A 57,671-nucleotide genomic window follows, 5' to 3' on the forward strand; every position below is an offset into this window, starting at 1 on the left:
GCCCTACTACAATCTTTTTGAATATACAGATTTGTTTTCTCAATGCGAATTTTTTTCCATGTAAAAAACTTTTGATAAAAACACTTGACATTCTTTTCTTTTTTGTTATATTCTAATATTCATTCAATGAATAAAATATAAAATACCGATGGAGGACAAATCATGAAGCAAAAACTTGTTACGGTAGGAGCATTGTTTTTGTGTCTTATCGCTCCTGCATTGGCGGTTGATTTCTTTTTCCCGTTTATGCAGAAAGCGGCTGCTCCGGTCGTCATCGATGGAGAACTCGATGACTGGAATTTCTGTTTTCCGATCGACGTCAATCAGGCGGTCATTCCGGAAAATTCGCGGTGTCACGATTGGTATCCTGAGGATGACTATGACTTGTCCGGAACGATCAAATTGATGTGGGACGAGAATTACCTCTATGTCTCGGCCTATGTCCGTGACGATATCCCCGGCGTGCTGCCGCAACCGCCGTCTTGGAACGCGGACGCCGTCGAAATTTACTTGGGCAACTATAATGTCGGACGTGTGCCCTGGGATCCTAACCCTCCGGGCGGGGTGCCGGACAACGATGACGGCAAGTTTGCCTGCCAGTTGGCTTTTTATTATGATGCAACGGCAGATACCGGCCGCATTTACCAGTACACTCCGATCGGCAAGTTTATCAAAACCGCAGGTTCAGTTATCAAAGGTAAAGTTTGGCCGAACAATGAGGGCTACACTCTTGAGGCGCGTGTCGCGTGGGCCGATATCGCTTCGGCCAAGGGCAACGGCTTTCATTTCAAGGGCGGCGAGATCGTACCTTTTACGCTGTCGCTCTATGATCGGGATGATTGGGATCGCGATGATTTCCAAGGATACGCTTTTTCGGAACGCGCTTATCCGGCCTGGGCCGGCCCCAGTAAGGGATGGCAGGTTATCGAAGTCAAACCCGCCCGCGAGTCTCAATACTATTTGCATTCAAGTCCTTACTTGAAGCAGGCCGCAGGTGCCGTGTTTGTCGATGGTGTGCTCGATGAATGGAATTACTGTTTTCCGGTCGACATGAACCAGTCCAGCATTCCCGAGTATTCGCGCGCGTGGGCTTGGTTCCCGGAAGACAATACCGACTTGAGCAGCGCGCTCAAGTTCATGTACGACGATAAGTATCTTTACGTAGGCGCCTCGGTTATGGATGATGTGCCGGGCGTCAATCCGGTGGAAGGCGACTGGAACGCCGACGCGATCGAAATCTATATCGGCAATTATGAAATCGATGATTACGGCGTTATACCTGATCACTCGGGTTATATCAATCAGGACGACATGCTGGATGTTCAGCTTGGCTTTTATTACAACGCCAATACCGGCGACGCTTACATCAAGCTGTGGGGGCCTGGGGCTCACGCCGGTTTGGTGCCGATGACCGAATCCTATGCCGTAGCCAAAGAATGGCCGACGGGCGACGGTTACGATTATGAAGCCGCCCTCTCTTTAAAAGAATTGGCATCCATGGTTGATAATGCCGGCGTGCGGACTTTCGACTTTATCTCGCTGCAGGGCGCCATCGTGCCGTGCACTTATGCCCTCTATGACCGCGACGAGTGGAACCGAGACGATTTTCAGGGCTATCAATACGTGCGCAATGAAAACGCGCCTTACCTGGGCCCTGGAAGCGGCGGCTGGGAAGGGGTCGAAATCGTGCCGAAAAACCTCTACGATATTCTCGGCTGGCTGTGGGAGAATTACACCGACGTCAGCAAAAAGGATATCGTGCCGGCGCAAAGCAGGCTGCTGCAGAACTATCCCAATCCCTTCAACCCGTCAACGACCATCGAATTCGAATTGAGCCGCCCGGAATACGTTACGCTTAAAGTCTTTGATCTGAGCGGTCGCGAAGTGGCGACGTTGGCGCAAGGGCACTTCACTGCGGGACAGCACAGCGTCCAGTTCAGACCGAATGGCCTCGCCAACGGCGTTTACCTCTATCAGCTTAAAGCCGCGGATTATACGGAAACGCGACGAATGGTACTGATGAAATAGTCCTTTTTCTTTCAAAAGGAATTTGTAGATTCTGAGGAGTTGCGGCGCAATCAGCCGCTCTCCTCATTTTTTTATCAGGAAGCCATGGCCAAGCGATCATTTACTTTCTTGTTACTTTTTTTCTTTATCGGGGCCTCCTGTCGGCCGCAGACTTTATGGGTCATCGGCTATTATCCCTCCTGGAACCGAGCCTCTTTTCCGGCATCGGCGGTCGATTTCGGCCGCCTGACGCATCTGATGCATGCCTTTGCCTGGCCGCAAAGCGACGGCTCTTTGGCCTACTATCCTCAGCTCCTCGATCCCGAATTGAACGCTCGAGCCCATGCAGCCGGAAAGGTCATTTTGCTTTCTCTCGGCGGGTGGGGAAATTCGGCGGGATTTTCCCCGGTCGCTGCTGACTCGGCTCTTCGTCGTCGCTTTGTCGATGAACTCTGCGCGTTTATTCTCGAACATCAGTACGACGGTGTCGATATTGATTGGGAATTTCCGGCTTCCGCGGCAGACCGGGCAAACATGGTAATTTTAGTTAAAGAGCTGCGGGAAAAGTTTAACCAACTCGCCCGCCCGCAAAAACTATGGATCACCATGGCCGTGTCGGCCGGCGATTACTATGGTCAATGGTTCGATTACAAACGGCTTTTGCCCTATGTGGATTTTTTCGGATGCATGACGTATGATTTTCATGGGCCGTGGACGAACCATGCCGGCCACAACTCGCCGCTTTTTCCCAGCGGCGGGGATATTGACGGTTCGGTCTCGTCCGGCGTAGCCTATTTGAAAAGCCGCGGTCTGCCCAATGAAAAGATTGTCATCGGGGTACCGTTCTACGGCCGCGAATTCAATGCTTCGCGGCTCTATGGACCCAGTACAGGCGGGGACATTACGTATCCTTATTCGCAAATCGTCAAGTTCTTAGCTGCAGGCTGGCTCTATCATTGGGATTCCGTTGCCCAGGTTCCTTATTTAACTAATCCGGATGCCACCCGTTTGATAACTTTTGACGACACAGCCTCCGTTCGTCTCAAAGCAGAGTATGCGCTGAAGCAAAAGCTTGCCGGGGTGATGATTTGGGCGCTGGGGCAAGACTATCTGAACGGTCGGCAGCCGCTGCTCGGAGCGCTCACCGCACCGATTTTATCCGCAACCGTGGCAGCCGCTCCTTCTTCGAACCGTTTCGATTTGACAATTTTCCCGAATCCGTTCAACCATGTTGCGGTTTTGCACTTTGAGCTCCCAAGCCCGCAGCCCGTCGAAATTCGTATTTGCGATGCCGCCGGTCGGCGGCTGGAGACGCTCGTGCATGGATTCCTGCCCGCCGGATCGCATGCTTCTACATTCAACGGCGTCGGCTTTGCCTCCGGAGTGTACTATGCCGTTCTGCAGACCCCTTCATTTTCAACGGTTCGACCTTTCACTTTGATCAAATGAGGAACCTATGAGTCAACTCCATCTAATCGATTATTTCGTCATCTTGATCTTTTTTGCCATGGTCTTTGCGATTGCCGCCTATTACGCCAAAAGAGCAGGCAAGGATACCGGTTCGTTTTTTCTTTCCGGCCGTAATCTCCCCTGGTACATAGCCGGCACAGCCATGGTCGCGACAACGTTCGCCGCGGATACGCCTTTGGCTGTAACCGAGCTGGTGGCGCGGAACGGCATCGCCGGCAATTGGTTGTGGTGGAACATGGCCATCGGCGCCGTCCTGACCGTCTTTTTCTTTGCCAAGCTTTGGCGGCGTGCCGGCATCATGACCGATGTGGAGCTGGTCGAGCTGCGTTACTCGGGACAAGCGGCGGCGGCGCTGCGCGGCTTTCGCGCTCTCTATCTCGGCTTGTTCATGAACGCGATCGTCATGGGCTGGGTCAATAAGGCAATGGAAAAGATCTTTCATGTCACCGTGCCGGGCGTCGATCCGTTCCTGCTGGTGGCGATTACGGCCTCCCTCATTGCCGTCTATGCGTCGGCTTCCGGTCTGCTCGGCACGGCGCGCACCGACAGCTTTCAGTTCGTTTTCGCCATGGCCGGCTGCATCATTTTGGCGGTCATCGTCATCAAGCTGCCCCACATCGGCAGCACCGTCGCCCTCAAGCAGCAGATCGCCCCGCAGGTGCTCGATTTTTTCCCCCGCATCGCTAAAACGAATCTTTCCGGCCTGACTGGAGGAGCCCTGGCCATGACGACCGGCGCCTTTATTGCCCACATCGGCCTGCAGTGGTGGTCGAGTTGGTATCCGGGCGCCGATCCGGGGGGCGGCGGTTACATTGCTCAGCGCATGATGTCGGCAAAGAATGAAAAGCACAGTCTTTTTGCCACCTTGTGGTTTACCATCGCTCACTATACGATCCGTCCCTGGCCGTGGATTTTGGTGGCGCTGAGTGCCCTGGTGCTGCTGCCGCGCGCCCAAAACGTTGAAGCTCTGCGTCAAGAAAATCCGGCGCTGTTTCAGCGGGTGGAACAGGTGCATCAAAGCGGCGGCCTGCAGAGCAATGTTGTCTACGGACCGGATTTTCTCAATTTTTATGAAAAGTACGAAAATACGGTGGACCCCGGCGTCATGTATCCGAAATTGATGCTGCGATACCTGCCTGCCGGTCTGCTCGGCCTGCTGATTGCCGTGTTCCTTGCCGCATATATGTCCACAATATCTTCTCAGCTCAACTGGGGAACTTCGTATCTTATCAATGACTTTTACAAGCGCTTTCTTAAAAAGAACGCCGACGAACAGCATTATGTGCGCGTCTCACGCCTTGGTATTGTGCTGATGGTGATCTTTTCTCTCATTGTTACCCGCCTACTGAACACCATTTCCGGGGCTTGGGAGTTTATCATAAATGCCAGCGCAGGCATGGGAGCCGTCCTGATCCTGCGCTGGTATTGGTGGCGCATCAACGCCTGGTCGGAGATTTCCGCCATGATCGCGCCGCTCATCATCTATCCGATCGCCCGTTTTAAATTCGGACTGCAGTCGCCGATCACTCTCTACCCTGTGGTGCTGGGAACCACCATCGTTTGGCTGGTCGTCACCTTTTTGACTCGTCCCACGGATAAGGACAAGCTGCACGAGTTTTACCGGCGCGTGCATCCCGGCGGTTGGGGTTGGCGAAAGATCGCCGCCGAACTGCCGGATGTCAAGAGCGACAGCGGCTACGGCCGCCTCTTTATCGATTGGCTGGCCGGAGTGATTATGGTTTATTCAGCTCTGTTCGGTATCGGCAAGCTCATTTTTGCCGAGTGGCTTGCCGCCGTCGGTTACCTGGCGCCTGGAGCCGTCGGCGCCTTGATCATTCAGCGGGATTTGAGCAAACGCTCGCTGGGTTTTTCGGAATGAGCAAAACCTTAAAAAGGGAGGCCCAAGATGATACGACTCTTGTTTCTTTTTCTGCTGCTTTTACCGATTTGTATAGTATGGGGAGACCAGAGTATGACCTTGAACTTCATGCCCGTTCCCGAGAAAGTAACGCTTGGCGAAGGGCGATTCGTTCTGCAGGAAGATTTTACCATGGCCGTTCGCGGCACCGACCATCCAAGGATCTATCGCGCCGCAACGCGGGCGCTGCGTCGTCTTTCCGATCGCACCGGTTTGTTTTTTCCGCAGGATTTCATTACGCCCGCTTCTCCCAAAACAGGCTCGATGGTGATCGAAGTCAAGCGCGTCGGCCAGGTCAAGCTGAAGGAAGACGAGAGCTACCAGTTGAATGTCAGTCCCTCGGCCATCGTCCTAAAGGCGGAAACCGATATCGGCGCCCTGCGGGGACTCGAGACCTTTCTCCAATTGTTGTCCGCGGATAAAAGCGGCTATTATTTCCCCAGCGTCACCATTCAGGACAAGCCGCGCTTTCCATGGCGGGGACTGCTGATCGACGTTTGCCGCCATTGGCAGCCGATGGAGGTCATCAAGCGCAACCTCGACGGTATGGCGGCGGTCAAGCTCAATGTCCTTCACCTGCATATTACCGAAGATCAAGGCTTTCGTATCGAGTGCAAGACGTTCCCCAAGCTGCACGAGTTGGGCTCCGACGGCAACTATTTCACTCATGAGCAGATCAAGGAGATCATTGCTTATGCAGCCGACCGCGGTATTCGGGTAATGCCAGAGTTCGACATCCCAGGCCATTCCACAAGTTGGTTCATCGGTTATCCCGAATACGCCTCTGCTCCGGGTCCGTACACTATCGAGCGGCGCTGGGGCATCATGGATCCCACGTTCAATCCGACGATCGAAAAAACTTATAAATTCTTTGATGCCTTTTTTAAAGAGATGAGCGCTCTGTTTCCGGACGAATATATTCACATCGGCGGCGATGAGAACAACGGCAAGCAGTGGGATGCCAATCCGCAGATCCAGGCGTTCATGAAGAAAAAAGGCATCAAGTCCAATCACGAGCTGCAGAGCTATTTTAACAAGAGAATTCTGGCGATATTGACCAAATACGGCAAAAAAATGGTCGGCTGGGATGAGATCCTGCAGCCTGATTCGCCCAAGGACATTGTCATTCAATCCTGGCGCGGTCGCGAATCGTTGATCCACGCCGCCCAAAACGGCTGGCAGGTGATCCTTTCCAACGGCTATTACATCGATTTGATGCAACCGACGACGGATCACTATTTCAACGATCCGATCACGGAGGATATGGGCCTGACGGTGGAGCAGGCGCAGTTCATTCTTGGAGGCGAGGCCACCATGTGGAGCGAGATGGTGACGCCGGAGAACATTGACTCGCGCATCTGGCCGCGCACCGCCGCCATCGCCGAGAGGCTGTGGTCGCCGGCGCACGTGCGCGATGCCGACGACATGTACCGCCGTCTGGAGGTGGTCAGCTTTCGCCTGGAAGAGCTGGGGCTGACGCATGAAAAGAATTACGAGATGATGCTGCGGCGCCTGACCAACAATCTGCCGACTGCACCGCTGCGCACGCTGGTGGATGTCGTCGAGCCGCTCAAATATTATCAGCGCGGCCGGTACCGCGATTTTACGCAATATTCACCCTACACGCGCGTCATGGATGCCGCGCGTCCCGATGCAGCCGTCGCCCGCGAGTTTCGGCAGCAGGTGGATAGATACTTGGCAGGCGGCGCCAAAGACGAACAGCTGCGCGACCAGATCGTCAAACAGCTGCAGAAATGGGAAAAGAACCATGAGCGCCTGCTGCCGATCATCGACGCCTCGCCGATTTTGCGCGAAATCGAACCGCTTTCGCGGCAACTGAGCGAATGCGCCGCCAGCGGCTTGCACCTGATGAAGGCGGTGGAGGGCAAATCAACGATTTCCGCCGATGACCGTGCCGCCATGGCCGCTCAATTCGAAGAGGCGAAAAAGCAGGTCGGCCAAGTCGAGCTGATGATCGTACCGGCATTGGAAAAGCTGCTGGCTTTTGCTGCTAAAGCCGAATAGATTGGAGTGAAGCGGCGTCGTCGATGGTTCGGCAACGCCGCTTTTTGCTATTCCACCACGATAATGTCGTATACGGCGAGGCGATCGAGCGTACAAACCGCTTTGCCGTCCTTGTAGAAAAAGCGCAAAGTGCGATTTTGCGGCTGAAGCGTCAGCCGTTTCGGCTTTTGGTCGAGCCGCAGAGTGACCGTCAAGGGACCGACGGGAGGAATCTCGTCATAAGCGTGAATCGTCGGCACGGCATGCGGTCCGGCAGTGTTGACGAGATGAATGCCGAGTTGATCCCCTTTGCACAGGACCGAAACGTCCACATACGTCGAGCCGGTGACCTGAACCAAGGGGTCGGGATAAAGTTCACGCACCAACTGTGCCAGAAACTGCCTTGCTGCAACGGAGGCCGTAAAGCGACAGCGCTCGCCCAGGTTAAGATAAACGGCCGCCAATTTTCCGCGACCGTAAGAGGCAATCGACGCCGCCGGTTTGCCCTCGCCTTCTTTATTCCAATAATGATAGTAGCGTCCGAACGGTTTCGCCATGGAACTCAGCTGCACATCCTGTGATAAGCTGTTGACCACGGCGATCCAGCCGTTTGCTTCCAAGCCGTTCTGCTTTATTGTCGGTTCGTCGAGCAGCTTGACCCGCAGTTCCGCTTCGAACAATTTTGCAGCCTTTGGGCCGATGACCAGCAGCTTTCCGCCCCGTTCGACATAGCTGAGCAGCATGCTCTTCATGTCCGGTGTAATGGTTTCCCATTCAGGCCAGATCAGTAGGGGATAGTCGTTGATGTTGCGGCTTAAGGTGTGGTCCATGACCACGTCCACAACCTGCTGCGAATCGAGCAGGCACTGCAGGATTCCCTGCAGATGGTCATGCGTCGGCCCGCTCATGCCGAAGAGGTTGGGATTGCGTCGATAAAAGGCTTCGGTATGAAGAATGAGGCCGATTTGCGGCACCGGTTGCCATCTATGACAGAAGAGTTGACGGGCGCGGCAAAACTTGGCCGTTTCTTTCGCCAAAGGAATAGTCCACTCATAGATGGAAGCATCGTTTCGCTGCTGCAGATACATTTGAAAGCCGCCGCCCTGAGCCAAAACTGCGGCTGCTTCCTGCATCATCTGCGTCGGCATTTTCACGACAAAGGCGTTGGCGTCGTTGCCGTTCCAGGAAAAGCCCCACGCCATGAGATCCCAGGGCAGGCCCTGCTGAGCCAGGATCCGCGCCTCCAGCCGCGCCCGATTGACGGCGTCGAGCGGCGTATAATCGCCGGAAAGATAGTCGACCGGAATCGTTACCTTTTCCGGCATAAAGGAGCTGTAGGCCCAATTGCTCGCGATCTGAAATTTGGGAAACGCTTTGTGGATTTCGGTGACATAATGGTAAAGATAATCGCGGAAAGCTTGTCGATGAAACTGCTGCCACTCGAACCAGTAGGGATCGGAAGAACGCCGCGGCGGTTCGACGTTGTATTTCTCTCTAAAAAGAGAGACGGCCTTTTCGCCGTAATCGGGCAAAATCCCCCAGTTCTCGCCGTCCACCCAAACGCCGTCCACGCCGTATTCTCCCGCCAGCTCTTTGAGCTGCGGAATGAGCAGGCTGTCGGCATAGGGACCGAACACGGAGGTGACCCATTTGCGGCGATCGCTGTCATTTTTGATCGCCCAATTCGGATGGAGTGCGCAGGCACGCTGATCAATGACGCCGGAATAGTGCATGTAGAGCGCCACGCCGTTGCGCGCCGTCACCTCGCGCCAGATGCGCAGCGGATCGCGAACGAATTTCCCAACCGAATTGCCGACCCGCGTCGGGTAGCTGGAATAGCCGGGATGGCCTTTGCAATCGATTTGGATAAAATCCGGTCGAACCTCATCGATCAGCCATTGGACCATTTCCGGCGTCACCCGCTCGCCGATCAGCGTATCGCGGGCTTCGGCATGAAAGTCGAAATGCAGACCGAAAAAGCTCTCGGCTCGGGTAAGCCGTACGGGCGACTGCGCCTGCAGGGCGGCCGCCGGCAAAATCAAACCGTATATCAACCATTTTCGCATAAGGTTTTCCTTTCTCTGCGTATGAGCGATAAGAAAAGAACGGCAAATCGCGGCAAAAAAGCAAGCTGATTTCCTGAGGATTGCTTTTCAACGAAGAATAATTAACGGGCGGACAAGACGCTCGTCGTTCGTTTGCAAGATGAGAAAATAGCATCCGCTGGGGACCTCAGCACCTGAATCGTTTTCTCCTGACCACTGCCAAGCATATTGACCGGCGCCTGCCGGGCCATTGAAAAAGTCGGTGATCGGATTGCCCATCATATTGTAGACCGTCGCGCGCAAAAAGGTCGGCTGCGGGAGATCGAGTACAATTGTGATGCGGCTGTTGAACGGATTGGGGAAAACATTGACGGAGAAGACGCGGGCTTGGTTTTGATGATCAATCCCTGTGAGTTGGCCGTCCATCCAGCGGCCGCGTTTGATCAGCCAGGTCTTTAGATAATCGATTTCTTCGGCATAGGTTTTTCCGACGAATGCATTCGGCCAGATGTACTGTCCCAAAATCGGCCAGCGCTGAAAATTTCTTTGTTGGGCTTCGGCAAGCGTATCAACGTAGGCATCGATCAGGCCGAGGATTCTCTCTTCCGCCAAAGGGCCCAGGCGGAGCTCCTGCCAACGCCGAGCAATCTTGACCTGTATTTGCGGCGATTCGTAAATGTTTTTCAGCCACGCCGGTATGCGGTCGCGCACGCGAATCTTTTCACCGAGCAGCCAACCCTCGGTGTTCATGCCGACAAAATAATCAGCATTCCCAAAGCCGAGATTGATGTCCCAGATCGGGCCGATCGTCAGTCGCCCGCCGCGACTGTCACGATCTTTATAAAAAAAGGTGCTGAAGGTGTAGGTGTCGATGTTGTTGGCCAATTCGGTGAGCAGATAATAATCGACGAATGCCTCGAGGTCAAAGAAGCGGTCGAGGTTCTCCTGCCAATCCCGCTGCATCATGGCTTTTTCAAAAGCTGTGACATAGTCGCGAATGTAGGATTTTTGCGTCGTCGTCAGCTCCTCGGGATCGGGGTCGTGATAGAGCCATTCGATTTCGCCTTTGTCGGAATAACGGAAGGGTGATTTCCATCCTTCGTTCTCTTCACCGGCGCGGCGATCGATTTTAACGATGTAGCCGCCGGTCAGAGCATCGCCGGCACTGTCTTCAGGATGAAGTTTGGCGATATTGACTCGGTTCTTATCCCGTTTTATTTTCTCGATCAACACATAAACGCCGCGATAGTCGCCGTTTAGAACCAGCTCGCAAAAGCGGGTGCGCGGCGCGTATCGCCCTATGTCGCGCGAAAGACGATAGGCAAGAACGTTGCGTATCAGCGACTTGTCGCTGTAAGGGGGATAAAGGATCCAATCGTTTTCCGGCGGCAGGCCGAGCAATGGCACATTATTGTTGCTGCCGTCGGGATTTTGCGTTTCAAAGCCGTACTGTTCTTTCGGCCATTTCTGCCACAAGCCGCTTGATCCGCGCAGCTCTATTGCAATGAGACCGTCATAGTGAGTAAAGGCGTCGCGGGAATGATTGATGCGGCCTGGACCGTTGTGGATAACGCCAAGATGGGCAATGATCCGCGGCGAATTGACGATTCTTTTGCCTTTCGTGTCGATCACCAGAATCGGTAAATTGGAGGAAAAATCAACCGCACGCAAAAGATCGGCAAAAGTAAAAACAAAGAGCACTCCTGCGATCGGTAAGGCCTGCTTCCACGTCGCCGGCAAAAGAGGTTGTCCAATCTTTGTTTTCATGAATACATCGGAAAACGGTGGATGAAAAAAATATTGATTTCTCGAGAAAAAATAATTAAATTATTTTAGAATTGAAGATATTACGGCTGTGCGGACGGCATATACCCCCGTACTTGCTGACCCCCCCTAGGTAAGTACAAATGCCGTTCGCCTTTAGAAAAGTCGACCCTCGCTGGTCGACACACCCAAAAGCGGATGATATCCCCCCGTACATGCTGACCCCCCCTAGGCGTGTACACTATCATCCGCTTTTTTTATTATCCTTTTGCTTTTTCAACCAGCTTTCAAGCAAACAGCAGGTCAAAAGCCGCCTCCGTTAAAGCCTGCCTAATGAATCCTTAAATTGTCGTCGACAGTTCCTTATTCGCTTTTCGAATTTTCCCAAACTGGAAATCAAGTTCAATACGCCTCTGTCTCGGCTGCAAAATAAACATAGGGTGAAACACTCTGTTTCAGCCTTTGCCTATGGGCAGAAAGCAGAGCGTCTCTCATTTCGGATCATAGGCTTTAAAGAGAATTGTTTTCAATGGATTGGCATTCGCTTTTTGACGTTTCTAATCAGCAACTATGCACTCATCCTGGATCTTTTAACCGCACGGTGCGCCTTAAAAAGAATAGCTGACAAAGGCTGCCCGCTTTCCATCCGGACTCCAGGAAGGAACGTTAATGGTTCCCTGGCCGCCGTAGAGGTAAGCGACCACTCTGATCGTCCCCGTCTCCAACGTCAAAAGGCGAAGCATGACATGCTGGTAATGGGGGTGTGACTGCGGATCGATGCTGGGCGGGTAGGATAAGAAAAGAATGTGTTTGCCGTCCGGCGAAGGATGCGGGAACCAATCGTTCCATTCGTCAAAAGTCAACTGCTCCTGGCCGCTGCCGTCGGGTTTCATGCGCCAGAGCTTCATTTTGCCGGTACGCGCCGAGTTGAAAAAGATCCACCGGCCGTCGTAGCTGTATTCCGAGCCGTCGTCGAGAGTCGGTTGATTGGTGAGTTGAATTTCTTTGCCGCCTTTGACCGAAATTTTATAAATGTCGTACTGACCGCCCCTTTCGGCTGTGTAGATCAGCCATTTGCCGTCCGGAGACCAACCGTGGAGATATGAGGGTGTATTAGCCGTCACGCGGCGCGGTTTGCCGCCTTGGATCGGCACGATAAAGATCGCCGAACCGCCGCCCGGCTCGCCCTCAACGTGATTGCTGATGCCGAGCAGCTTGCCGTCGAACGAGATGACGTGATCGTTGTTGTTGCGCACGGCAAAACCGGTGTCGATTTTTTCGATCTTTTGCGTCTCCAAATCGAACCGATAGAGCAGGCCGCGGCTGTTGTAGATGAGAGCCTTACCGTCGCGCGTCCAGTTGGGAGCTTCGAGCGGCTCGGGGGATTCGTATACGATCGTACGTAACCCGCTCTCGATCTCAAGGATTTCAAGTCGGCTGCCGCCATAGTCTTGGTAGGGGCGAAAGCCTGCGGGCGCCGGTACTTCGATGCGCACATTGCTGATCCGAGCCTGCTCGAACACATCCGCCTCATGCGAGCAAATAAACAACCCCACGTAGACGGTGTCTCCCATAGCGAGCTCGAGGCTGCCGGTCTCCTGCAGCGGCGTGCCGAAATGCGCAGCGCGCATCGTGATGCGGTCCCCATTGCGCTCGAGCTGCAGAACGTCGGGGGCAGTTATTTCGGCCTTGATTTCTTCGGTGTCGTCACCGAATGCTCTACGGAATTGCAGTGAGGTCAAGCCGTCGCCGTGCACCACGGCATCGGCATAGGGAGAGTCGGGTGTCAAAGCGGTTCGGATCATCCAGCCGGTCTTGCGATGCGCGTTGACGCCCTGGCCGATGAAGGCAAACCGCGCGGTCAGAATGAAATTGCCGCTCATTTTCTTCCAGACGAAATGAAACTCGTCTTCTCTAAACCACATATTGCGACCCGACCCGCCGATGATGAAGGTTTGGGTGACCGGATCGTAAACGGTCTGCCCTTTGAACCGGCAATTGCCGACGTCAACCGCCGAACTAAAGGGGCCTAATGTGCCCGATGACATGCTTCCTCCTGCCGAAATCAAGATGAAAAGCAAAAGGGAAGTAACTTTTTTCATAGGCTGACTCCATATTCTTCGTTAAAGCGCTGCAAAGACGGCAATAAAATTATTGTGACGCTTAAAATAACTAAAAGTAGTCGGCAATGCAATCACGTAAATTTCGCACGCGGCCGGTCACCTGGCAAAGATCAGTGCCACGCCGAAAACGGCGGCCAGCGTCCCGATCAAGCTGCGCCAAGTCGGCTTGCGCCCGTAAAATAGGAATTCGAGCGGGATAAGCATGATCGGCACGGTCGAAAGCAGAGTCGCGGCGACGCCCGCCTCGGTGTATTTGACCGCCACGATCGACAGCCACACTCCGAGATACGGACCCAAAAGAGCTCCGGCCAGAACGATCAGTGCCGCTTTCCGGTTTTTCAGCGTCGCCACAGCCGGTTTGGCTTGACGGGTTATGAGCGCAAACAGCCACATGACGATCGTTGCCGGCAGCATGCGTAAAAGCGTTGCCGAGAGCGCGTCCAGATCGCCGCTCAATCCCTGTTTGGCCAAGATGACGCCCAGTCCTTGTCCCAGGGCAGCGATCAATCCGAGAGCAACGCCCAGCGTCTTCGAGCCGCGATAAACCGCTTTATCGCGCGGATTCTTGATGACCCAGACAATGGCCAAAAAAGTGAGCACAATGCCGCTGACGGCAGTGGGACTCAGTTTTTCATTGAGAAATATCCAAGCGGTAATGGTGGTGATGGGCGGCGCCAAAGAGAGCAACAGAGTAGAGAGTTGAGGCCCGAGTATAACGATGGCATAGAACAGAGCGCCGTCTCCTAAAGCCAGGCCGACCAAGCCGCTCAGGCCGAGCATTTTCATGCTGTGCGGCGGGGCATCAAGCGGGATCAGCACCCCTCTTTGGGCATAAAGAGTGGCACTCAGAAAAATGCAGGCTAAAACGAGGCGCAACAGATTCGTCGGCAGGGCGCCGATTCGTTTTCCGGCGTTTTCGAACAGTAACGCTCCAAATCCCCAAAAAAAAGCCGCCGTTAAGGCGGCTGTCTCTCCCAAATAGGGCATTTCGCTCTTCCAGTGGCTTTATGGAGAGCGACGATACGAAAAAATTTCATGGAATGCAAGGCAAAGTTGCAAACGAAAGGCCCTCACAACAGACAACTTGTGAGGGCCTTTCCTGCAGCATCATTTGAGAAGGAGCATGCTCCTAAAATCCGTAAACTCGTCGGCTTCAAATCGACAGATGTATACGCCGGACGGAACGGGTTTTCCCTTCTGATCGAGGCCGTTCCAAACCACCTGATAAATGCCGCTGTCCTGCACACCATCGACCAGGGTGGTGACCCATTGGCCGTGCACGTTAAAGATCGACATAGTGACGGCAGCCTTTCGCGGCAGATGATAGGTGAGGGTGGTCGAAGGATTGAACGGATTGGGATAGTTTTGCTCCAATCGATAGCTTAGGATCGGTTTACCGCCTGGTGCCGTAATGGAGGCCGGGTCGACGGAAAGCGTAAGAGCGAGGTCAATGGTGCTGTTGGGATCAGCTGAGTCCACGGCGAGGCCTTGGGCGGGATCGGCGCTCGGGTAATAGCTTACTTGAAAAGCGGGGCGGGCGACCATCAGCCGATAGGAACCGCTGTCGAGGCCGGTCAATGCAAAACTTCCGTCCGCACCCGTCAAACAGGACTGTACGACATTATTGTTTGCATCGACCGCACAGACCATGGCTTGCTCCACGCCCTCGTTGCCGTCGTTGACCTCGCCGGCGAGAACGCCGCCCAGCGGCGTCTGCGGCACCTGCGCCGGCTGCAGGGCGATTTCTATGCCGTCACGGCGATTGGTACCGTCCAACTCAAAAACGACTGCTCGAGTCGGATTGTGGGTATCGTCATAGAACTCCCCGACATAGCCTCGCGCCCAAGCTGAGATAATATACTTCCCTCCCGCGATACCGACGATTTCGAAACCTCCTTCCGTATTCGTCACGCCGGTGTAATAGATGCGTGCCCATTGGGCAGCCGGACCCGTAAAGTTCTTGGGAAGCTTGGCGGGAAAAACCGTCACCAGCGCTTGAGGAATCGGCGCGCCGGTCGCCTCATCTATTACCGTACCGGTAACGATGCTTCCTGCGGCGGCGGGAACAGGTATTTTAAAGTCGATGTTCGGTGTCTCTTGTCCGGCCGTTACATGCACCACATCGGCAGACTGCGCCGGCTTGTCATCGAAATACTCGACATACCCGCCGAATCTCACGGCGATGTAATAGTCGCCTTCACAAACCGGATACAGGCGATAGGCGCCCGACTCATCGGTGGTGGTGACCAGTTGGGATAAATGTTTTAAAGAATTTTTCACATTTCCGCGTTTGGGGACTGCCTGCACAACGGCATTGGCGACCGGCTCATTGTTTCCCTCAAAAGTGACCCTGCCGCTGACTGCCCCATAATCCGTGCTTGTGTCGAGAACGAAATCAATGCCGCTGACGACTTGTCCTTCCGCTACTTGAATGGGCGTTGCATCCTTTAGCTGTGCGGCTCCGTCGTACCAGACGCCTTTAAGCTGCCGTGCATCTTTGATCCAAGCGCCGACGAAATAGACGCCGGCGCGCAGATTAGCCAGCTCATAGTTGCCTCCGGTATCGGTTTCAGCATAGCGCCGCAGCTTTGCCCAGGTCAAATCATCACTCTGATTCTGGTAAACGAAAGTGATGAACGCACCGGCTATCGGCATACCGGATGAATCGCGTACAGTACCGGTAATCTTGGCTGTGGGCTCGGCAAAGTTAAAGTCAATGCCGGAGGTCTCCTTTCCGGCCTGCACCGCAACCGGATCCGCATCCTTTGCCCGTGTTTTATTATTATAGAACAGAACATAATTAAAGCTGCCGATGCCGGCCTGCGCCATGACGCGAAATGTCCCTTCCGGTAGACCGGAAATCTTGTACTTGCCTTCTTCATCTGTGACGGCCGTCTGGCGAACAATATTGACGCCGGGAATGTCCAGAAGTGCAGGGCTGTTGTCGAAAGGCTGCGCCGAAACGACCGCTCCGGCCAGCGGCTTGCCCTCATCAGCTATCACCGTGCCGGAAATTGCACCGCCCTTGGCCAGCGGAAAATCGATATTCGGAACTTCTTGTCCTTTTACAATCACCGGTTTGGCTCTGACCATCGAATAGGCATTTTCGTAATACTCGGGCAAATAACCGTTGGCGTAAGCGGCAACCAAATAGGTGTCGTCCGGCATGTTGCTGATCTTGTAATTGCCGGATGCGTCAGAGACGGCGAAAAGATTCTTTTGCGCAAAAGGGCTCTTGCGGCTCAAAGCCACGATCCATGCGCCGGCAATCGGTGATCCGGTTTCCTCATCAGTAACGCGACCGGAAATGGCTCCGGCGCCGCCGGCAAGCTTTTTCAGGTTAAAGTCGATGCCGGTAACTGCGGCTCCGTCGGCAATGTGCACCGGATCAGCGTCCATCGGCGAACGGCCGTTGCGGTAGAACTGGATGTCGTAATTTTCGGCCGTGGCCACGACATAGTAATCGCCGGCATCCAGATGACGGAGCGTATATTCACCTTGATTGTCGCTGACCGACGTCTGGACCGCAACCCCCTCCTGGTTCACCGACCAGCAGAAAACCGTTGCGCCGCGAATGGGCTTGCCCCCGCTCTTGACCTTGCCGGAAATCGAGCCGCTGCCGTTTACCTGGAGAAGGGCGGGAGAAACGCCTTGGTCGTTCTCAGTGATCCACTGGCGAATCGCCAATTCCATGTTCAGCTGCAACGGATCAGCCGACAGGTACGGCTTGGCGGCGCCAACGGCAAGAGGTGAAACCCCCAAGACCCCTGCAAAAACAAGCAAGAGGATCAACACCTTTTTCATAACAACCTCCAAGAAAAAAGACTGAAAACTCTAAATGCAATGGATATGCCTAAAACAGATTTGCGGATCAAAATCTGGATAAGTTTGCACTTTTACCGTGGCTTTAACGATAGGCTAAGTCCATATATTCCAAGGTTTCCAACGTGATCAGCCGATCAACCGATGTCAAAAATGTAAGCCGCATTTCTTTTTAGCTATACTCGGCATTTTTTTCATTGCTAAACGAAAAAAATGCGCAGTCATAAAACAGTCTAAAGAAACAGCAGGCGGCAAATGGCCACGGCGGCGGCAATGCCTGCCGCATCCGCCGTCAATCCGACCGCCGCGGCGTAACGGGTGCGCTTGATGCCGACGGCGCCGAAATAGACGGCCAGTACATAAAAAGTCGTCTCCGTGCAGCCGTAAAGGGTCGAGGCGAGCAGGCCGATGAACGAGTCGGCGCCGTGGGTTTTAATTAACTCTGTGATGACGCCCAAGGATCCGCTGCCCGAAAGGGGGCGAAGCAGTGCGGCGGGCAATACTTCGGCCGGCATACCCAAGGCGTCGGTAATCGGCGAGAGCAGGTCGGCAAAGACCCGCATAGCGCCCGAAGACCGGAACAGAGCGACTGCCGCGAGAATCGCGGTGAGGAAAGGGATGATGCGCACCGCCGTCTGAAAGCCCTCTTTGGCGCCTTCGATAAACGCTTCATACACTTTGATCTTTTTCACCATGCCGATGAGCAGAATGAACAGAATCAACAAGGGGATCAGCGCATTCGAGAGGAGCTCGACCCCGCTGCGCAGGAACTGACGCAGGTGCAGCCTCTGTAAAAGCGGCAAGACCAACGTGTTGAATCCCCATACAACAACAACGGCCGCAAGGAGCTGGGCGGCGATTTGCATTAGGTTTTTGCGCGATCGACTGCGAGCCAGTTTTCCGTACCACTTGGCGGCGAGAATCGCCGTTAAAGTGGCAATAGTCGACGCGAAGATCGTCGGGCCGACCACGGCGGCCGGATCCGTAGACCCCAGACCGGCCCGCACACCGATGATGGTCATTGGTGCCAATGTGATTGCGGCCGTGTTAAGGCCGAGGAACAGGATCATGGCGTCGGAGGCGGTTTCGGGGTCGGGATTGAGCTCCTGCAAATGCTCCATGGCGCGGATGCCGAAAGGCGTAGCGGCGTTGCCGAGCCCCAACCAGCTCGCAGCCAAGTTCAGCGTCATGGCGCCGATCGCCGGATGGTCGGCGGGCACATCCGGAAAGAGTCGACGGCTGAGCGGCCGAAGCAGTCGCGCCAGCCCTTGAATCCAACCGGAGGCTTCGGCAATTTTCATCATGCCTAACCAAAAGCTCATGATGCCGATCAACCCCATGGCGGTGGATACTGCGGTGCCCACGGCATCGACGAGGCTGGGCATAAGAGCCGAAAGATTGCCGAAAACGACAGCTGCAGCCAACGAAATTGCGATCAAAAGGAACCAAATCCAATTCATCATTCTAAGCCGTCTCCTTTTCCTAATAAAAGCTAAGCTTTTTTAAATTAAAGACAAGCAAAATGAAAACCGATCCGTGGCGTTTATTTTTCAAAGGGCGACAAATCCTTTCTGCCGAGGCAAGGCTCATTCGCCCCCCTGGATGCTCCACGCCCCGTTTCGATAAAAGCTGGAAGTTTGATTCACGATTTTTTCTGCAGGCTGGATAGAAATGATTTGTCTTGCCGAAAAGATCAGAGAAATTATTTGGATTTTTGGGACGTCTTTGCTATTTTTTCCCGACTTTAGATTTTAATGGAGGATTTCAATGAAAGTCAAGGTCGATCCTGATCTGTGCACGGGTTGCGAGTTGTGCGTGGACACGGTGCCGGATGTTTTCCAGATGGGCGACGGCGTCGCGGTCGTCAAGAGCGCAACGGTTCCGGCCGGGTTGGAAGATGAGGTAAAAGAAGCGGCAGAGTCCTGCCCATCCGAAGCCATCATCATCGAATAAGTCCTTTTTAATGTCTTGCAGAAAATGGCCGATTAACAGTCGGCCATTTTTTTAATCATCTTTCCCGGCTTTTTTCCACTTGTCTCCCTTATCACCCTCGGCGGAGCAGAGAATGCATCGAAAGTATCGCTTGACGGCGTTGCTCGGTCTTTTGCTGCTGAGTTGCCGTGGCGGCGACCAAAGTGTAAAGGTGCTCAAAATTGCCCACGGCTTGAATGTCGATAATCCCGTGCATAAAGGCATGGTCTACATGGCAGCCCGCGCCTGGGAAAAGTCAAACGGCACCCTGCGCATCGACATCTATCCCAGCGAACAATTGGGGACGGAAAAAGAGTGCATCGAGCAGCTGCAGCTCGGCATCCTGTCGATGACCAAGGTTTCCAGCGCGGCATTGGAGAGCTTTGCTCCGCAGTTCAAAGTTTTCGCCCTGCCTTATCTCTTTCGCGATGATGATCACAAGTGGCGGGTTTATCGCAGTGAAATCGGCAGGAAACTGCTTTTGGCGGGCGAGTCGAAAGGCATGCGCGGCTTGTGCTATTACGATGCCGGGGCGCGCAGTTTCTACACCAAGCAGCGGCCGATCCTGCACCCTGATGATCTAAAAGGCCTTAAAATCCGCGTCCAATTGAGCCCCATGGCCATCCAGATGATCGATGTGCTCGGCGGTTCGGCAACCCCTATTCCGTGGGGTGAGCTCTATACCGCTCTGCAGCAGGGCGTGGTCGACGGCGCCGAGAACAACGCGCCCAGCCTTTATACATCGAGACATTATGAAGTCGCCAAATATTATAGTTTGGACGAGCATACGATGGTGCCGGACATTCTGCTGATCAGCACTTTGGTGTGGAACGATCTTTCGCCTTTTCATAAGCAAGTACTGCAGGAAGCGGCGGATGAATCGGTGGAATACCAGCGCCGGGTTTGGAAAGAGTTCGTTCAGGAAGCTATGGAAAAAATGAAAGCTGCAGGCCTGCAGGTTTATTATCCGGATAAGCGCCCATTCATGGAGCGGGCGCAGGCCATGTACCAAGCCTATGAGGGCACGGAAATCGGCGAGTTGGCGCGCCGTATCAGGGAGATTGAATGATCGGACCGAAAGTCAAAACAGTATTAGACCGTATTTTGGAACGGCTGGTTGCTGTCGTCATGGCCGTCCTTACGCTCGATGTAACGTGGCAGGTGGCGACGCGGTTCATCCTTAAGCATCCCAGTAATTGGACTGAAGAACTGGCGACGTTTCTCATGATTTGGGTCGGTCTGTTGGGAGCAGCTGTCGCTCTGCATCGTCGAGCCCATCTGGGCATCGACTATTTTGTCGGCCGTCTTTCCCCTTATTCAGCCGCCGTTGCCGAGGCTTTCGTTTATTTTGCCATTTTGCTTTTTGCCGTGTTCGTGTTTATTATCGGCGGGCTAAGGTTGGTGATCGTGACGTTCCGCTTCGGTCAGCTTACACCGGCTCTGCACATTCCGATGGGATTTGTCTATCTGGCCGTGCCGACATCCGGACTTTTCTTTGCCCTCTACAGTCTTGAATTTTTTCTGGGGGCAATGAAAAAGGTTAAAGCGGTTGTCGACAACTCAACATCGCTCAAGAGCTAAGGCTTGGAGCAGCACTATGGACCTGCCGCTTGTTCTTCTCATCGTCAGCTTTGTCGTTCTGCTCGTTCTCAACGTGCCGATCGCTTTTGCTATAGGCATCGCCTCGCTGCTCACTATTTTTGCCGTCGGCGGATTGCCGGCGTTTTTAACGGTGGCCTATACGATGACCACCGGCATCGACAGTTTTTCTCTTTTGGCGATTCCGTTTTTTATTTTGGCCGGCAATTTAATGGGACAGGGAGGAATTGCACGGCGTCTGATTGCTGCCGCCGAAACTTTGGTCGGTCGTCTGCCCGGCGGCTTGGCCTACGTCAACATTTTGACCTGCATGGCGTTCGGCGCCATTTCGGGCTCTGCCGCGGCCGCAGTCTCCAGCATCGGCGGTGCGATGGTGCCGCTGATGAACCGCGCCGGCTATGACCGCGAATTTAACGCCGCGGTCAGCATTACGGCCGCCACCACCGGACTTTTGATTCCGCCGAGCAACGTCATGATCGTCTATTCGTTAGCGGCAGGCGGTGCGGTTTCCGTGGCGGCGATCTTTATGGCCGGCATTCTGCCGGGTATTTTGGTCGGCCTGGGGCTCCTGATCACCGCCGCCGTCATGTCGGTCAAAAACAAATACGGCCGCGGCGGGCGGGTTTCGGCCCGTGAAGGGCTGCGGCGTCTGGCCGAAGCGTTGCCGCCTTTATCGCTGATCGTCCTGGTCCTGGGCGGCATCCTCAGCGGTGTGTTCACCGCGACGGAAGCTTCGGCGATCGCCGTTCTTTATGCGCTTTTGCTCTCCGTCGTCGTTTATCGCGAAGTGAAGGTGCGCGACCTTCCGGCCATTCTGCTGCAGTCCGGAGTTACGACCTCGGTCGTCTTTTTGCTGATCGGCGCCTCGATGTGCATGTCATACGTGCTGGCGCATCAAAACATCCCGCAGCAGATCAGCGCCGCGCTCCTCGGCGTCTCGAAGGATCCGGCGGTGATTCTGATCATCATCAATTTGCTGCTGTTGTTCGTCGGCACGTTTATGGATATGACGCCGGCGGTTCTCATCTTTACGCCGATTTTTCTGCCGGTAGTGACCAAGCTCGGCGTCGACCCGGTGCATTTCGGCATCATCATGATCACCAACCTCTGCATCGGCATCTGCACGCCGCCGGTAGGCGCCTGCCTGTTCGTCGGTTGCGGCATTGCCGAAACCACCATCTCCAAAGTCATGCGGCCGATTCTGCCGTTCTTTTTGTCGATGATCATCACCCTTTTTGTCATTACTTTTGTACCCCAATTGTCTTTGGCGTTGCCCAAAATGCTGCATTTGTTAAAGTGACGGGGATTCCGAACAATATGAGTTACCTGGAAGAACTTTATAGCCTGGAGAACCGGACCGCTGTCGTCATCGGCGGCGGGGGAGTGCTGGCCGGCGCCATGGCCGTCGGACTTGCCAAGGCCGGTGCGGATATCGCGGTTTTCGACTTGAACGGCGAGAACGCGGAAAAGACGGCGGCTGAAGCGGCTGCTCAGGGTGTGCGCTCGATGGCCGTACCCGGCAACGCCGCCTCGAAAGCCGACCTCGAACGCTGTCTGGAACAGGTGTGCAGAACATTGTCTCCGCCGAGCATCCTCATCAATGCGGCCGGAATCAACTCGGCCACACCCTTTTTTGAAATTTCCGAAGAGGAATACGACCGCATCATGAGCGTGAATCTCAAAAGCATGTTTCTCGCCTGTCAGGTTTTCGGCAGAAAAATGATTGCGGAAGGCCGAGGCGGCAGCATTATCAACATTTCCTCCGCCTCTTCGGGCCCGCCGTTGTCCAAAGTCTTTACTTACAGTCTCAGCAAGGCGGGTGTCAACAATTTGACGCAGTGGCTGGCGCGCGAATGGGCGCCCTACCGCATTCGCGTCAATGCCGTGGCGCCGGGCTTTTTCCCCGCTGAACAAAATCGGAAAATATTGACGCAGGAGCGCATCGCCGACATCATGCGGCATACGCCCATGGCGCGATTCGGTGAACCGGACGAGTTGATCGGTGCCGTGATTTGGCTGGCTTCCGACCGCGCCGCCTCATTCGTCACCGGCGCGCTTATTCGCGTCGACGGCGGCTTCTCGGCCATGACAATATGATATGGAGAAAGGACGATGAGACGGTTTGCACTTGTTGCAGCGCTCTTATTAGCCGCCTGTACACTGCAGCGGATCGACTGGCAAACCGGTACATTGCAAAGGGTCATCGATCTGGCGCAAAAGCGGCAGAAGCCGATTCTCGTCTATTTTTCCTCGCCGACCTGCACCGTCTGCCGCTTTTTGGAAAAGAGCGTTTTTCAGGATCGCCGAGCCGTCAAAATGATTCGCCGGCAATATGTGCCCTTTCGCGTCGTCAAAGGCGTGGGCGAGGGAGATCGCCTGATCGAGTTCTTTCAAATTTCCGCGTTTCCGACGCTGGTCGTAATGGGTGTCGATGCGCGCGAGCGCGATCGCATCATTGGTTTCAACGGCGAAAATGCCGCCCTCATCGAAACGCTTGCAGATTGGGCGGTCGATCGCCATACGCTGCTTTCCTATTTGCGCCGTTTCAGCGAGGATACGACCGACGTCGAATGGGCCTATCGCATTGCCGAGCGCTATCAAAAGCGCGGTCAGGACGAGTTGGCGGCGCATTTCTTTGCCCGCGTTCGCCGATTGGATCCGCAAAACCGGTCGGGATATAAGCCTGCCGCCGATTTCTATGCAGCGCTGTTTGACTTTCGCCGCCAAAGAACCGATTCTATACTGACCGCCGTTCTTCGTCAGGAAACCGACGCCGACCGCCTGCTGCTCGGATACCGCAGCCTGATCAGCGCCGAGGAAGGTCGGGCGCTTTCGGGCGATGCCGCGGCGGCCGATAGAGCAATTTCGCTTTATCAGGAGGCGCTGCACCGCCTTCCTGATTCCGTATTGTTGCTGAACGCCTGCGCCTGGTTTATTCATCAGATCAATTCACCGGAATACAGGGATTGGGGAATTCGTTTGGCGGAACGCGCCGCTTCGCTGGCACCGAACAGCGAGGAAATCTGGGACACATTGGCATGGTTATATCATGATGCCGGCCGTTATGAGGATGCCATTGCCGCGATGAAACGGGCGGCAAGGCTGAATCCCAAGGCCGAGTACTATAAACAAGCCCTGCAGCAAATGCAGAGAGCTGCGGGAAGGTGATGCCGAAAGGATGGAAAAAGAAACGTTGAGGAGATCAATATGGGAGATTATGATATCGGATTGATCGGCTTGGCCGTGATGGGCGAGAATTTGATTCTGAATATGGAGCGGAACGGCTTCAAAGTCGCCTGCTACAACCGCACCACCTCCAAAGTCGATGCCTTTATCAACGGCCGCGCCAAGGGCAAGAACATCAAAGGGTGTTATTCGGTCAAAGAGCTGGTCGACAGCCTTAAACGGCCGCGCAAAGTGATGCTGATGGTCAAGGCCGGGCAGGCGGTCGATGATTTCATCGAGCAACTCCTGCCGCATCTGGAGCCCGGAGACGTCATCATCGACGGCGGCAACACCCATTTTCCGGATACCATTCGCCGCACCGCTTATGTCGAGTCAAAGGGTCTGCTGTACATCGGCACCGGCGTCTCGGGCGGTGAGGAAGGCGCGCTGTGGGGGCCGTCGATCATGCCGGGCGGTTCGCCGGCTGCCTGGCCGCTGGTCAAGCCGATCTTTCAGGCCATTGCCGCCAAAGTGGAGAACAATGTTCCATGCTGCGACTGGGTCGGCGAAAACGGCGCCGGTCACTTTGTCAAAATGGTGCACAACGGCATCGAATACGGCGACATGCAGCTGATCAGTGAGACTTACCACCTGATGCGGGCCGTCGGCATGAGCAACGAAGAGATGCATCAGGTGTTTGCGCGCTGGAACGAGGGCAAGCTCGACAGCTATCTCATACAGATCACACGCGACATCCTGGCCTACAAGGACGAGGAGGGCAACTATACCCTTGACTTGATTCTCGACGCTGCGGGACAAAAAGGCACCGGCAAATGGACGGCCATCGAGGCGCTCAATCAGGGTCAGCCGCTGACTTTGATCGGCGAGGCGGTTTTTGCCCGCTGTCTCTCCGCTTTGAAAGAAGAGCGTATGGAAGCCGCCAAGCACCTCGCCGCCGGTGTTGCTACGTTTCAGGTCGATAAAAAGCAGTGGATCAACGACCTCGAGCAGGCGCTCTATGCTTCCAAGATCGTCAGCTATGCCCAGGGCTATCAGCTCATGCGCGCCGCCGCTCAAGAGTACGGTTGGAATCTCAATTATGGCGGCATTGCGCTCATGTGGCGCGGCGGCTGCATCATCCGATCGGTCTTTTTGGGCCGCATCAAAGAGGCGTTCGACCGCAATCCGCAGTTGGTCAATCTGTTGCTCGATCCTTTCTTTAAAGACGAAATCGCCGCGGCTCTGCCTTCCTGGCGGCGCGTCCTAAAAACTGCCGTTGATTTGGGCGTACCGGTTCCGGCAATCAGCTCGGCGTTGGCTTATTACGACGGCTATCGCTGCGAACGTCTGCCGGCCAACCTGATTCAGGCGCAGCGCGACTATTTCGGCGCGCACATGTACGAACGCATCGATCGACCGCGCGGCGAGTTTTTCCATACCAACTGGACCGGCCGCGGCGGTACGACGGCATCTACTGCTTATACGGTTTAAGGAAAAGGAACCAGTCTGTGGTCATCGGCACCGGTTCACCGGATACTCTTCTTGCGGAATCGCAGGTCGAAGAAATCTGCCGCCGAGCGTTCGACAATCAACGGCTCGACGGCAAGCGGCTGCTGTTCATCGTCCCCGATCATACGCGCAGCGCGCCGATGGATATGATCTTTCGGGTGATCTATCGCCTGCTGGCCGATCGGGCGGCGGCGTTGGACTTTCTCATCGCTTTAGGCACGCATCCGCCGATGAGCGAAGAGATGATCGCCCGCCGGTTCGGCATTACGCCGCAGCAGCGGCAAAGCGAGTTCTCCAAAGCCCGCTTCTTCAACCATCGTTGGGATGATCCGCAGCGGCTCGTCACTATCGGTATCTTGGATGAAGAAGAGGTGGAAATGCTCAGCGGCGGCCGCCTGCGTCAAAAGGTCACCGTGACGATCAATCGCCGAATTCTCGATTATGATCGTCTGATCATCGTCGGGCCGACCTTCCCGCACGAGGTCGTCGGCTTTTCCGGCGGCAACAAGTATCTGTTCCCCGGCATAGCCGGAGCCGAGATCATCGACATGTTCCATTGGCTCGGCGCTTTGATCACCAATATGGAGATCATCGGCGTCAAATACACGCCGGTGCGCGACGTCATCGACCGCGCCGCCTCCATGGTGCCGATCGAGCGGTACTGCATGAGTCTGGTCGTCAAGGACGACGGTTTGGCCGGACTCTTTCTCGGGCCGCCGGAAGAGGCCTGGGCGGCGGCCGCCGATTTGTCGGCAAAAGTGCACATTGTTTACAAAGACAAGCCGTTTCACCGCATTTTAGCCTGCGCACCGGCCATGTACGAAGACCTGTGGACCGGCGGCAAGTGCATGTACAAACTGGAACCGGTGGCGGCGGACGGCGCCGAGCTGATCATTTATGCACCTCACATTTCCGAAGTCTCGGTAACGCACGGTTTTTGGCTGGAACGCATCGGCTATCACGTGCGCGACTATTTTCTCAAGCAGATGAATCAGTTTGCCGACGTGCCCGGAGGCGTCATGGCGCATTCGACGCATGTGAAGGGGGCCGGGACGTTCGAAAACGGCATCGAAAAGCCGCGCATTCGCGTGGTTCTGGCCACGTCGATTCCACCGGATGTGTGCGATCGCATCAACTTGGAGTATCGTGACCCGCGCACCATCAGGGTGGATGAATGGATGAATCGTGAAGAAGAAGGCGTGCTTTATGTTCCTCATGCCGGTGAAAAACTGTATCGATTAAAAAGCGCAAAAGGTGAATCATTATCATAGGAGGCAAAGCGTTCATGGCAAGGTTCAAAAATGTTGTGGTGGCGCAGTCGGGCGGACCCTCGCCGGTGATCAACAACACGGTGCGGGGGATTATCGACACTTGCCGTATGTTTCCCGATCATTTCGATAAAATCTATGCCGCATGGCACGGCATTGAGGGCGTGCTCAAGGAAGAGCTGCTCGATCTCTCGGCGCAAAAGGATGAAGAGATTGCGCTATTGCGCACCACGCCGGCTGCGGGCGCCATCGGCACTTGCCGTTACAAAGTCAAATCCTCACAAACCGAAGATTTCCAGCGCATCATCGAAGTTTTTAAAGCGCACAAGATCGGCTATTTCATCTATATCGGCGGCAACGATTCGATGGATACCGCCAACAAGATCGCCAATCTGGCGCATCAAAGCGGCCTCGATCTGATCGTCGTCGGCGGCGCTAAAACGATAGACAACGACGTCGGCGATTCCGAGTTCAAGCTGGTGGATCACACGCCGGGCTACGGCTCTACTGCCCGTTACTGGGCGATGAACATTCAGAACGCCAACGAGGAGAACCTGGGCTCCAGCCCGTCGGATCCGGTACTGGTGATCCAGGTGATGGGGCGCAAAATCGGCTTTATACCGGCTGCGGCGCGGCTGGCCGATCCAAAGCGCGAAATGCCGCTACAGATCTATATGCCGGAGTCGGGCGTCACGCTCGAGGAGCTGGCGGATCACGTCAACGATGAGCTCAAGCGCAGCGGCCGCTGCATCGTGGTGGTGTCGGAGGGATTCGATGCCGGCGACGTCGGGGCTCGGCGCGACGCCTTTGGTCATATCGAATACGGCGCCAGCGAGTCCAGCGTGCAGCAGATTATCGTCAACTATTTGAACCAAGTTGGATTAAAGGCGCGCGGCAAGGCGCGCGGCCAGGTGGTCGGTACCGATCAGCGCAGCACTGCGGTTTACGCCTCGACCGTCGACCTCGAAGAGGCCTACAAAGTGGGGCAAAACTGCGTGGTGATTGCCGTTGAAAAAGGCTCCGGCTATATGTCCACGATCTTGCGCCGCCCGGGCATCATCTACAGCGTCGATTATGCGCATGTGCCGCTGGAGGCTGTGGCCAATTCTGAGCGCTGTTTTCCGAAAGAATGGATCGCCCCCAGCCGCATCGACGTGACCGACGATTTCGTGCGCTACGCCAAGCCGCTGATCGGCGACGACTGGGTGAGCGTGCCGGTCATCAACGGCATCCAACGGTTGGCGCGCTTTGAAAAGATCTTTGCGCCGCAGCTTTTGCCGCCCTATGTGCCGCAAGCGTATCGATAAGATGAGGCAAGGAAAGGAATCTGAACAATGGACCCCGCACAGGAGCTGAAAGAGCTGCAGCCGCGTTATGAGTTCCTCGTCGCCATCGATTCCGACGGCTGCGCCTTTGACACGATGGAGATCAAGCACAAAGAGTGCTTTATCCCTCAATTCATCAAGTATTTCGATCTTCAGCCGGTCGCCAAATACGCCCGCGAGGCGGCCGAGTTTACCAACTTGTATTCCAAATGGCGCGGCGCCAACCGCTTTATTTCCTATGTGCTGGCGCTCGATCTGCTCGAAGAGCGGCCGGAGGTAAAGGCGCGGCAAGCCGTTATCCCAAAAGTTCCAGGGCTGCGCGCCTGGATGGAGCGGGAGACAAAACTGGGCAATCCGGCGCTCAAGGCTGAGGTGGAACGGACCGGCGACCCCGATCTCAAGCGGGCGCTCGACTGGTCGATCGCTGTCAACGAGGCAGTCGCCGACATTGTCCGCAACGTGCCGCCCTTTCCGCTGGTGCGCGAAAGCCTGGAAAAGCTCTCGCAGTGGGCGGACATTATCGTCGTTTCGGCAACGCCGCATGAGGCGCTCGACCGCGAATGGGAGGAGCACGACCTGAAACGCTATGTCCGTTTCATCGGCGGGCAAGAGATCGGCTCCAAAAAGGAGATGATCGAGTTGGCGCTGAACGGCAAATATGATCCCCGGAAGGCGTTGATGATCGGCGATGCGCCCGGCGATCAAAAGGCCTCCAAAGCCAACGGGATTCTCTTTTTCCCGATCAATCCGGGCGCCGAGGAGAAATCGTGGGAGCGGTTTTACCGCGAGGCTTTGGAGCGATTCCATAAAAGCGAATTTGCCGGCGCCTATGAAGAAGCGCTGATCGCTGAATTCGAACGGCTGCTTCCCGATACGCCGCCGTGGAAGCGGTGAGTCGCTTCTTGGTCAAAAACGGTCGGCAGCCGATCGGACGCGCTCTTTTAAAAAGAAAACCCGAGACCAGTCATGAAAGCCCTGCTATTCCGCACCGCTGTTCTTAGCTTTTGTCTTGCAACCCTGCTTTCCGCCGCAGTGCTGGACGGCTATGACTCGATGGACGAGCTCCATCGGCGGTGCGAGGCCTTGGCGCGCGCTCATCCGCAGCTTGTCCGCGTCGATACGCTCGCGCGCACGCCGGGGGGACGTCCGGTGCTGCGGCTGCGGCTCGGAAGAGGCGACGATCTTCCGGCAATGCTTTTGATCGGCGGCGTGGAAGGGGACGATCTCGCTTCGCCGCAAGTGTGCCTCGGCTTTACGGAGCGCCTGCTGCGCTCAGACCGCATCGCCGTCTTGGAGAGCACTGCGGTTTTCGTCATTCCCTGTCTCAATGCCGATGCCGCCGCCCGCGCATATAACGCTACCCCGCTGCAGAACCGCTGCACGAACGACCGCCCGATTGACGATGACCGCGACGGCGAAACGGACGAAGACGGCTACGAGGATCTAAACGGCGACGGCCTGATCACCCTGATGCGCGTCGAGGGTGCGGGCGAGTGGTTGGAGGATCAAGAATGCCCGCCGCTGTTGCGCCGAGCCGATCCGGCCAAGGGGGAGGTCGGAAATTGGCGCCTTTACGGCGAAGGCTTTGATAACGACCGAGACGGCCGTTGGAACGAAGATCCGCCCGGCGGCGTCGACCTCAACCGCAACTTTTCCTATCGATACCGCTATTTCACTGAAGCGGCGGGTGATGATCCGCTCTCCGAACCCGAAAGCCGCGTATTGGCTGATTTCCTCATCGCTCACCCCAATATTTTTGCCGTTTTCAGTTTTTCTACCGCCGACAATCTGCTGCACCCTTGGCAAGGCAAGGCGGCGGAAAAAGGCAAACCGCTGCAGCAGCCTTTGCCCGAAGATGCGCCGATTTTCAGCCGCGTTGCCGAGCGGTTCAAACAGTCAGGCGTTTTGCCCTTATGGCCGGAACGGCAGCCGGAGCCGGGCAACCCGGCCGAATGGCTTTACTATCACCTGGGATTCTATTCCTTCTTTGCGCCGGTTTGGCTGCCGCCCGCGGATTCGAGCAGCAAGGCCGAGAGCCGGCAGGATCTGGAGCGCGGGTTCTTTGCCTGGTACCGCGCGCAGGGATTGACTGACCGCTTTGTCCCCTGGCAAAAAATCGCTCATCCCGATTTTCCCGATCGCGAGGTCCAGGTCGGCGGCTGGGTGCCGTTTGCCCGTAAGAATCCCCCTGTCGACAGCCTTAAATCCGTAACGGATCGCTATTTTCGCTTCTGGATGGAGCTATTGGAAAGCCGACCGCGGCTCGAGCTTGCTCTCAAAGCCGAGCGCATGGATGCGGGACTCTATCGCCTGACAGCAACCCTGCGCAATTGCGGCTATCTGCCAACCTCCTCCGCGGTCGGCGATCAGATTCGGCGCGGGCCGCGACTCAAGATCGAAATTGTTTCGGAAAGGATTCGCCTGACGGCGGGGAAGCGCTTCTATCTGCTCGAGCCGTTGCCGGCAGGCGGCGAAACAGAAAAGAGCTGGATGCTCACCGGCAAAGCGGGAGAGACCGTCAAGGTGAAAGCGGTTATTCCCGCCGCCGGAGAGGCGACGGCCTCAGCAACTCTTCCGTGAGCCGCCGAGGCGCGTCCGTCATTTTGTGTCGGATTCGAGTTCTTTGGTATAGCGCTGCAGCAGCTCCGAAAGCGCCCGCTGCATCGAATCGGCGGCTGCCTGCACGTCCCCTACGGCGCCGTCGAGCAGGGCTGCAGCCCAGAACAGGTTCTCGGCCGCCAGCGAGAGCAGCTCGTCCTTGGGATTGCGTTCATAGATTTTGGCCATGGCGGCAACCAGCGGATGGCGGCGGTTGATCTCCATGATCTTTTTCGGCGGCTTGGCGTCCGGCGTGTAGAGCTGCATGATCTTTTCCATTTGCGATGAGATGCCCTGGCTGATCAGTACCGCTGGACTGTTGATCAGGCGGCCCGACAGCTTGACGTCTTCGACGCGGTCGGTAAGAATGTCTTTAATCCGCCGCGCCAGCTTGTCCAGGCTCCTCTCGTCGGCTGCGGCTTGGCTCTCTCCGGCTCCCTCTTTGAACGGAATCTTGTCCAGTTTGGCCGGATCGACGGTGTCCGCCGAAACGATGGGCAGCTTTTCGAACTCGATAAGCCCGGGCAGCGCAAATTCGTCGATCGGCTCGTAGCAGTAGAGGATCTCCACGTCTTTGACCTTGAAAATCTCTAACGCCGGTTGATTTTCGATGGTCTTACGGTCAGGACCGGAGAGGTAATAGATCTCTTTTTGCTCCGGGTGTTTACGGCGCACATACTCTTCGAGCGAGATGAGCTCCTCGCTGCTTGCGCATTTGGAAGAGTTGAAGCGGAACAGCGCGGCGAGCTTGTCCTTGTTGGCAAAGTCATTGTAGCCCTCTTTGAGGATTCTGCCGTGCTGTTTCCAAAGCTCGGCATAGGTTTCGGGTTCGTTTTTAGCCAGTTCCTGGAAATGCGACAGCAGGCGGCTCACCAGAGTGCTCTTGATCTTGGCCAGGTGCGGATTTTCCTGCAGCGTTTCGCGCGAAATGTTGAGCGGCAGATCGTCGCTCTCGACGACGCCGCGCAGGAAGCGCAGGTACTTGGGCAGCAGCTCCTTGTACTTGGCGTCGATCAGCACGCGGCGCACGAACAGGTGTAGGCCTTCGTCGGGAGCTTCCAGACCGAACAGTTCCATGTTCGTTTTGGGCACGAACAGCAGGGCATGGAACTGAATCGGCGCATCGGCGGAAAAATGCAGCCAGGTCAGCGGCGGCTCTTCCTGATGAGCGATGAATTTAAAAAACTCCTGGTACTGCTCTTTGCTGACGCTCGATTTGGGTTCGCGCCATACGGCGGTGATCTTGTTCACCTGCTCGCCGTTGAGGAAAATCGGAAACGGAACAAAGTTTGAATATTTCTCGATGGCGGCCTGCACTTTCCATTTCTGGGCAAACTCTTCCGCATCGGGACGTAGGTGCGCGATGATGCGCGTGCCGCGACGGGTCCCTTCCGGCGCCGGAGCGATTTCGAATGTGCCGCCGCCGTCGCTGCTCCACTGCCAGGCCGGTTCGTCGGGCTTGGCCGATTTGCTGATCACCTCCACGCGGGCGGCGGCGACAAAGACGGAATAAAAGCCCACGCCGAAGCGGCCGATCAGCGAAAGGTCGCTGCTATCTTTGGCCAATTGCTTGAGGAATTCCGCGGTGCCGGAGCGGGCGATGATGCCCAGGTTGTCGATCAGCTCCTGCCTGGTCATGCCGATGCCGGTGTCGCTGATGGTAAACGTCTTTTTCTTCTCATCGAGATCGATGCGGATCTCGAACGGCAGATCTGCATCGCACATCGGCTCGTTTTTGACGCTCAGAAAGCGCGCCTTATCGAGCGCGTCAGAGGCGTTGGAAATGAGCTCGCGAATGAATACGTCGCGATGCGTATACAGAGAATGCGAAAGGATATCGAGCAACTGCCGCACTTCGGCCTGAAATTCATAGCGTGCGGCGGAAGCAGCACTTTCGGACATAAATCAACCTCCCATGGATATATCAAACTCGTGACACATAGATTTCCCCTTCGGGAAAAGCTGCATAATTTAGGAAAAAGCGGCAAAAATCCAAGTAAAGCGGTGAAAAAAACGATGTTATACAGTCTGCGGTTCCCACAGACAACCATAGTTGAACGTTCAGCGGCTGAAGCGACGGCATCCTAAACAACTCTGATTTTTGACCGACAAGAGTTATCTTTATCTACGGCAATTAGTCGAGCAGAGGAGAATAGGCGATTGAGAACCCAGTGCAAAACAGCGGTAAAACACATTCCGGTGTTGCTGAGCATTCTCGGTGCAGCGGCCGTCTTGAGATGCGGGGGACCTTCCGGCGACAATCTGCCGAGTTTTAGGCTTGTACCGGCGGAAAAGATCGTTTTCAACTCGTTCGTCGACTGCAATATGGCCGAGGCGTGGATTGGTGACCGCCTGCGCATTTTCCCCGGCAAATACGGCGAGGATCCGCTGTGGGGCGACGCTGATGACTTGAAATATGCGGACGGCCGCAACGCCGAGGAGGTCTTTCAGAGTCCGCGGGAGGCTTTCAAGTCGCCGCGCATGCCCAAGAATGCGCCGGTCGGCGAACCAGGGTTGCACGGCGCCGTCTGGTTCGAGACGGTCTATCAGGATCCCCGCGATCCTTCCGGCCGGACTCTTTACGCGCTCTACCACAACGAGAACTATCCCTCGACGCTGCCGTACGATCCGGCCACCGGTAAAGGCTATCGCGGCGATAAATGGCCGCAGGGGCTGCAGGGACCCGAAAGTCCGGCGGCGGTGCCGCGCATCGGCATTATGAAATCCACAGACGGCGGCGAGAGCTGGGAGGACCGCGGCATTCTGCTGGAAGACCTGGACGAGCGGATGATTCTCAAGCCGCACAACACCTCGAACACCTTTGCCGGCGGCGTCGGCGATCCCTCGGCCGTGGCGAGCGGCGAATACCTTTACGTTTTTTACGGCGAATACGGCTATCCGGGCGTTTATGATGAAGCGACGTATGACCCTCGCATCGAATGGGCGGGCCAGTGCATCAGCGTCGCGCGCATTGCGCTGAGCGACCTCGATGAGCCGGAAGGCAAGGCGCGGCGTTGGGACGGTCAAGATTTCAGCGTTCCTCACGACGGCATCGGGGTTCCGATCCGCAGCCTGCAGATTCCCATGGAGGAGGGCGGCGGACCGGCATCCTCGCCGAAAGGCGGTTTCTATTGGGGACCCTCCGTCAGCTGGAATACGTATCTCGACTGCTGGGTGATGCTCATGGCCAAAGTCGAAGGGCCTTCGTGGCAAGGAGACAAGGTGTTCATCTCCTTCAATAAAAATAAAGATTTTCGTCGGCCTGAGAGCACGCAGGAGTGGAGCAGACCGCAGCTGCTTTTTGAAAAACAGGGTTACATCTTGTGGTATCCGTCGCTGCAGCCCACAAAGGACAAAGAGGATATCGAAAACCGCTATACCTCGCTGCGCCTCGGCAAAAGAGCCCGATTTTTCTTGAAGCGCATCAAGCCAAACGACGATTCGTTCGCGTCGGAGCATTTTATTGAATTCAACAAAAGCCCTAAGTAGTCGCTGGAGGCGCCCGTGTGCTCTTTTTCACCGGCAAAGCAAAATACTGCATTGTGAAAACAGAACTCGACCCCGCCCAACGACCGGACGAATAAGCGTCGCCCATCCGTCGACCGGCGCCGCTCGTCCGCGATTTGTTCAGCCCTGTATTGGGCAAGTCGTCGCCGAAATCTTGCTGTCCGAGTTTGATTATGGACGCCTTTGATGGGCAAGTTTGTTGTTGATCACTTTAAATTGAGCAGTTTGCAGAATGAAGCCGCAAGAAATTTCGAAACCCCTTGTCTTTTATTCTCTGCTGAGCGCCGCGCTTCTTTTTGCTCAGGAGACCCCGCCGTTCAAAGCCGTCGGTGCGCCGAGTTCGCCGCGGGTTCCGATTGCCTGGAACCGCTACTACGACTCGCGCGAGATCGGCGATCTATGCCGCAGGCTGGCCGAGGCTTTTCCCGAGTGCGTCCGGTTCAGCTCCATCGGCAAGTCGGCGCAAGGCCGTGACCTTTATCTGCTGACCGTCACCAGTTTTCGCCACGGCGATGCGTCGCGCAAACCCGCCCTCTATATCGACGGCAACATCCACTCGAACGAAATCCAGGGCAGCGAAGCGGCGCTTTATACTGCCTGGTTTCTGGCGGAGAGTTTCGGCCGAATCGATTGGATCACCGATCTGCTGAAGCAAAAGACGTTTTACATTGTGCCGACCATCAATCCCGACGCCCGCGACGAGTTCATGCATCGGCCGAACACGCCGCATTCGCCGCGCTCGGGCATGCTGCCGCGCGACGACGACGGCGACGGCGACCTCGACGAGGATCCTCCGGATGACCTCGACGGCGACGGCTTTATCGTCATGATGCGCCGACGCAGTCCCGTTGGCCGCTGGAAAGCAGATCCCGATGATCCGCGCCTGATGGTGCGCGTTGCCGACGACGTCAAAGGCGACTATGAGCTGCTCGGCTATGAAGGGATCGACAACGACGAGGACGGCCGCCTCAACGAAGACGGTCCGGGTTATTACGATCCGAACCGCAATTGGGGTTGGAACTGGCAGCCGATGTTCGTGCAGGAGGGCGCCGATTTTTACCCCTTTTCCATTCCGGAAAACCGCGCCGTCAACGAGTTCGTCAAGGCGCATCCCAACATCGCCGGCGCGCAAAGCTACCACAACGCCGGCGGCATGATATTGCGCGGCCCCGGTCAGGCCGACGATTCCACCTACCTGGCGGCGGATAACCGCGTGTACGACGCTCTGGGCAAGCTCGGCGAGGAGATCCTGCCGGGTTACAAATACATGGTGCTGCATCGCGATCTCTATTCCGTCTACGGCGGTGAACTCGATTGGTTCTACGGCGCCCGCGGCATCTTTACTTTTACCAACGAGCTGTGGACGTCCTTTGACTACAACCGCCGCGCCAACGGCGCGAAAAGCTGGTTCGGCGCGGAAAAAGAGATCTATCGCTTCGACGAGCTGCTGCTGTTCGGCGAAGGCATCGTGCCCTGGAAGCCCTTCGACCATCCCCAGTTCGGCCGCATCGAAATCGGCGGCATCAAAAAATCCTGGACGCGCACCGCGCCTTCGTTCATGCTGGAAGAGATGTGCCACCGCAACATGGCGTTTACCTTGTTTCACGCTTATCATCTGCCGCAGGTGCGGATCGATTCGGTTGCGGTGAAAAAAATCAGCGACACGCTGTGGCAGATCGATGTGCGGGTGATCAACGATCGACTCATCCCCACGCGCAGCGCTCACGAAGTCAAACACCAATTTACCAGGCCCGATTGGCTGGAGCTCAAGGGATGTCGCGTGGTTGCCGGCTATCGCGTCGACAATCCCCTGCTGGATTGGGTGACGGAGCAAAAGCATCGGCCGGAAAGGTTGTGTATTGACGGCGTGCCGGGGTTGGGCAGCGCGCAGGTGCGATGGATCGTCTCCGGCCGTCCGACGGGCGAGATTATCTTTGATTCTCTGAAAGGCGGCATCGCCGGCCGTCGCTTTTAAGGGGTTCGATGCAGTCGCGCACTCTGAAATCCGATCTGATTCTGCTCCTGGCTGCGCTCATTTGGGGATTTGCCTTTGTCGCCCAGCGTCAGGGGATGCAGTTTGTCGGACCATTCACATACAACGCGATCCGCTTTGCCCTTGGCGCTCTGGTGCTGCTGCCGCTGTGGTCGCGCCGGGCGCGGCAGGCCGATTTCGTCGTCGAAAAACATCCGCATCTGGTCCGCTTCGGCGGGCTGATCCTCGGTGTGATTCTTTTTCTCGGCAGCTCGCTGCAGCAGATCGGCATCGTCTATACGACGGCGGGTAAGGCCGGGTTTATCACCGGACTCTATGTCGTGCTGGTACCGTTCGCCGGCCGCTTTTTGGGACAAAAGACCACCCTCGAGCATGGACTGGCGGTTCTGTCGACCACCGTCGGCCTCTATTTTTTGACGGTCACCGAGTCGTTTTCCATCGCCAAAGGCGATCTGTACGTGCTGGCAAGTGCCTTCTTTTGGACCGGCCATGTGGCCTTTGTCAGTTGGCTGTCGCCGCGCGCCTCGGCCATCCGCATCGCCGTGACCCAGTTTCTCGTCTGCGCTTTTCTCAGCGCCGTCGTTGCCTTGACTACCGAAAGCCTCGCGTTGACGGCGCTGCGCGGCGCCGCGCTGCCCATCCTATACGGCGGCATCATGTCCGTCGGCGTGGCGTTCTCGCTTCAGCTCTACGGCCAACGATTCGCGCCGGCCGTGCATGCGGCGATCATCCTCAGCATGGAGACGGTTTTCGCCGCCCTCGGCGGGCGGCTGATCCTCGGCGAACAGCTGTCGCCGCGCAATCTCTTTGGTGCCGGTTTAATGCTGCTCGGCATGCTGCTGGCGCAGGTCCGCATTTTCAAGCGTAGGGACTGAGAGGGGCCTAATATATAGCCCGCCTATTGCCGTGTTGAGGGAGAGAATCAAAGCATGGCGGAAGGAGGTGCGGCTTCGATGCACTGTGCTGATGATCGGCGCCTGCCGTTAAATTCCCCCTTTCGGCCGTCATGCTTTTGCAAACACAAATTCGAACCGCTCCGGCATCGGCTCGGTCGCCTTTTTAGGCTTGTCCGGCAAATGCGTAATTCATTCCTCCGTAAAATAATCCGAGTCGATTCGCTTTAATTCGTAAGAAGCCACCGTAGTGACGCCGACGTTGTGGTCGATCATCAGCTGCGCCAACATATCGCCGTCGATGAGCACGATCTTGCTGTCTATACGCGCGACGTAATCCAGTGCATCTTGCGTAAAAGAGGAGGTGGTGATGAAAATACCTTTGCGGGCGCGCTGACCCTGCAGGGCGCCCGCAAATTTCTGGATCTCAGGGCGCCCTACCGCGCTCTCCCATCGTTTGGCCTGCACATAGACGATGTCGAGCCCCAAACGGTCCTCTTTGATGATGCCGTCGATGCCGCCGTCTCCGGTTCTGCCGATGGCCTCGCCGGCGTCCTTGCGCGTGCCGCCGTATCCCATCCTGACCAGCAGATCGATCACCAACCGCTCGAAAAAGGCCGGCGATCGGTCTTTGATCAACTGCAAAAGCTCGGAAGCCAGGCCCTGCCGCAGTTTTTGATAGGCCGTTTCGATCATTTCTTCGGGTGTCTGTGTTTCCTCGCCCTGCTTATCTTGAGGTTCGTTGGACCCGATTCTGCTTGTTTTTATAAATTCGCCGAATTCAGGAAACTGCAGGAGAAAAGCGGTATCGATCTTGGCAGGCTTTTGCCGGAGAACTTGTTTGCCGCGTTCCGTGATCCGATAATAGCCGCGCCGGGTGGTCTCCAGCAGTCCGGCTTTTTTCAAATAAGTGCGCGCCCAACCGACGCGGTTGTCAAAGAACGCCTGCTGTCCGCTGGGCAGCAGCCTGCTCCGTTCCTCGTCCGTAAGGCGGAACTCATCGGCGAGCGCCTCGATGGTCTCGCGAAGCGAGTGTTCCCCGCCGTCACCCGCGAATCTGAGCAAAGGCAGCATGATGGACTGGTAATCCGGAATGGTCATGTCTGTTCCCTCCTGATCGATTCGATGCCGCTGTAAATGGAATGCGAATGGCAGCCGGCAGACTCGCCGCTTTGCCCGGCGTTTATTTTCGCCGACTGCTCACCACAGCTCATCGTATTTCGTCCATAGAAAATCGCCCATCTCCCACGCCTTGTCGATGACCTTGTTGCCCCAGTCGATGCCGTAACGGGTAAGAAATTCCCGCGCTTTTTTCGGATTGGACTGGTGCAGACGAAGCGCCTCGCTTTCTACTCTAGTCTGCTCATTCAAAAGCTCATCCTGCCAGGGGTCCCAGACGGCCATGACGTCTTTGCGCATGTCGCCCCAGCGCTGCGCGGCCAAAGTTCCCAGACGATTGAACGCCCACCAGGCCGAGCTGCGCGAAAATCCCGTGCGCCGGCCGTCGACTTTGTAGGCGGCGGCAACGTCGGTCACGCCGCAATAGATCGGCACATAGATCGACGAAGCGACGTTGTCGAGCGCCATCCACACGACGCCGCCGATGGGATCCGGCAGATCGGCCCGCGACTGGGTGATCGTCGCATACATCGTGTACCACCGCGCGATGGTGCGTTCGCCGCGCCATCCCCAGCCGCCGTTGATGCGAAAAACTTTGTTCATGTCGTACGGCATAAAGGGATTGGCGAGCGGCGAAAGCACCGTTCGACCGCTGTCGTCGGTTACGGTGATGTTCTTGATAAAGTTAAAGTCGGTACCCTCGTAATAATCGCGAAAAATCGTGATCAGCTTTTTCAGCGTCACGGGTTCATCCGGTTTGACGGAAAAGGGAAAGTTTTCCTGATTGGGGTCGAGATCGAGCGACGGCGCCAGCAGCGACAATACGCGCCATTCGCGCCGCCGGGCGGCCATGGACCGTCGACCTTCGGGATCGTAGGCGTAGCAGAATTCAAAGGGCCCCTCTTCGGGCTTCCACCAGCCGCTGTCCAGGGCGGTCTGCGTGAGATTGGCCGACGCCATAAAATAATCGGGGCGGCTCAAGTCAACCTGCCGGATGCGCGAGGCGTTGGCGTTGACCGAAACATGGTCGTCCGGCACCCGCTGTGCGGCCCAGATGGCGCCCACCTTGCCGGCGCCAGGCCCGACGATCTCCAAATGCCAGACCTCGCGCGTATCGGCGATGGTCAGACATTCGCCTTCGTCATTCCAGCCGTAGCGGGAAAGCAGCTCGTCGGCCATTCGGATGGCCTCGCGGGCGGTCGTGCATCGCTCCAGCATCAGTCGCACGAGCTGCTGGCAGTCGATCCACCCCGCGTCGGAGCGGAGACTCTCGCGGCCGCCGAATGTCGATTCGCCGATCGCCAACTGCCGCTCGTTCATGCATGGGTAGGCGGTATTGATGTAGCCGAACGTACGCTCGACCTGCGGGATTTGGCCGGTCGGCAGGTATTGGTAGGAGGGCATGGGCAGCGAATCGTTGTTGCTGCGCTTGACCAACGTCAGCATGGCGCCGGGCTTGTGACTTTCAGCCGGGACATGGTCGAATGAAGAGCGCGTGCGATGGCTGTCGCAGGTGTGAGATGTAGCGACCCAGCCGCCGTCCGAAGCCAGTCGTCCCACGGTTATCGATGTGCAGCCGTCCGGTCTGCCGCCTTCCCAGTCGGCGCGATTGTCCCGCGCCGCAGTACTCCAGGCAATAACCAAAACTGTGGTAAGCATCAACATGACGCCGCGCAACATAATCGTTCCCTCGCAATTCTGATTTTCGGCTGAATGTAGCGCCTTTGTTTTTATTTTACAACAAAATAAACTGCTTTACGAGCTCGGAATGGCCGTTGTTCATTTGTTGCAATCCAAGCAGCGATTTCTTGTCGGATAGACGTCAGCGATCTGACGATCTGGAACATGGACGATAGTCACGCCGTCATGATCCGAACTCTGGTTTTGCCGTCTTTTCGAGCACTGAATGAGGGGGCATACCGTTTTCTTACAGAAAATTGCATTTCACGGCTTTTTTTTCTACATTGAACCAGAGGGTGATGTTCGAAAAGCAATCAGGAGATAATCATGAGGAAACTATTGATGGTTTTGGCGCTTTGCGCAGGCGCTGCGTCTATAGGAGCGCAGCCCTATCAGCCGACCTGGGAATCGATCGACAGTCGACCGATTCCGGAATGGTTTCAGGATGCAAAATTCGGAATCTTTATCCATTGGGGTGTCTTTTCGGTTCCCGCATGGGGTCCCACGCGCGATGTAGGCATCTATGAAAAGTATGCGGAATGGTATTGGTACCGGCTCGTTACGCCCACTAGCGAAAGCTACGGGCAATTCAACGATTTTCACAACCGCGTTTACGGCGCCAATTTCAAGTATCAGGATTTCGCTCCGCTTTTTAAAGCCGAGATGTTCGAACCGGAAGAGTGGGCGCGTATTTTCAAGGGGTCGGGCGCTCAGTACGTCGTGCTGACGTCCAAGCATCACGAGGGTTTTTGCCTGTGGCCGAGTGCGCAGAGTTGGAATTGGAATGCCGTGGACGTCGGGCCGCACCGCGACTTGGCGGGCGATCTCATCCGTGCCGTCAAAGCAACCGGCCTAAGGATGGGCTTTTATTATTCGCTTTATGAGTGGTTTAATCCGCTTTACCGCAGCGACGTGCGGGCGTATGTCGAACAACACATGATTCCGCAAATCAAAGATTTAGTATCCCGCTATGAGCCGGACATCCTTTGGACCGACGGCGAGTGGGATCATCCCAGCGACGTTTGGCGGGCGACGGAAATCCTGGCGTGGCTGTACAACGAGTCGCCGGTGCGGGAGCATGTGGTGGTCAATGACCGTTGGGGCAAGGAGACACGCGGCAAACACGGCGGAATCTACACCACGGAATACGATCTGGTCCACGACGCCGACGCCAATCAGATGGAAATCGAGCATTATTGGGAAGAGTGCCGCGGCATCGGAACCTCCTTCGGCTTTAACCGCAACGAATACCTGGAAAACTATTCCAGCTCGGAAGAATTGGTGGAAATTTTGATCAATAAAGTGGCGCGCGGCGGCAATCTGCTGCTCAACATCGGGCCGACCGCCGACGGCCGCATTCCGGTCATCATGCAGCAGCGGCTGGCGGACATCGGGCGCTGGCTGCGCGTCAACGGCGAGGCCATTTACTGCACGCGCAAATGGGAAAAAGCGCCCAAGGTGACGCCGCTGACGAAGGTTTACTTTACCAAAAAAGGCGACGATCTGTACGCCATCTGCACGCAATTTCCGACCAAACCGATCGAGATCGAAGGAGTGGCGAAAACCACTCAGGTTTCCTTGCTCGGTTGGCCGGGAATCGTCAAGACGAGTTGGAAAAAAGGCATTCTGCGCATCGAGCCGCCCGCCGTTACGCCGGCCGACAATCCCTGCGAATATGCCTGGACTTTCAAGCTTGCCGGGGCGCTAAAGCCGGAGATCGGCAAATAAATCTTTCCGTCGACCCGCGCGGCAAAAACAGTTACGGCGCTGTCGAAGCAAAGGTTATAACGACGGCGCCGTTTTTTTTCATCAACCTGAAATTCTTTAGGGGAAGAGCGGCTTTTCCAAATAATCCGCCGTCAACAATCGTACCATGCCGAGTTTAGGACAAAAACGCCGTTACCAGCTCTTTTTCAATTCGGCGGTAAAGAGTCGGCCCGGCGCCGGCACGTCGATGAAATCATAGTAGGCAATATCGAGGAGGTTGGTGCCGCGCAGCAGAATCTGCCAGTCGCCCGGGCTCCAGCATAGAGTGGCGTCGAGAAGCGTGTAGGCGGGCTCGTTGCGTCGCTGTTTGTACTGGATCGACCATTGGAGTTCGACCTTCCGCGACAATGCCTGTGTGAGCCGCACACCCGCCTGCCGACGCAAATAGCGCAGCACGTACTTGGATTGAAATGCCGGCGTATCTTTGCTGCTTTGCTGTTCCGAGTAATGCAGCGCCATACGGCTCAGGGAGGGAACGCCACGCACGGCTGTTTCCGCCTGAAATTCAATTCCGGTGCTGACCTGCTTGCCCAAATTGACGGCGCGCCAGGGTTCCTTGACGTCGTTCCGAACCCAGTCGATGAGATCGCGTCCGCGACGTTGAAAAACAGCGGCTCCGGCCTGCATCGGTCCGCGCTGCACTGTCCAGCCGATTTCACCCGAAACGGAACGTTCGCATTGTAAGGCCGGATTGCCGAGGTTGGCCGGGCTTTGGTAATAGAGTTCGGTAAACGATGGCACGCGGAACGCTGAATGCAGTGCGGCATAGAGCTTGTGGTTGCCGAAACGGCGGCCGATTTCGGCCCCCGGCCAGAGGCGCGTTCCCCAGCGCGAGTGGTGATGGCCGTAAAGAGCCGCCTGCACGTCCCATTGTCCGGCAAAGACTCTCTGCCATCCGGCGACGGCGCCGAGCGTTTCGCGCGCGTGTTCTCCCAGATTGCTGCTGCGAATCCATTCGCGGCGCCATTCGGCGGTGAAGGAAAAACGGCCGTAGGGCGTCAGCAGATGCAGCGGCCATTCAACGCTCAGCGTGTGGTTGGTATGGCGGTTTCGGTACCAGTCCGGCCGCGCCTTGTCCAGCACAAAGTCATCAAAATGGCGGCGATAGGCAAGCAGCGGCGACAATTGGACATTCTTTTTCCTCCAGGTCAAGCGGCCGGCGCCGAGCCAGGCGCGTGTGTGCTCCCATTCGTCGGGATAGAGCGAGGAATAAAAGGCATTGGCGTCGAACGCTTTGTCGTTGACGCCGGCATAGAGATCGAGCGCGGCAAAAGGGAGGGAGAGACGGCTTCTGAGAAAGAGGGTGGTCAAGTCATAAGCCGTGCGCGGCGCATAGCCGTCCGAATGGCGTCTTTCGAAGGAGAACCGTGTCTGATGCCGAGATGAGGTGAATCCCGCGCTTGCGGCGACGCCGTAAAAGCCCGCCTGGCCGCCGCTCAGTCGCACGTTGGAACCGGCGTTGCGGGTGATGATGTTGATCACGCCGCCGGCTGCATCGGCGCCGTACCACCCCGAGGCTCCGCCGCGCACCACCTCAATTCGTTCGACATCGTCCAGGCTGACGGGCAAATTGAGCGTATGATGAGCGGTTTGCGGATCATTCAGACGAATGCCGTCCAGCAAAACCACCGTGTTTTCGAAAGAAGCTCCTCGGATCGAGACGTCGGCCTGAATTCCCGCCGGACCTCGGCTCTGCAGATCGACGCCGACCGCCTGCTGCAACAGCTCCTGCACCGAGAGGTGCGCGGCGAGGCGCACCTGGGTGCTGTCGAGCACCGTGACGCTTCGTGAAATTTCTGCCAGACGCATGGGAAAGCGACCCGCGGTGACGACAATCGGCTCCGCCTCAAAATAGTCCGCCTGTTGCGCAAAGGCGGAAAAAACGCCAAAGAATATCCAACCTACCCATTTCTGCATTGATCTAGGCCCTCCATTTGTCAGACAACTCAAGAATAAACAAATTGTCTGCAATTCCAAGCAAAAAAGCAATTCAGAGGGCGCGGGTTCCTGCAAATTTGCCAAACGGAAAAATTTTTTGAGAAAAGACTTTTTTCTTTCCCCTCTGCCTTTTATATTGGCTTTGTTGATCCTCTGATTTTTTAACAAAAAGTTAACCATGAACCGTATTCGACCGACGGTTTTGCTGTTGGCCTTATGGAACGCCGTCGCGGCGGAAAACCAATTTTATCCCTCTTTGGCGGAACGTCCGACGAGCACGATTTACCGCGTTTTTGTCGACGGTCGGGAATGCTATGTCGAGCCATTCCGCACGGCGATGAAGCTCGAAGAGCTGCCCGACTGGTTCGTCTCCGAGCCCTACACCGGGGTGCAGCAGGAGGTGCACATCGTCTCTTTTTGCTGCAGCGGTCCCGCTGCGGTCAAGCTGGTCATCGATCGGCCTGTGAAAAACGTTCGGATTCGCCCCAAAAGCCGAAATATCGCGGCCCGTGTTCAGGGGAAAGAGATCGATTTTCGGCTGGCAGGCCCGGAAAAGCTCTACATCGAAACCGACGACCTGCCGCCGCTGCTCTTTTTTGCCGATCCGCCGGAAGAAGAAACGCCTTCGGCCCACGATCCCAAGGTCCGCTATTTCGGGCCGGGCGTCCATGAGGCGGGAATGATGACCCTGCATGACGGGGAAACGCTCTATCTGGCGCCGGGCGCTCTGGTGTACGGCGGCGTGCGCGCGGAAGGAGCGCGGAACATTCGCATCCTCGGCCGCGGCACGCTGGACGGCGGTTATCACTACCGCAGTATGGTTCTCTTTACCGACTGCCGCGACGTGAGCGTCGAGGGCGTCACCATCCGCAACGGCGTCGGCTGGACCAACACGCTGGTTAACTGTGAAGAAGTGGTTTATCGCGATGTCAAGATCATCAGCTTCGGACCGAGCGGTGACGGCATAAACCCGGTCAACAGCCGGCGCGTGACCATCCAACGCTGCTTTTTCCGCTGTACCGACGACTGCATCGCCGTCAAGACGCCGGATTATGACAAACCTTCTTCGGATATCCGCGTGCTCGACAATACGATGATCGGCTTTGCCTTCAGCGACGGCGTCACCATCGGCTTCGAGACCAACGCTCCCATCCGCAATGTGACGGTGCGCAACTGCGACATTCTGCAGGCGCGCGGCGGCAGCATGGTCAACGGTCACTCGGCTTTCAGCATCATCTGCGATGGTCCGGCGCTGATCGAGGATGTGCTGTTCGAGGACCTTCGCGTCTCTGCAGACGTCCTCAAGGCGTTCGAGCTGCACATTACCGACGGCAAAGCCTACGGTGACGATCCGCCGGGCAACATCCGCAACGTCCGGCTCAGACGAATTGCCTGGGAAGCGCCGCGGCCCATCATCCTGCGCGGTTTGGACGAAACACATTGCGTACGGCACGTTACGTTCGAGGATTGCACGATAGCCGATGAGCCGCTGACTGTGCCGCGGCCGGACGTCTTTCAGATCTTTCCCTATGCGGATTCGATCAAATTTGTGCAGTCGACTGAATCGCGATGAAAAACGACGTCGACGGCTTGCCGACTAAGGAGAGTGCCGAAACGATTTAATCGTTGAGGAGTGATCATGAAGCTGCAGAAAATTATTGGAAGCCTGGTCATCTTTGTTGTTTTAAGCGCAGCCGTTCAAGCGCAGCCTCCCAAGCTTGAAACAGTCCTTTACGGCGCTTCCTACTATCACGAGTACATGCCTTATGATCGATTGGAGCAGGACGTCAAATTGATGCAGGAAGCGGGCATCAATTTCGTCCGTCTGGGCGAGTCGACCTGGAGCCTCTGGGAGCCGCGCGAGGGTGAATTCGAGTTTGCCTGGATGGATCGGGTGATCGATCGGCTGCATCAGGCCGGCATCAAAGTGCTTCTCGGCACGCCGACCTATTCGATTCCTCCCTGGCTTTACCGCAAGCACCCGGAGATTCATCGGCGCACGCGCATCAACGACGATCCGGCGCCTTACGGCATGCGGCAGCAGGCCGACCTCAGCCATCCGACTTACCGCTGGTACTGCGAACGGGTCATCCGCCAGATCGTCAACCATTACCGCAACCACCCGGCGGTCATCGGCTACCAGATCGACAACGAAACCGGCAACGGCTTTGCCGCGCGCGAAAATTATCTTAGCTTTATCGACGAGCTGAAAAAGAGGTACAAGAGCGTCGACGTGATAAACCGCATATGGGGATTCAATTACTGGGGGCAGTCGATTAACGATTGGGATGAGCTGGCGCCGGTCGACGGCATGGTCAATCCCGGCTACAAGCTGGAATGGGAGCGGTTCCAGCAGAAAATCACCACCGACTTTCTCGCCTGGCAGGCGCAGATTGTGCGCGAGCTGAAACGGCCCGATCAGTTCATCACCCACAACTTTGTCGGCGGTTTCCGCACCAACATCAACCAGTACGAAATCGCCCGTTGTCTCGATATTGCCGCCGTCAACCCCTATACGCCGGTGCAGGACGATTTAACCGGCGAAGAGATCTGTTTTTCCGGCGATCTCAACCGCTCGTTCAAACGGCAAAACTATTTGGTGACCGAAACCAATGCCCAGACCATCGGGTGGGACTCCAAATATCAGCGGCCGCCGTACGACGGCCAGCTGCGGCTCAACGCCTATTTCCATTTTGCAAGCGGCGCGAATTCGGTCGCCTATTGGCACTGGCACTCGCTGCATTACGGTCAGGAGACCTACTGGAAAGGTGTGTTGTCGCATGACCTGCAGCCGAATCGCATTTACCGCGAGGCGAGCCGGATCGCGCAGGAGCTGAAAAAAATCGGGCCGGAAATCGTCGATCTCAAAAAGAAGAACCGCGTCGCCCTGCTTGCCGACGTCGATTCCTATCACGGCATTCGCTTCATGCCGTTCGATGACCGCGTCGATTACTTGCGCGTGCTGCATCAACTTTATCATGCGGCGTATGCCCTCAATGTGGAGCTCGACTTTGTCTTTCCGCAGACCGCTTCGTTTGCCGATTACGATGTGCTGCTCGTTCCGGCGCTCTATGTCGCTTCGGACGACCTGCTTAAACGAATCGCCGATTTCGTCAAGAACGGCGGCCGTGCGTTAATTACTTTCAAGAGCGGCTTTTGCAACGAATACTCGACCGTGCGTTGGGAGCTTGCCCCCGGCCCGCTGCGGCCGGTGATCGGCGCTTACTATCAGGAATTTTCCAACCTCGCCGCTCCCTTGGCGCTCAAAGGCGATCCATTTCAGGCGGGTGAAGGTAATCGCGTCTCGGTGTGGGCCGAATTCCTTATCCCCGAGACCGCAAAGCCTTTGGCTTTTTACGACCATCCCTTTTTCGGGCAATGGCCGGCTATTGTCGAGAACCAATACGGCAAAGGCAAAACGATTTATGAAGGCACTTTTCTTTCGGATGAACTGCAGATAAGGGTGATGAAAAAGCTGTTCGCCGATGCCGGCATTCTGGGAGAAGAACAGAAGCTGCCGGCCAAGGTGAAGGTGCGCAGCGGTGTCAACCGCAAAGGGCGGACGATCCGTTACTGCTTGAACATCTCCGGCGAGCCGCAGGCCTTTGTCTATCCCTTTGCGGACGGCAGAGACCTGCTCAGCGGTCGAGCCGTCAAGCAGGGCGAAAGCGTAACTTTGGCGCCGTGGGATCTCTTGATCGTCGAATCAACAAAATGAATCCATTTCTAACGAGTCAAAAATTCTATTTAGCTTTTTCAGCAACGGTGTGCCGACAGGCAGAATTTTAAAAAGGGAGAGGAAGGAATATGGCGAACTTGTTTGCAGGTATTGATTCTTCGACACAGAGCACCAAGTTGGTGGTGATCGATCTCGATGAGAAGCGCGTGGTGTTTGTCGATTCGGTCAACTATGACCGCGACCTGCCCAAATATAACACCAAGAACGGCGTCATCCAAACGGATCAGCTCGGCGTCTCCGAATCCGATCCAAACATGTGGATCGAAGCGTTGGAGATTTTGTTCGAGCGTCTGGCCGCCTCGCCGGTGCCGCAGTCGGAAATCAAGGCGATCTCGGTTTCCGGCCAGCAGCACGGCCTGGTCACTCTGGATGCGCAGGGCAATTTGACGCGCAAGACCAGCAAGCTGTGGAACGATTTTTCGACGCAGGAAGAGTGCGACTTGCTGACGCAGGCGGTCGGCGGCGTCGACAAGATGATCGAGGAGGTCGGCAACAGTCAGCGTACCGGCTATACGGCGGCCAAGATCTATCACATGGTTCGCCACGAGCCGGAGGCTTTCGAACGTACGACGACCTGCTTTTTAGTGCATAATTTCATCAACTGGTATCTTACCGGCGGCAAAGAGGGCGGCGTGAGGGTGATGGAGCCCGGCGACACCTCCGGTATGGCGCTGTGGAATCCCAAGACCGGCAAATGGTCGGAAAAGGTGATCAATGCGATCTCGCCCAAGCTGGAGGAAAAGCTGCCGCCGCTGAAACCGGCGGATCAAAGCATCGGTAAAATCGGCAAAAATTTAGTGCAGCGGTTCGGCTTTTCGCCGGAGTGCAAGATCGATGCGGGGTGCGGCGACAATATGTACGGCGCCGTAGGCACCGGCAATGTCAAGCCGGGTATCGTGACCGTCAGCCTGGGCACCAGCGGCACCGCCTATACCTACCTCGAGGAACCGTACGTCGATCCCAGCGGCGAGATCGCGGCGTTTTGCGATTCCACCGGCCATTATCTGCCGCTGCTCTGCGTTTCCAATTTGGCGAACGGCTACAACGAGGTGCTGTCGCTGTTCAATTTGTCGCACAAAGAGTTCGTCGAGGTAGTCAATCAGGTTCCGGTCGGCAATCGCGGTCGTCTGCTGCTTCCCTGGTACATCGGCGAGCGGACGCCGGATGTGCCGAATGCCGCCCCCATCTATATCGGTTTCGCATTGGGTGACTTTACCCGCGAGGCGCTGTGCCGTGCGGTGCTTGAGGGGCATATCCTCAACCTTTATGACGGTTTCCGCAAGATGCCGGTCAAGGCCTCGGAAATTCGTTTGACCGGCGGGTTGTCGCAGTCGGCAGCCTGGCGGCAGACGATCGCAGACGTTTTCGAAGCGGAAGTGGTGCCGGTGGAGGGCGAAGGCGCGGCGCTGGGTGCGGCGCTGCACGCCGCCTGGGTGTGGAAAAAGGAGGCGGGAGAAAAAGTCAGTCTTCAAGAAGTGGTCGAACCGTTTGTGGTTCTCTTGGAAGACCAGCGCTGCAAACCGGATCCGAAGGCGGTTGCGGTCTATCGCCGCATGAAGCAGGTGTTCGGCGATTTCAGCCTGCGCGTTCGGGGATTCCGGACTCAGAGCGATCCGTTTGCTTTGCGCATGCAGTTGACGGTATAGGAGGCTATAATGAAAATGTCACGCCGAACTTTTCATAAAACCGTTCTTGCGGGCACGGCGGCGGCGGTCGTGCCGCTGCCGGCACAAAAGCCGGGGGCCGTCCGCCTCGGCGGGCCGGTTTTCGGCGCGCCGGAAGATCCCGTCGCTTGGGCAGAAGAACACGTCGGCATGGGGTACAGTGCGGCTTATTGTCCGGTCAAATTGAGTGATCCGCCGGAACTAAAGAGAGCGTTCGTCAAGGCGGCGGAGGACGCCGGTTTGGTGATTGCCGAAGTCGGCGCCTGGAGCAATCCCCTGAGCCGTAACGAGGAGGAGCGCCGGCAGGCCCTGCAGAAAAACATCGAGGCGCTGGCTTTGGCCGATGAAATCGGCGCGGTCTGCGCCGTCAACATTGCCGGCTCATTCGGCGAGGACTGGGCAGGCATACACGTCGGCAATACCAGCAGAGAGTTTTTCGATGCCTGCGTCGAAACGACGCGCAAAATCATTGACGCGGTCAAGCCGAAAAGGGCTTTTTACACATTGGAGACGATGCCCTATACCATTCCGGATTCACCGGAAGTCTACCTGGAGCTCATTAAGGCGATCGATCGCAGACAATTCGCCTGCCATTTTGATCCCGTCAACTTGATCAACTCGCCGAGACGATTCTACACCAATGCCGATTTTCTACGCGAATGCGTCGCCATGTTGGGTCCTTATATCAAAAGTTGCCACGCCAAAGATGTGGTGCTGCAGAACAAGGCGTTGGTGCATCTGGATGAAGTGCGCCCCGGCCTGGGCGGTCTTGACTACAAAGTGCTGCTGAAGGAATTGGCGGCGCTGCCCAAACCCGTACCGTTGATGATTGAGCATCTTTCCACACCGGAAGAGTATCGCCAGGCTGCGGAATATATTCGCGGCGTCGGCAGAGAGGTCGGCGTAAAATTTGTTTAATGAGATTGTCCCTAGGAGTGACGGTTCCTGCAGCGGTAGGGTGGAGGATGCAGCAAGAACGGCGCTCCGGTTGCGGTTTTGACCGGTGATTTGATCCGATCGCGTGGCTTTGGCGGAGCGAGAGAGCGTTTTTGAGGCGCTGAAGCATGCGGGACGCAATCTGTGCGGCACTATTTTGCAACAGTGATCGGCCCGCATCTCTTTTGCGGCGATTCCTGGCAGCTGCTGATCGACGATGCCCGTTTTGTTTCGCATCCTGCCTTCTATTTACGCGCCGAGTTGATCAGCCGTTTTGCGGTCGATTCGCGCATCGGCGTCGGTATCGGCTGCATTGACACCTTGCCTGCCGAGGGACTGGGCCATGCCAAGGGATCGGCTTTGCGCCTGTCCGGCGCCGCCTTGGATTTTTTATCTCGACGGGAAACTTGTCGTTGTCTATTACAGGAAGCCCTTTTTTATTCCGAGTGGATAAATGTAACGTTAAACTATGCGGCACGATATTCCTCTCAATGGCCGAAACGCGAATCCTTTGCCGTTGCCCGCGCGTTGGAAGGAATGGGTGTGAAACAAATCGCCGAGGGTTGATTGGCAAACCGGCTACGCGGGCAAATGTGTCTGCAACGCTGCGCAGCGCCGCATGGGAAGAACTGCGCCAATTCTTAAATCAATTTTCTGCTGCAATCGAAAGAATTAGCAGCAAGGAATCCGCATGATGTTAATCTGTTAGAATTAAATCAAGCTTATTAACTTTTAAAAGTTAATGATACACCTGCTTTGGCCGGCGTATTGGAAAAATTTCTCTGGTTCATTCCGCTTTGGACAGCATGGACGGCGGTGGAATTTGCATTGCGGCCAATCCGGCAAAGGCTGGAGGGCGATGTTACTGAAAAAATTCATTATTCCCTACTGCATTCCATTGCCGCATACGGGATTTGCTTCTCTTTTTCTCTCTGGCCTTTGTTGCCGGTGACGGCTTTACTAAAATTGAGGATTTCTTTTTTGCAGTTAAAACTTGGCGACAAGCCCTCCTCCGGTATTCTGCGGCGGGCACCTCGCGCCTTGTTCTTGCCTTCGGCTATGTTTCCCCTGTGTTTGCGCAATGTCGGGCGTTCCTTTGCAGCTGCGCTATGGACGGCTGCATGGATGATTGTCGCTGTTGTAGGCGCGGGCGATCTTGGACTTTTTAGGAAAGAGATTGCCGAGAAAAATTGCTTCCGATGGGAGGGTATATCCGAAGGCGGATTATGGATCGGCCGGATCGAGCGGCTGCTGACCCTGCTTTTTTCCTCGTTCAGTTTCCCTCCAGAGGGGATTTTCTTTCCGCTGCAAAATCAATGCTGCTTTTCAGCGTCGCACATGATAATCAGAAAGATGCCGAAAAGGTAATCATCTTCACGCCTGAAGGTTTTGCCGCGGCGGTGACCGATTCTAAGCTCATTTCCGCCGGCAGACGTTTTCTTTGAAAGAAAAATCCGTCGGACGGCTCTTAGATATTGAGAGGTAAACCGGCATCGATCTCGAAACGGTGAATCAACCGGAATTAAAGAAACGGCAGGCATTTAATAATTTCACGGCGTATATTTAAAAGGCGCGCCTTAACGGTGCGTCACTAAACTGCCCATAACCTGCAGGGCCGGACTGTTAAGGCGCGGCCGCCGACACGGCAAAAAGTTTGCAAACGGATCCAAAAAACGCAAATGTAACGCTCATGAGAACAAATGCCTGCTTCATGCGTCACCTGTTGTAAAGTCCGGCACTAGAGCTAATAACTTGGATTTTGAAGAAAAGGTCAATATGAAATCGATTACCCGCTTTTCCGTGCGCTATCCCGTAACCGTATTGATGTTCATTCTTGCGGTTTTTCTGCTGGGCTACATATCTTTTTCGCGGTTGTCGGTAGAATTGTTTCCGGACCTGAACAACCCTCGTCTGTTTGTCGAAATTAAAGCAGGCGAGAGGCCCCCGGAAGAGATCGAGAAGCAGTTTGTGCGCAGCATCGAGTCGCTGGCCATTCGGCAGAAAAAAGTCGTGCAGGTTTCTTCCATCTCGCGCGTCGGCTCGGCGCTGATTACGGTCGAGTACGCTTGGGAAACCGATATGGATGAGGCTTTTCTCGATCTGCAAAAAGCGCTGGCCTCTTTTTCCCAAAACAGCAGCATCGACGAAATCAACATTACTCAACTCGATCCCAACGCCGATCCTGTGGTGACGTTGGCCTTGTGGCATCCGCAAATAACCGACATGGACGAACTGCGGCGAACGGCCGAGAACTATTTGCGCAATGAACTGGTACGGCTCGAAGGCATCGCCGACGTCGAGCTGCTCGGCGAAGAAGAGAAAGAAGTGGTTATCGAGACCGACGGTTATTTGTTAAAGGCTTATGGTCTGACGCCCTCGCAGGTGGCCAACCGCATTTCTCAATACAACCGCAACATTTCGGGCGGATCGATCACCGAGATGGGGCGGCGCTATGTCATCAAAGGGGTGTCGGAATTCACCTCGCTGGAGGACATCGGCAACATTATTCTCACCTATACGCAGCCGCAGGACATGTCCGGTCAGCCGATTCCCGGGCAGTGGACGCCGGTCTTTTTGCGCGACGCGGCCACAATCAAGCTGCAGAATAAGGATCCGGAAAACATTGTCCACGTCAACGGCAGGCGCTGCATTGCTTTGGCGATTTACAAAGAGACGCGCTTTAATACGGTCAAGGCGGTTGACGTGGTGTTGAAGGAGCTCGATCAGCTGCGACGCGCATTACCGGGATACGAACTGGTCGTCATTCAGAATCAAGGCGAATTCGTTACCGCTGCGATCAATGAGGTCAAGCAGGCCGCTCTGTTCGGCGTGCTGCTGGCGACCGCAGTGCTCTATCTCTTTTTGCGCCGCATCGGTGCCACGCTGGTCATCGCGCTGGCGATTCCCATTTCGATTATCGCCACGTTCAATTTGATGTATTTCAACGGTCTGACACTCAACATCATGACGCTCGGCGGGTTGGCGCTCGGCGCCGGCATGCTGGTCGATAACGCCATCGTTGTGGTCGAGAACATCATGCGTCGAATGGAGAGGGGCGAATCCGCAGCCGATGCCTCGATCGAAGGGGCGGCGCAGGTCGGCGGCGCGGTTACGGCCGCCACATTGACGACGATCGTCGTCTTTTTGCCGATCGTCTATCTGCACGGCATTGCCGGTGAATTGTTCAAGGATCAGGCGTTGACCGTTGCCTTTTCGCTGGTCTCCTCTCTGCTCGTGGCCATGTTGGTCATTCCCATGCTGACCAGTCGAATGCCGGGCATGGCGCTCGGGGTTCAAAAGACGATGCAGTTCACCTTTTACCGCGATGCGCTACAGAACATTATCAGCCGACCGTGGCGGTACATTTTGCTGGGTGCGGCAATTACCGTTGCGGCGCTGATGCTTCTGCCGGTGGTGGGCAGCGAGTTCTTTCCCAAAACAGAGTCGAATGAGATCTCTATCGACGTCAAACTGCCCGAGGGAACCGACCTTATGCGCACGGAGGCGGCGGTGCGCAACCTCGAACAGATCATTCAAGAGTTGGCGGGCGAGTCGGTCGAAACGATCTACTCGGTCGTCGGGCCCTCGAGTCGAGTCACCAGCGCCGAGTCCTTCCGCGACGAGAATACAGCCACTCTCACGCTAACCTTGAAAAAGCAGCGGCCGTTCACTTCGGCTCAGATTATGCAAAAGCTGGATGCCGCTTTTGCCGAAGTGCCGGACATCGAGTTTCAATTCAGCGAGCGGCAGACGGCGCTGCAGACCTTTTTGAGCAGCGACGAAGCGCCGATTATGGTGCAGGTGCGCGGCGATGACCTCGAGACGCTGCGCGGCCTATGCGAACAGCTTCGCGGCGAATTGGCGACCATCGACGGTCTCTTTAATGTGCGCACCGGTTTTGACGAGGATCGCGAAGAGGTGAACGTCAAGCTGGATCGTGTTCGTGCAGGGCTGTTGGGCGTGAGCATCGATCAGGTCGTGTCGGGGCTGCAGAATCACCTCAGCGGCACCCAAGCCGCCGAATGGGAAAACAACGGCGAGCTGCAGGACATAACGCTGCGCCTGGAGCGAGTCTCGCTGCACGAAATTCCGGCCATCGAATTGGCGGCGAGCTCGCAGCGCATCCGCATCGACGACATTGCCGATGTGACCATCGAACGCGTGCCCAAGGAAATCCGGCGGATCAATCAGTCGCGCGTGGGCTTGGTGACTGCGCAGGTCATCGGCAGGCGGCCGTTCGATCAGATTGTGCGGGATATCGAAAAGGCGGCGGCCAAGCTCGACCTGCCGCCCGAGTATCGCGTTCAGATCGGCGGCGAGGAACAGCGTCGGCGCGAATCTTTTCACAATCTCCGTTTTGCCTTGCTCCTCTCCGTTCTGCTCGTTTATATGGTAATGGCTTCGCAGTTCGAGTCCCTGGTGCACCCGTTTACCATTTTGTTGACGATTCCGTTGGCGCTCAGCGGGACGGTCTTTGCGTTCCTTTTGTTCGGTAAGCCTCTGAACATTATGGCGTTCATCGGCATTATCCTCTTGGGCGGTATTGCCGTCAACAACTCGATTATTCTCGTCGACACGATCAATCAGCTCAAGCAGGCAGGAATGCCGGTCCGCGAAGCGATCGTCGAGGCCGGTCAGCGGCGAATCCGGCCGATCCTGATGACCAGTCTGACGACCATTTTGGGTCTTCTGCCGCTCAGCTTCGGGGTGGGCCAGGGCGCGGCGCTGCGGCAGCCCTTGGCAGTTGCCGTCATCGGCGGTCTGTTGACGTCGACGCTGCTGACGCTGATTGTGATTCCATGCGTGTATCTAAAGCTCGACAGATTTTCCCGCAAGTAAACCCAACGACAAAGGAAAAGACGCAGCATGAACATCATCAGGTTTGTCATACGGCGGAAAATTCTGATCGGCATGTTGTTTTTCGGCGCCGTGCTGTTGGGAATCGTCTCTTATCGCCAATTGCCTATGGAGCTGTTCCCCGACGCTGAGCTGCCGCTGCTCATCGTCCAGGTGCGCACCATGCAGGACTTGGATCCGGTGTTTGTCGAAAAGCAGGCGATCGTGCCGTTGGAGGGAGCGGTTTCTTCGCTGCAGGGCATCGAAAGCATCGAGTCCTATGTGGAGCGGAACGGCGGCATGATCTATGTCTATTTCAATAAAAACGTCAACATCAAGTTTGCTTATGTCAAGCTGGACGAACGCATCAAGGCGATCCAAAACGACCTGGATGAACGGTTCCGCGTTTCGGTCATCAAGGTAGATACCGAGCAGCAAAGCAATGTGTTCATGAGCCTGCAGGTCTTGGGCGGCGGCGGATTGGAGCGCGTACGCGAATGGGCGGATCAAAAAATCGTTCCCGAGCTGGAGAGCATCGACGGCGTGGCCAACGTTCAGGTCTACGGCGGCCGCGAACGATCGGTGGAGATCGTTCTAAACGAATCGGTCTGTCGCGCTTACGGCATTACGCCCTCGCAGATCAGCGACCTGATCGCGCAGAATGCCGCCTCGAAAACGTTCGTCGGCACGGCCTACGATCGCGACCGCCGCTACTTTGTCAATTTGGTGGCCGATTACACGGATGTCGATCAGCTGCAGAACATCATCGTGCGCAGCGAAGGACCGGTGCGCCTGCGTGATATTGCCGACGTCTATTTCGGAGTCAAAGAGCCGACTTCCATTAGCCGCGTCGACGGCAAGGATGCGGTGAACATCCAGCTTATGCGCGACTCTCAGACCAACCTGATCGCTCTGGCGCATGCGGCGCGGGCGACGATCGAGGATTTAAACCGCCGGCTGGCGCCCTTTGACATCCGCATCAGCATCGAAACCGACACCGCTCAACAAATCGAAGACAACATCCGCCGCATCATGGAACTGGCGCTGTTCGGAGCCGTGCTTGCGGCTGCGGTTCTGTGGCTCTTTTTGCGCAACCTGCGGTGGGTCGGACTCATCGCCTTGGCCATCCCGGTTTCGGTCCTTACCGCCTTTAACTTTTTTTATTCCGGCGGTATTTCCATTAACAGCCTGACGCTCGTCGGCTTGGCGCTGGCCGTCGGCATGCTGCTCGACAACAGCGTCGTGGTGATGGAAAATATCTATCGCTTGTTGTCGCGCGGTCATGACCCTGAACGCGCCGTCGTTCAGGGAACGGGAGAAGTGTGGCGATCCATCTTTGCCGCCACCTTGACAACGATTATTGTGTTTCTGCCCTTCATCTTTGCGGGCAACTATCTGATTCGTCTCATCGGGCGACACATCGGCATATCGATCGTCTCGACGTTGCTGGTCTCGCTGCTTGCCGCTTTACTGCTCATCCCCACTATGATTCACGCCCTGCTGAGGAGGCGCGTGGCCGAGACGCCCAGCTTTCAGCTCGTTTCTTTAAAAAACCGCATGCTGCAGATTTATACGGTCATTTTTAAAAGCTGCATGCGAAAGCCTGCGCAGACCATCATCGGCGCTGTGCTGGTCTTTTTTATCAGCGTGCTGATTGCTCTTGCCGTCAGCGTCAACGTGCCTCAGGAAGCCGAACTGCGCGAATTCAATATCTATGTGACCATGCCCAAGGGCTCCTCCTTGGCGCGTACCGACCAGCTGGTCGCTCAAATTGAAGAACAACTGGCCGACTTGAAGGAAAAGGAGCGCATCACCAGTACCATTAACGAAGAAGACGCGATCGTTACGGTTCGGTTGGTGGAAGATTTTGCCGACAAGTATCGACGATCGCCGCAGGATATCAAGGACGACGTCATGAAGCGCGTCGGCAAGCTGCCGGGAGGTGAGATCAGTCTGCAGCAGCCGACTTCCGGGGCCCGTTTTCGCGGCGCCGGAAGAAGGGCGCAGGCCGCCAATCTTCAGCGGCTGCTGGGCATCGGCGAGGCGAGCGAACGGATCGTCATTAAAGGCAGCGACTTTGCAGCCATGACCCGCTTGGGCGAAGAGATCGCGGCCTATCTCGATGAATTCGATACCATTCAGCGCGCCGGCGTAAGCGTTGCTCCGGATCGTCCGGAGGTGCATCTCTACTTGGATCCTCTGATCATGGAGGATTACGGCGTTACGCCGCAGCAAATTGCTTCCGAGCTGGCCGCTTTCCGTAGCGAGTTTACCTCTTCCATGACCTTCAAACAGGGCGATGAAGAGTACGAGATTACCATCCGCGGCGACAGCCTAGAGGACAAAACTCTGGCCGATCTGCAGATTCTGCGCATTTCCTCTTCGAAAGGCGGCGAGGTCGCTCTAAAGGACGTCAGTCGTATCGTTCTCTCGCAGGGGATGGCGTCGATCGAGCGCATCAACCAGGAAAAACAGGTGGAGGTCAACTACAGCTTTTTAAGCGAGATCAACGATTCGAAAGAGCTGCTCAGCGCCGCCCGAGCCGAAGTAGATGAACTGGTCGCCGCGCTCAACATTCCCGCCGGTATTGCCGTGGAGGTCGTACATGAAGAAAACGATCTTTCCGACTTTGTCTTTTTGATCGGTGTCTCCTTTATATTGATCTACATGATTTTGGCCTCGGTTTTTGAGTCGGTTTACCTGCCGGTGGTGATGATGTTTACGATCCCGTTGGCGGCCATCGGTTCACTTTGGGCGCTCATTCTGACCGGCAATTCCGTCTTTAACGCCAACACGCTGATTGGATTTCTCATTCTCATCGGCGTCGTCGTCAACAACGGCATTATCTTTATCGACTATACGCAGATACTGCGGCGACGCGGCTTTTCACGCAACCGCGCGCTTCTCACGGCCGGACTGGCGCGAGTTCGACCAATACTCATCACCGCCATCACCACGATCGTCGGTATGGTGCCGCTGGCTATGGGCAAATCCGAGTATGTCGCCCTGGT

General features: G+C 56.0%; 36 protein-coding genes and 1 pseudogene (1 of these 37 only partly in view). 26 read left to right on the forward strand and 11 right to left on the reverse strand.

The window, feature by feature from the left end:
• The first annotated feature begins 162 nt into the window (after positions 1–162).
• The 4 genes from ONB24_01305 to ONB24_01320 all read left to right on the forward strand — a co-directional run bounded on the left by ONB24_01305 (position 163) and on the right by ONB24_01320 (position 7,420).
• Positions 163–2,028: a T9SS type A sorting domain-containing protein gene (locus tag ONB24_01305; protein ID MDZ7314738.1), complete on the forward strand. Its 1,866-nt coding sequence runs from the start codon at positions 163–165 to the stop codon at positions 2,026–2,028.
• An 84-nt stretch (positions 2,029–2,112) separates the two neighbouring features.
• Complete coding sequence (locus tag ONB24_01310; GenBank protein ID MDZ7314739.1) at positions 2,113–3,456, forward strand: glycosyl hydrolase family 18 protein; 1,344 nt, start codon at positions 2,113–2,115, stop codon at positions 3,454–3,456.
• 7 nt (positions 3,457–3,463) lie between these two features.
• The gene (locus ONB24_01315) at positions 3,464–5,356 is read left to right on the forward strand and encodes a Na+:solute symporter (protein MDZ7314740.1); all 1,893 of its coding nucleotides are present in this window, start codon (positions 3,464–3,466) and stop codon (positions 5,354–5,356) included.
• A gap of 93 nt (positions 5,357–5,449) precedes the next feature.
• Positions 5,450–7,420, forward strand: a complete 1,971-nt coding sequence (locus tag ONB24_01320; GenBank protein ID MDZ7314741.1) for a family 20 glycosylhydrolase — start codon at positions 5,450–5,452, stop codon at positions 7,418–7,420.
• A gap of 47 nt (positions 7,421–7,467) precedes the next feature.
• On the opposite strand, the gene ONB24_01325 is transcribed toward ONB24_01320, so the two are convergent.
• From ONB24_01325 to ONB24_01355, 7 genes and pseudogenes are all read right to left on the reverse strand, one after another.
• Positions 7,468–9,465 (reverse strand): hypothetical protein, encoded by a 1,998-nt coding sequence (locus ONB24_01325; protein ID MDZ7314742.1) that lies wholly within the window; start codon positions 9,463–9,465, stop codon positions 7,468–7,470.
• An 87-nt stretch (positions 9,466–9,552) separates the two neighbouring features.
• On the reverse strand, positions 9,553–11,211 hold the full coding sequence (locus tag ONB24_01330; GenBank protein ID MDZ7314743.1) for a CotH kinase family protein: 1,659 nt from the start codon (positions 11,209–11,211) through the stop codon (positions 9,553–9,555).
• Between the two features lie 605 nt (positions 11,212–11,816).
• Complete coding sequence (locus tag ONB24_01335) at positions 11,817–13,256, reverse strand: biopolymer transporter TolR (protein ID MDZ7314744.1); 1,440 nt, start codon at positions 13,254–13,256, stop codon at positions 11,817–11,819.
• Between the two features lie 171 nt (positions 13,257–13,427).
• Positions 13,428–14,318, reverse strand: a complete 891-nt coding sequence (locus tag ONB24_01340; protein ID MDZ7314745.1) for a DMT family transporter — start codon at positions 14,316–14,318, stop codon at positions 13,428–13,430.
• A gap of 120 nt (positions 14,319–14,438) precedes the next feature.
• On the reverse strand, positions 14,439–17,135 hold the full coding sequence (locus ONB24_01345; protein ID MDZ7314746.1) for a carboxypeptidase regulatory-like domain-containing protein: 2,697 nt from the start codon (positions 17,133–17,135) through the stop codon (positions 14,439–14,441).
• Positions 17,136–17,386: 251 nt separating this feature from the next.
• Complete coding sequence (locus tag ONB24_01350; protein ID MDZ7314747.1) at positions 17,387–17,920, reverse strand: spore maturation protein; 534 nt, start codon at positions 17,918–17,920, stop codon at positions 17,387–17,389.
• Between the two features lie 264 nt (positions 17,921–18,184).
• Positions 18,185–18,493: pseudogene (locus ONB24_01355) on the reverse strand (spore maturation protein).
• A 427-nt stretch (positions 18,494–18,920) separates the two neighbouring features.
• On the opposite strand from ONB24_01355, the gene ONB24_01360 reads away from it, so the two are divergent.
• From ONB24_01360 to ONB24_01410, 11 genes are all read left to right on the forward strand, one after another.
• Positions 18,921–19,106 (forward strand): ferredoxin, encoded by a 186-nt coding sequence (locus ONB24_01360; GenBank protein ID MDZ7314748.1) that lies wholly within the window; start codon positions 18,921–18,923, stop codon positions 19,104–19,106.
• A 112-nt stretch (positions 19,107–19,218) separates the two neighbouring features.
• A complete protein-coding gene (locus ONB24_01365; protein ID MDZ7314749.1) occupies positions 19,219–20,193 on the forward strand; it encodes a TRAP transporter substrate-binding protein in 975 nt (324 codons plus the stop codon).
• Positions 20,190–20,705, forward strand: a complete 516-nt coding sequence (locus tag ONB24_01370; protein MDZ7314750.1) for a TRAP transporter small permease — start codon at positions 20,190–20,192, stop codon at positions 20,703–20,705. The genes ONB24_01365 and ONB24_01370 overlap by 4 nt, the downstream gene beginning before the upstream one ends.
• 16 nt (positions 20,706–20,721) lie before the next feature.
• Entirely contained in the window at positions 20,722–22,023 is a 1,302-nt protein-coding gene (locus ONB24_01375; protein ID MDZ7314751.1) for a TRAP transporter large permease, read from the forward strand.
• Positions 22,024–22,040: 17 nt separating this feature from the next.
• Positions 22,041–22,820, forward strand: coding sequence for an SDR family oxidoreductase (locus ONB24_01380; protein MDZ7314752.1), 780 nt, complete (start codon positions 22,041–22,043; stop codon positions 22,818–22,820).
• A gap of 15 nt (positions 22,821–22,835) precedes the next feature.
• The gene (locus tag ONB24_01385; GenBank protein ID MDZ7314753.1) at positions 22,836–23,891 is read left to right on the forward strand and encodes a tetratricopeptide repeat protein; all 1,056 of its coding nucleotides are present in this window, start codon (positions 22,836–22,838) and stop codon (positions 23,889–23,891) included.
• Positions 23,892–23,930: 39 nt separating this feature from the next.
• Positions 23,931–25,379, forward strand: a complete 1,449-nt coding sequence (gnd, locus tag ONB24_01390; GenBank protein MDZ7314754.1) for a decarboxylating NADP(+)-dependent phosphogluconate dehydrogenase — start codon at positions 23,931–23,933, stop codon at positions 25,377–25,379.
• A 17-nt stretch (positions 25,380–25,396) separates the two neighbouring features.
• Positions 25,397–26,668 carry a lactate racemase domain-containing protein gene (locus ONB24_01395; GenBank protein ID MDZ7314755.1) on the forward strand — a complete coding sequence of 424 codons (1,272 nt, stop codon included), beginning with the start codon at positions 25,397–25,399 and terminating at the stop codon, positions 26,666–26,668.
• A gap of 14 nt (positions 26,669–26,682) precedes the next feature.
• Complete coding sequence (locus ONB24_01400; protein ID MDZ7314756.1) at positions 26,683–27,972, forward strand: diphosphate--fructose-6-phosphate 1-phosphotransferase; 1,290 nt, start codon at positions 26,683–26,685, stop codon at positions 27,970–27,972.
• A gap of 27 nt (positions 27,973–27,999) precedes the next feature.
• The gene (locus ONB24_01405) at positions 28,000–28,884 is read left to right on the forward strand and encodes an HAD family hydrolase (protein MDZ7314757.1); all 885 of its coding nucleotides are present in this window, start codon (positions 28,000–28,002) and stop codon (positions 28,882–28,884) included.
• Positions 28,885–28,956: 72 nt separating this feature from the next.
• Positions 28,957–30,570 carry a M14 family metallopeptidase gene (locus ONB24_01410; GenBank protein ID MDZ7314758.1) on the forward strand — a complete coding sequence of 538 codons (1,614 nt, stop codon included), beginning with the start codon at positions 28,957–28,959 and terminating at the stop codon, positions 30,568–30,570.
• Between the two features lie 18 nt (positions 30,571–30,588).
• On the opposite strand, the gene htpG is transcribed toward ONB24_01410, so the two are convergent.
• The gene (htpG, locus tag ONB24_01415) at positions 30,589–32,490 is read right to left on the reverse strand and encodes a molecular chaperone HtpG (GenBank protein MDZ7314759.1); all 1,902 of its coding nucleotides are present in this window, start codon (positions 32,488–32,490) and stop codon (positions 30,589–30,591) included.
• 309 nt (positions 32,491–32,799) lie between these two features.
• On the opposite strand from htpG, the gene ONB24_01420 reads away from it, so the two are divergent.
• From ONB24_01420 to ONB24_01430, 3 genes are all read left to right on the forward strand, one after another.
• Positions 32,800–34,077 (forward strand): hypothetical protein, encoded by a 1,278-nt coding sequence (locus ONB24_01420; GenBank protein ID MDZ7314760.1) that lies wholly within the window; start codon positions 32,800–32,802, stop codon positions 34,075–34,077.
• Between the two features lie 250 nt (positions 34,078–34,327).
• Positions 34,328–36,070 (forward strand): M14 family metallopeptidase, encoded by a 1,743-nt coding sequence (locus ONB24_01425; GenBank protein MDZ7314761.1) that lies wholly within the window; start codon positions 34,328–34,330, stop codon positions 36,068–36,070.
• A gap of 8 nt (positions 36,071–36,078) precedes the next feature.
• Entirely contained in the window at positions 36,079–36,963 is an 885-nt protein-coding gene (locus ONB24_01430; GenBank protein ID MDZ7314762.1) for a DMT family transporter, read from the forward strand.
• A gap of 210 nt (positions 36,964–37,173) precedes the next feature.
• Here ONB24_01430 and ONB24_01435 read toward each other — a convergent pair whose 3' ends face one another.
• Entirely contained in the window at positions 37,174–38,082 is a 909-nt protein-coding gene (locus ONB24_01435; protein MDZ7314763.1) for a restriction endonuclease, read from the reverse strand.
• A 99-nt stretch (positions 38,083–38,181) separates the two neighbouring features.
• Positions 38,182–39,780 carry a C69 family dipeptidase gene (locus ONB24_01440; protein MDZ7314764.1) on the reverse strand — a complete coding sequence of 533 codons (1,599 nt, stop codon included), beginning with the start codon at positions 39,778–39,780 and terminating at the stop codon, positions 38,182–38,184.
• A 327-nt stretch (positions 39,781–40,107) separates the two neighbouring features.
• On the opposite strand from ONB24_01440, the gene ONB24_01445 reads away from it, so the two are divergent.
• Entirely contained in the window at positions 40,108–41,508 is a 1,401-nt protein-coding gene (locus ONB24_01445; protein ID MDZ7314765.1) for an alpha-L-fucosidase, read from the forward strand.
• 171 nt (positions 41,509–41,679) lie between these two features.
• Here the strand turns inward: ONB24_01445 and ONB24_01450 are convergent, their stop codons facing one another.
• On the reverse strand, positions 41,680–43,464 hold the full coding sequence (locus ONB24_01450; GenBank protein ID MDZ7314766.1) for a TonB-dependent receptor: 1,785 nt from the start codon (positions 43,462–43,464) through the stop codon (positions 41,680–41,682).
• A 199-nt stretch (positions 43,465–43,663) separates the two neighbouring features.
• Here ONB24_01450 and ONB24_01455 point away from each other — a divergent pair, with 199 nt between their 5' ends.
• The 7 genes from ONB24_01455 to ONB24_01485 all read left to right on the forward strand — a co-directional run.
• Positions 43,664–45,058 carry a glycosyl hydrolase family 28 protein gene (locus ONB24_01455; GenBank protein MDZ7314767.1) on the forward strand — a complete coding sequence of 465 codons (1,395 nt, stop codon included), beginning with the start codon at positions 43,664–43,666 and terminating at the stop codon, positions 45,056–45,058.
• A 66-nt stretch (positions 45,059–45,124) separates the two neighbouring features.
• Positions 45,125–47,203 (forward strand): beta-galactosidase, encoded by a 2,079-nt coding sequence (locus ONB24_01460; protein MDZ7314768.1) that lies wholly within the window; start codon positions 45,125–45,127, stop codon positions 47,201–47,203.
• An 89-nt stretch (positions 47,204–47,292) separates the two neighbouring features.
• Positions 47,293–48,870, forward strand: coding sequence for a xylulokinase (gene xylB / locus ONB24_01465; GenBank protein MDZ7314769.1), 1,578 nt, complete (start codon positions 47,293–47,295; stop codon positions 48,868–48,870).
• Between the two features lie 9 nt (positions 48,871–48,879).
• Positions 48,880–49,806 (forward strand): sugar phosphate isomerase/epimerase, encoded by a 927-nt coding sequence (locus ONB24_01470; GenBank protein ID MDZ7314770.1) that lies wholly within the window; start codon positions 48,880–48,882, stop codon positions 49,804–49,806.
• Between the two features lie 162 nt (positions 49,807–49,968).
• Positions 49,969–50,391 (forward strand): hypothetical protein, encoded by a 423-nt coding sequence (locus ONB24_01475; protein MDZ7314771.1) that lies wholly within the window; start codon positions 49,969–49,971, stop codon positions 50,389–50,391.
• Positions 50,392–51,600: 1,209 nt separating this feature from the next.
• Positions 51,601–54,663 (forward strand): efflux RND transporter permease subunit, encoded by a 3,063-nt coding sequence (locus tag ONB24_01480; protein ID MDZ7314772.1) that lies wholly within the window; start codon positions 51,601–51,603, stop codon positions 54,661–54,663.
• A gap of 27 nt (positions 54,664–54,690) precedes the next feature.
• Positions 54,691–57,671, forward strand: partial view of an efflux RND transporter permease subunit gene (locus tag ONB24_01485; GenBank protein ID MDZ7314773.1) — the 5' portion only. It continues 1,711 nt past the right edge of the window; the window shows 2,981 of its 4,692 coding nt (coding positions 1–2,981); it begins with the start codon at positions 54,691–54,693; its stop codon lies beyond the right edge, outside the window.

The organism is candidate division KSB1 bacterium, assembly GCA_034505495.1.
In the GTDB taxonomy this organism is placed as follows: domain Bacteria; phylum Zhuqueibacterota; class Zhuqueibacteria; order Residuimicrobiales; family Krinioviventaceae; genus Fontimicrobium_A.

Coding starts and splice junctions, on each gene's coding strand:
- ONB24_01305 (MDZ7314738.1), top strand. CDS start 163: ATGAAGCAAAAACTTGTTACGGTAGGAGCATTGTTTTTGTGTCTTATC.
- ONB24_01310 (MDZ7314739.1), top strand. CDS start 2,113: ATGGCCAAGCGATCATTTACTTTCTTGTTACTTTTTTTCTTTATCGGG.
- ONB24_01315 (MDZ7314740.1), top strand. CDS start 3,464: ATGAGTCAACTCCATCTAATCGATTATTTCGTCATCTTGATCTTTTTT.
- ONB24_01320 (MDZ7314741.1), top strand. CDS start 5,450: ATGACCTTGAACTTCATGCCCGTTCCCGAGAAAGTAACGCTTGGCGAA.
- ONB24_01325 (MDZ7314742.1), bottom strand. CDS start 9,465: ATGCGAAAATGGTTGATATACGGTTTGATTTTGCCGGCGGCCGCCCTG.
- ONB24_01330 (MDZ7314743.1), bottom strand. CDS start 11,211: ATGAAAACAAAGATTGGACAACCTCTTTTGCCGGCGACGTGGAAGCAG.
- ONB24_01335 (MDZ7314744.1), bottom strand. CDS start 13,256: ATGTCATCGGGCACATTAGGCCCCTTTAGTTCGGCGGTTGACGTCGGC.
- ONB24_01340 (MDZ7314745.1), bottom strand. CDS start 14,318: ATGCCCTATTTGGGAGAGACAGCCGCCTTAACGGCGGCTTTTTTTTGG.
- ONB24_01345 (MDZ7314746.1), bottom strand. CDS start 17,135: ATGAAAAAGGTGTTGATCCTCTTGCTTGTTTTTGCAGGGGTCTTGGGG.
- ONB24_01360 (MDZ7314748.1), top strand. CDS start 18,921: ATGAAAGTCAAGGTCGATCCTGATCTGTGCACGGGTTGCGAGTTGTGC.
- ONB24_01365 (MDZ7314749.1), top strand. CDS start 19,219: ATGCATCGAAAGTATCGCTTGACGGCGTTGCTCGGTCTTTTGCTGCTG.
- ONB24_01370 (MDZ7314750.1), top strand. CDS start 20,190: ATGATCGGACCGAAAGTCAAAACAGTATTAGACCGTATTTTGGAACGG.
- ONB24_01375 (MDZ7314751.1), top strand. CDS start 20,722: ATGGACCTGCCGCTTGTTCTTCTCATCGTCAGCTTTGTCGTTCTGCTC.
- ONB24_01380 (MDZ7314752.1), top strand. CDS start 22,041: ATGAGTTACCTGGAAGAACTTTATAGCCTGGAGAACCGGACCGCTGTC.
- ONB24_01385 (MDZ7314753.1), top strand. CDS start 22,836: ATGAGACGGTTTGCACTTGTTGCAGCGCTCTTATTAGCCGCCTGTACA.
- gnd (MDZ7314754.1), top strand. CDS start 23,931: ATGGGAGATTATGATATCGGATTGATCGGCTTGGCCGTGATGGGCGAG.
- ONB24_01400 (MDZ7314756.1), top strand. CDS start 26,683: ATGGCAAGGTTCAAAAATGTTGTGGTGGCGCAGTCGGGCGGACCCTCG.
- ONB24_01405 (MDZ7314757.1), top strand. CDS start 28,000: ATGGACCCCGCACAGGAGCTGAAAGAGCTGCAGCCGCGTTATGAGTTC.
- ONB24_01410 (MDZ7314758.1), top strand. CDS start 28,957: ATGAAAGCCCTGCTATTCCGCACCGCTGTTCTTAGCTTTTGTCTTGCA.
- htpG (MDZ7314759.1), bottom strand. CDS start 32,490: ATGTCCGAAAGTGCTGCTTCCGCCGCACGCTATGAATTTCAGGCCGAA.
- ONB24_01425 (MDZ7314761.1), top strand. CDS start 34,328: ATGAAGCCGCAAGAAATTTCGAAACCCCTTGTCTTTTATTCTCTGCTG.
- ONB24_01430 (MDZ7314762.1), top strand. CDS start 36,079: ATGCAGTCGCGCACTCTGAAATCCGATCTGATTCTGCTCCTGGCTGCG.
- ONB24_01435 (MDZ7314763.1), bottom strand. CDS start 38,082: ATGACCATTCCGGATTACCAGTCCATCATGCTGCCTTTGCTCAGATTC.
- ONB24_01440 (MDZ7314764.1), bottom strand. CDS start 39,780: ATGTTGCGCGGCGTCATGTTGATGCTTACCACAGTTTTGGTTATTGCC.
- ONB24_01445 (MDZ7314765.1), top strand. CDS start 40,108: ATGAGGAAACTATTGATGGTTTTGGCGCTTTGCGCAGGCGCTGCGTCT.
- ONB24_01450 (MDZ7314766.1), bottom strand. CDS start 43,464: ATGCAGAAATGGGTAGGTTGGATATTCTTTGGCGTTTTTTCCGCCTTT.
- ONB24_01455 (MDZ7314767.1), top strand. CDS start 43,664: ATGAACCGTATTCGACCGACGGTTTTGCTGTTGGCCTTATGGAACGCC.
- ONB24_01460 (MDZ7314768.1), top strand. CDS start 45,125: ATGAAGCTGCAGAAAATTATTGGAAGCCTGGTCATCTTTGTTGTTTTA.
- xylB (MDZ7314769.1), top strand. CDS start 47,293: ATGGCGAACTTGTTTGCAGGTATTGATTCTTCGACACAGAGCACCAAG.
- ONB24_01470 (MDZ7314770.1), top strand. CDS start 48,880: ATGAAAATGTCACGCCGAACTTTTCATAAAACCGTTCTTGCGGGCACG.
- ONB24_01480 (MDZ7314772.1), top strand. CDS start 51,601: ATGAAATCGATTACCCGCTTTTCCGTGCGCTATCCCGTAACCGTATTG.